Source organism: Microcoleus sp. EPA2, from assembly GCA_020882975.1.
Classification (GTDB): Bacteria; Cyanobacteriota; Cyanobacteriia; order Cyanobacteriales; family Microcoleaceae; genus Microcoleus.
Window position 1 is genome coordinate 1 of sequence record JAHRFD010000003.1, and the last position, 57671, is coordinate 57671.

Consider the following 57671-nt stretch of genomic DNA (forward strand, 5'->3'; position numbering starts at 1 on the left):
GGTGGGGCACACCGAAATCAACGCTTGGGGACAGACCGATCTCTACTCTTTGATGGCAGCATCAACGAGCAAATCGACTGATTGATCCAAGAATCCCCGCGCCTTCAAGGCCGGGGAGTGTCAACAAATATATATTATGTCAATTCAAGTTTACGGAATCCCCAACTGTGGAACCTGCAAAAAAGCTTTCAACTGGCTGGAAGATAATGCAGTTACCTATGAGTTCATTAACACCAAAGAAAATCCACCCACTCACGAGATGATTGAAAAATGGGTAAATTCCTTGGGGTTTCAACCCCTGCGAAATACTTCAGGTCAATCTTACCGTGCTTTGGGCGAAGTTCGGAACAATTGGACAAACAAAGAGTGGATTGAGGCGTTTGCTAAGGATGCGATGCTGCTAAAACGTCCTCTGTTTGTTAAGGACGGAACTGCTGTTTTAGTAGGTTTCAAAACTGAAGTAATTAGAGAAAAATTAGGGCTTTCAACAAGCTGAATTCAGCCAGTTGTTCGCCGCAAAAACTTAACTCCGCCCACATCATCAGTGAAGCCCCACCGTTCATAAAATGGTATCATCTTCGGCAAACAACCAAGAGAAATACTCTCAACAACTTGCAATTTAGGATGATTTACCACTGCATCCATCAACTTCACACCCAGTCCCATCTTTCGGTGCGCCGGCTTGACAATGACATCAAAAATCATCGCTCTGTACACAAAATCGGTGATAACGCGAGTAAAAGCAATTAGCCGATCGCCCTCATCGACAAAACCTATGATAACATCAGTAGCGGCGAGCATTTTCACCACATCCTCGCGGGTGCGTTTGTCACACCAGAACTCGTTTTTGTATAATTCCATCAAATCGGAAACCTGGCTTGCTGTCAGAGTTTCAACCATCCGATAATTATCGATTTTGTCGGTCATACTCAATTTTACCGTAATCTAGTTTAATTGCGCGATCGGCAATATCAAAATATCGGTCATCATGACTAATCACAAACACCGTTTTCCCCCGCTGCTTCAACTCCGGTAACAACTCCTTGTAAAAAATATCCCGGAAAAAAGGGTCTTGATCCGAAGCCCATTCATCAAACAAATAAATCGGCCTATCTTCCAAATACGCTGTCAGCAAAGCCAGTCGCTTGCGCTGTCCCTGAGACAAAGCCGTAGTCGATAATATACCATCTTTCACCTCCACTTTACTATCCAAGTGAAACTCTCGCAGATATTCTGCCGCCTGTTTGTCCAAATCGTGGTTAGTCATTCCCAAAAGGCGATCGAACAAATAGAAATCCGAAAAAATTACCGAAAAATGCTGGCGATACCATTCTCGATTATCATCGGTAATCGGCTGTCCGTCAAGCAGAATTTCGCCAGATTCGGGAACGTACAAACCAGTAATTAACTTAGCGAGAGTTGACTTACCACTGCCGTTACCGCCAATGATAAACACCAATTCACCCCGATGAAACTTCAAATTTAGCTCTCCCAAAATAAACTTACTATCTTCTGTTTCCCCAGGATAACTGTGAGTGGCTTGGCTTAACTCCAACATCTGCCAGCGAGCAGTTTCTACAGGTTTAATAGTTGAATTGATCTCAGCTTGACTTGCCAAAGTCAATCCCATTCTCTCGATTTTCTCTACAGAACTATTGGCTCGAAAAATCGCCGGCAGCCTTTGCAAAATATTCTGAAATGGAGTCATCAAAAAGGTGCTGGTCAGAATGTAAGCCGATAAAACAGTCCCAGAAACAGGCACAAATTTCGGCAAAAAAAACAACAGCAAACCCACCAACATAAAAAACAGTAACTGTCCGATACCGATCGCAAATGCACCAGTATTCAAAGCCGTCACGTTGTAATCGCGGGAAGCACCGGCACTCACCTGCAATTCCTCTGTAAAAAACTCTTGACGACGGGAGGAATGCAGTTTCAGTTCCTTAATGCCATCAGTGATACTGCGAAAATGTTTGAATAAGCGATCTTGTTCTTCCCTGGCTAAATCGAAGAATTTTCTCATTTTGTTAAGCAGCAGTTGGATAGCGGCGATCGTCAGCGCCAAAAACCCAAATACAACTGCAAAAACCGCACCAGAAAGCGTACTTAAATAAGCCAAACATCCAACAACAATGGCGATATCAATGCAGAGAAAAGGAATCACAAATATAGTATTGGAAAGCGTTCCCACATCATCAGTCAGAGTAGCCAGCAAGCGGCTAGCGCCCAATTGTTCCAACTGTCGCAAAGGAGAAGACAAAATTCCCCGGCTCAAACTCAGGCGCAATTTGTAAACTGCTTCTTGAGAGAGATAAATTAACAAAAACTGAGAAATCACGCCTGTGATGAGAGCGAGAAATGCTAATCCCGCAAAATACCAGACTAAATTATCAGTTGAATTGCCACTAACAGCGCGGTTGATCGTGGCGATTAACTGAGCGCTGCAAGCACCGCTAATTAAGCCTGTCAGCAGGGCGATCGACACATTTAACCAAGAAGCTTTTAACAGCAGCCAAATTACATTCATCTAATTTTACTTGAAATTTAATAGGTGTTTGTAGTGGATAAAATCAATTTTGGAAGGACGAAGCATTCCGACAGTAAATCCCTGGTTCTAGCGAATAAATTATTTGTCGGAATGCTTCGCCCCTAGGAACCAAATTACTGAGGCAATTCTGTCTCGTCTGTTTCAAATACCACTTTTGCGTAAATCTCGCTCATTGACATTTGCACTTCCACAGAAGCAAAGGAAACTATTGCTGATTCTCCCTCATATTCCCGAAATAACCATTCAGTCGATTCAGTTTTAATATATTGTTCGACTAAAAACTCGTATTGGCTAACTAACACATATTCTCGGAATTCAGGAAGAGAGCGATAAAACCGAAACTTATCCTCTCGATCAAAATTCTTGGTAGACTTAGAAAGCACTTCCACAATCAGCATAGGATTGAGTATTTCATCCTTGCGTCCATCATTAAAAATAGGCTCTCCTGCAATTACCATAACATCCGGGTAAGTTCCGCGTCGATACCGAGGAATCCACAACCGCAAATCATTGTGAAAAAGCTCATAGGAATTCTCCTCAAGCAAATTTCCCAAAACTCTACTCAAATTTCGGATAATCCGGCTGTGATTAATAGTACCACCAGTCATTTGTACAATTTCTCCATCGCGATATTCATTTCTAAACTCAGCAGTTTCCTCTAACTCCCGGTACTCATCTAAAGTATAAATTTTTTGCTTACTTGGTGCTAACATTTTTACCTCCGTACAAACTTTTATCTGCGTTAATCCGCGTTAATCCGCCTATATCTGCGGTTGAAAAAGATAATTTAATCACTCTCATCCGTCTCAAATATAACCAACTCATAAATATCACTCATGGACATTTGTACTTCCACCGAAGCAAAAGAAACTATTGCCGATTCCCCCTCATATTCCTGAAACAACCATTGATTCGATTCAGTTTTAATATATTGTGTCACTAAAAACTCAGATTGATTGACTAATACATACTCGCGAAATTCAGGAATCGATCGATAAAACCGAAACTTATCCTCTTTATCGAAATCCTTGGTAGACTTAGAAAGCACTTCCACAATCAGCACCGGATTGAGTATTTCATCTTTCCGTCCCTCTGTACAAACTAATTCTCCTTCAACTACCATCACATCTGGATAAGTTCCGCGTCGATACCGAGGAATCCACAACCGCAAATCACTAAATGGTCTGGCACTTTTACCTCGCAAAGCATATTTCAAGAAGGCATGGATATTACCTATAATTTGACTATGATCGATCGTACCACCAGCCATTTGTACAATTTCTCCATCGCGATATTCATTTCTAAACTCAGCAGTTTCCTCTAACTCCCGGTACTCATCTAAAGTATAAACTTTTTGCTTACTTTTTACTAACATTTTCACCTCTACACTAAGTTGCATCTGTGTTAATCTGCGTACCATTAGCGCAAACTTCACGCACACTTGCTTCCCGATCTGCTGGACAAGCAGGTAACAGAGCAATCGCTCTATTGCCTGCTATTGAGTTCTGAGAGGGATTCTTAAAAGCTTTACGCTAACTACTGGTTACTATTGCTACTGTATCTCATAAACTTGCAATCTGCTGTAAAAGCGATCGATCTCCAGTAACCGATTGCTGGGGAGGGCGCGTGTCAGGGTTTACACTGGAAATTGGAACAGGTGTTGGAGATTTTTCACTTCGGCTAACAGAGGAGTTGCAAGGAGACTATATTCGGTGGGTGAAGTGGCAGTCTGAACTAGGGCAACCAGGGTATCATCAAACTTTTAAACTTGATGGAGAACATCGTAAAAATTGATGCCTACGTCATTGCAGTTATTCATATTAAGTTAATATATGTTAAAATGGTTAGCGAATAGTTTTAAAATGCAGCTAAATGAGAGCCAACTATGACTGTATCACCAATCCAAACGAAGCAACTGCTTACTTTTGAACAATTTATCAAGCAACTTCCCGATGAAGAAGGCCGCTATGAATTTGTCAATGGAGAGATTGTGAAAATATTACCAATAAGACTACATGAGGATGTTGCCGATTTTCTCATTAAACAATTTGATAGAGAAGTCGATCGCGTCCCTCTAAATTACAGGGTATCTGGCAGATTTATGCTGAGAACGTTAACCCTGAATGGTAAAGAACAAGGCCGCCACCCCGATGTCACTGTAATAGATAAAACTATTTGGGAATCCAAACCCTTCGACTATTCAGCCCTAACTGAACCTCCACAATTAGTTGTAGAAGTTGTCTCGACAAATTGGGAAGATGATTATATCGACAAGCTGGATGAATATCAGCGTCTGGGAATTACTGAATATTGGATTGTGGATTATTTAGCGTTGGGTAGCAGAAACTATTTGGGCAACCCGAAAGAGCCGACTGTTTTTGTTTACCTGCTCGATGAAAATGGGGTTTATCAAATGAGTGCTTACCGAGGGAGCGATCGCATTATATCCCGAACTTTCCCCGAATTAGCATTGACAGCAGAGCAAGTATTAGACCTATGATATCAAATCCAGCTTAAATATCGCTTTATCTCCTAGTCTGCACAGGCAAACTTGGTTTGACTTTCTGCGGGTTTCAACCGCCGATCGCACCCACAAAAAAAACGCCCAACTTCAAAAAGTCAGGCGCTTTCCCATCTCTCAAAACTAGGTAAACTTAATTCCGGGGAGACAACAAGTTAGATTCGATTTTTGCAGCAGCTACGACAGGCTGTACCTGAGTCAAAGCCGACTGCAACATGGGAGTATTGGCAACAGCATCGTTAGCCATATTAAACAAAGGATTCGACAAAATACCAGCCAAGGTTGTCGCAACCAAAGTCAGTACAACAGTGACTTGTAAAGGCCGCATTCCTTGAAGATTCCAGCGAATTTCAGGATAATTTTTCACAACATCTGACATCTCTTGAGGTTCCTTAACTACCATCATTTTGACGACGCGGATGTAGTAGTAAATCGAAACAACACTGGTGATTAACCCCAAAATAACTAAGCCGTAAAGTCCAGCTTGCCAGCCAGCCCAGAATAGATAAATCTTGCCGAAAAATCCAGCCAAGGGTGGGATTCCGCCTAGAGAAAGCAAACAAATACTCAAAGCCAAAGTTAACAGTGGGTCTTTTTGATACAAACCGGAATAGTCGCTAATTTGGTCGGTGCCAGTCCGCAATGAGAACAGGATGATGCAGGCGAAAGCACCTAAGTTCATAAACAGGTAAACCAACAGATAAAATATCATGCTGGAATAACCGGCTTCGGTTCCTGCAACTAAACCAATCATTACAAAGCCGGCTTGGGCGATCGACGAATAAGCCAAAAGCCGCTTCATGCTAGTCTGAGCAAGAGCTACTACATTTCCCAACACCATGCTGAGAATTGCTAGGGCTGTGAATACGAAGTGCCACTGTTCTGTAAGTACGGGGAAAACTGTGGTTAACAAGCGGATGGCTAGGGCAAAACCTGCTGCTTTGGAACCGACAGAAAGGAACGCAACAACGGGTGTGGGAGAACCTTCGTAAACGTCCGGTGTCCATTGGTGGAAGGGAACCGCAGAGATTTTGAAGGCTATTCCGGCGATCGCAAATACCAACGCAATCACTAAACCGAGAGATTGACCTTCATTGAGAGTAGAAAGATTAGCGGAGATCGCGCTTAAGGTAGTTTCACCACCAGACAACCCGTACAGCAGCGACAGCCCGTAGAGAAACACCGCCGAAGAAGAAGCACCAATTAACAGATATTTCAAAGCAGCTTCATTGGAACGCGGGTCACGTTTTGTGTAACCAGTCAGCAAATAAGAGGAGATACTGAGAGTTTCCAATGAAATAAAAATCATCACCAATTCATCAGCACCGGAAAGGAACATCCCCCCCAAAGTAGCTGCCAGCAAAATGCCGATAAATTCCGCTAAAGCAGTACCAGTTTGCAATACATAGCGAACCGATATCAAGATAGTGACAGCCGCCGTCAAAGCAATAATTCCGCGAAATACTAAACTCAGGGCATCGCTATTAAAACCGCCTAGAAACGAGATAGTATTAGTGTTGTCCGCTTGCAAACACAGGGCACCAGTGGCCGCTAGCAAACCGGCAACAGCAACGTAGGGAGTCCAACCAGAGGAACTGCGCCCGACGATTAAGTCGCCGACGAGCACCACCAAGAGGGTGACGATGACTATTCCCTCTGGCAATATAGTTCCAGCATTTAACTGGGCGGCAAGAGTAGCAAAATCCATATTTTCAGACAAGTTGGGTAATACAGGCCCCAAAGCCTGTAATGGGCAGTGAAATGTTAGAAATTCTTTACCAAACACCGATTGTAGCTGATTAGAGCCTCGCGCTCCCAGTTTGGGGCGTGTTTGTGGCGATATCTTGGGGATGGGCGATCGGGTTAGGTTCCAAACCAGCGAGAATTTTCAACTTCAACGGGTTCCCCAGCTCGGCCTCGGCCCCAGGGCTGTTTCATTCTCACCAAAAAAAGGGTTTTGTAGGGGTAGTGGATGGTGCGTGCCTACCCCCCCCACCAACCATTTTCCGTCATTTCAGAGATTGGGGCAGCCACGGGGGGCTGCCCCTACAAGAGCAATGTTACAGCCCTGGCCTCGGCCCCCTCTCACTCTTGCTGTGCCTCCTCGATCGCACGCGCATTCCAGTTGTGTGTGTATTGCCATCCACAGCGCGATCGGACTTATCGCCAGACTGAATATTTATTCAGTGCGATCGCACAAGTACCATTAGCCATTACCCAGAACCCCTGTACCTCACCTAACTGAGAAAGGCTATATTTGCTAGCTTTAGCTAATTAATAATTTTATGAGCCCACCAGAACCCGTAAAAATTCTCGATTTCAGCAAAGAAAACGCTTCCGATTTGCTGCTACCCCAACCTGCTTTGCTCAAAAGTTCGGGATGGGATCAAATTTATTTTGAACTCCACCAACAGCCAAAATTCGACACTCCCGAACATCGAGGTACCTGGCACGTCATTGCCCACTGCCCAAACTTCCCGATATCAGGAGAAAGATCGGGAGAAAGGTGGTTGGATGGAAAGCTAAAAACTGAAGCGCGGAATCAAGGAGATATTGCGATTATTCCGGCGGGGATTTCCCAGATTTGCAATTGGCGTACTTCAGCGCAATTTACGATCGTCGCCATTGCACCGGCGCTGTTAGAACAAGTAGGTCAAGATTTAGTCAATACCGATCGCATGGAACTCATTCCTCATTTCATGACCGAGCAAGATATCCTAATTCAAGGTATTATTGCCGCTTTGAGAAATGAAGTGGAATCAACCAAAATCGGCGGCGACTTGCTCGTTGACAGTCTCAAAACAGCCCTAGCAATTCACTTGTTGCGGAACTACTGCACCGCGTCACCTCCCATTTATAACTATGCTGATGGATTATCCACTTCAGGGCTCAAACAAGTGACGGAATATATCAGGGAAAACCTCCATCGAGATTTGAAATTAGTCGATATTGCCCAACAAGCTCAGATCAGTCCCTATTACTTTTTGCGCTTGTTTAAGCAGAGTACAGGCACTACACCCCATCAGTATATTTTGCAGTGTCGGATCGATCGCGCCAAGTATTTATTGCACCATAGCGAACTCAGCATCGCAGAAATAGCCAGCGAAGTAGGTTTTTGTGACCAAAGTCATTTGACTCGATATTTTAAGCGCCTGGTGGGCGTGACTCCCAAACAAATGCTGCGGCGAGCATAAGGCGATCGCAAGATTGTACTAAAACTCGGCAACTTTTTTCTAGAGTTTTGAGGGGCAAAATTTCTAAGCTATCAGCAGATATTCTAGGAGAAACAAGATGCAAATGCCGATCGAGATGACTTTCCCCCTCTGGGGCTTAGCAATTCTAATTTTATGGGCGATCGTACTGGTTATCGCGCTGCTAATCACCAGAATTCGGCATCTATCAGCAGGCGGAACCATCAAAGATTTCGGTACGCCAAACGATGAAAGTTTGCTGTGGAGGCTGCTGCGGGCGCATTCCAACTTAATAGAAAACCTGACTTTGTATGCGGGAGTTGTTTTCCTGCTCACCTGGCGGGCTGTTTCCGGCACAGCAGTAGATTTGCTGATAGTTGCCTACACCGGATTTCGGATTTTACACTCAGTAATTCACATCGCTCGAATCGATCCAATATTTCGGCTTTTATGTTTAGCTATTCAGTTAGGATGTTTGGTGGCTTTAACTGGTTTGGCAGTCTTTTAGTGCCGAAATTAAAGAAAGCAGCGGTTAATTTTGGGTAATTTTCCGTAATCACAAAGGCCGGCCTAGTCCGCCTTTGTGATATTTTCCCCATCTGCGACCCAACACTTTAAATTACTTAATATGGGATCTTGAGGAACCATCAGCCCACATCCAGCAGTCTCAGCATCCAGCAACCAGCAATTCTGCTAAAGTCAGATCGCATATCCCGTGCATCTTGTCCCCACCAGGTATTCAGCATTTGGCAGAATTCTACCCGCAAGCCGATCGGCAATAACTTAAAAATTAAGGTAGCGTGAAAATAATAGCCAAAGTTCCCATAAGCCTTGACATCTGACATACACTCTGTAAATTAAACACTCGCTTCTGCCTCGCCATCCATATATAAAAGATGCCATGTCAACCTTAGTCATCGTCGAATCTCCCACAAAAGCCCGTACCATTCGCAACTTTCTGCCCTCCACCTACCGAGTAGAGGCATCAATGGGCCATGTGCGCGACCTCCCATCCTCCGCCGAAGAAATACCAGAAGCCGTTAAAGGAGAAAAATGGGCCCAACTAGGCGTCAACGTGGAGGCAGACTTTGAACCCCTCTACGTCATCCCGAAAGATAAAAAGAAAATAGTCAAAGAACTCAAAGACGCCCTCAAAGAAGCAACAGAACTGATTCTAGCCACTGACGAAGACCGAGAAGGCGAAAGTATTTCCTGGCATTTGCTGCAAATCCTCAAACCGAAAGTTCCCATCAAGCGGATGGTATTCCACGAAATCACCCGCGAAGCCATCCGCGACGCTTTGACTCACTGTCGCGACATCGACAATCGAGTAGTACAAGCCCAAGAAACTCGCCGCATTCTCGACAGACTCGTCGGCTACACCCTTTCGCCTCTGTTGTGGAAAAAAATCGCCTGGGGTTTGTCCGCAGGGCGAGTGCAGTCCGTCGCCGTGCGCCTGTTGGTACGCCGGGAACGGGAACGCCGCGCCTTCCGCCAAGGTAGTTACTGGGATTTGAAAGCGACTTTGACCCCTCCCAAACCTCCCGCCAGTGGACGCGGTGCCTTTGAGGCCAAACTGGTGACAGTAGCCAATGTGAAAGTTGCCAACGGTAGCGATTTCGATGAAAATACTGGCGGGATTATCTCCGGCCGCCGCGTACTTTTGCTGAATGAAGAACAGGCGCGGGCTTTACTAGAACGCCTTCAAAACAAGCCTTGGACTGTCACCAATCTCGAAGAACGGCCAGTCACCCGCAAACCTTCGCCACCCTTTACAACCTCGACTTTGCAGCAGGAAGCTAACCGCAAGCTGAGGCTGGGAGCGCGGGAAACCATGCGAATTGCCCAAAGTCTGTACGAACGCGGTTTTATCACCTATATGCGGACGGATTCGGTGCATTTATCCGAACAGGCGATCGCCGCAGCCCGCAGTTGCGTCCAAGAACTTTACGGTAGCGAATACCTCAGCCCCCAACCCCGCAAATACACGACCAAAAGCAAAGGAGCCCAGGAAGCCCACGAAGCTATCCGCCCCGCCGGTAGCACTTTTCGGACTCCGCAGCAAACCGGGCTAGATGGCGTTGACTTCCGCCTCTACGATTTGATTTGGAAGCGGACTGTCGCTTCTCAAATGGCCGATGCGCGCCAAACTCACGTCACGCTATTAACTCAGGTAGAAGATGCCGGTTTCCGTTCCAGCGGCAAACGCATCGATTTTGCCGGCTTTTTGCGCGCCTACGTGGAAGGTTCCGATGACCCAGATGCGGCTTTGGAAGACCAAGAGGTGATTTTGCCGCCACTGAAAGTGGGGGATAAGCCTAATTGTCAGGAGTTGGAGGCCGTCGGCCACGAAACTCAGCCTCCTGCCCGTTTCACTGAAGCTTCTCTGGTCAAAATGCTCGAAAGTGAAGGTGTGGGTCGTCCGAGTACCTATGCGAGTATTATCGGCACTATAGTCGATCGCGGTTACGCCAAATTAGTTGCCAACGCCCTAATTCCCACATTCACCGCTTTCGCCGTCACAACTTTATTGGAAACACATTTTCCCGATTTAGTAGACACCAGTTTTACTTCCAGAATGGAACAAACCCTCGATGAAATTGCCACCGGCGAAGCTAAATGGCTGCCGTATTTAGACAAGTTTTATCGAGGGGAAACCGGACTGCAAACTCAAGTCAAAGAACAGGAAAGTCAAATCGATGCCAAAGTTGCCCGGACTGTGGTATTGGAGAATATTTCTGCCAAAGTGTGCATCGGCAAATACGGCGCTTATCTAGAAGCGGAAAGGGAAGAAGGGCCGGTCAAAGCATCGATTCCCCAAGATTTGACGCCGGCAGATTTAGACCCGGAACAAGTCGAGTTTCTGTTAAAGCAAAAAACTGAAGGGCCGGAAAAATTAGGTCTGCACCCGGAAACTGGGGAACCGATTTATGTGCTGATTGGCAATTACGGCCCCTATGTTCAGTTGGGGGATGTTTCGGAAACGAACAAGAAACCGAAGCGTTCTTCTTTACCGAAGGGGACGGATAAGGATAGTGTGACGGTTGATATGGCGGTGAGTTTGTTGACTCTGCCGCGCTTGTTGGGCACTCACCCGGATACGGGGGCGAAGGTGCAGGCTGCTTTGGGGATGTATGGGCCTTATGTGGTGCATGACCAAGGTAAGGTGGGTAAGGATTATCGATCGATCAAACCACCTGATGATGTTTTGACTATAACGCTCGATCGGGCATTGGAACTATTAGCGCAACCGAAAGCCGTTCGGGGTAGCAAATCAACGACACCATTGAAGGAATTGGGCGCACATCCAGAGTCTGGAGAACTCATCAATGTTTACGATGGTCGTTACGGGCCCTACGTCAAACACGGGGATATCAATGCTTCCTTGGCTAAGGATGAGTCTGTGGAGAATTTCACCTTACAAAAAGCATTGGATTTGTTAGCAGCGAAGGAAGCAGCGGGCGGCGGAAAATCTAGCAAGTCGAAGAAGTCAACGAAGACAACTGCGGCGAAGTCGGAAACTGCTGCGAAGAAAACAACTACTGCGAAGAAAACCACTGCGGCGAAGTCGGAAACTGCTGCGAAGAAAACTACTACTGCTAAAAAGGCGACGACTGCGACAAAGACTAAGAAAGAAACTAAGTCAAGTTAGTTTGGTTTTCTGTCAGATTGGAAACCCGGTTTATTAGTATAAAAGCCGGGTTTTTTATTTGGTGTAGAGTTTTTTCGTTTGTCCGCGAGTCCGCCAGGGAATGAATTCCCTGTCTCATAGCGAAAGTCGGTTGAAACCGACTGAATATAATGTAGTATTATAATATACTCCGTTCAAATTATTGCTGAATTTCCCTGCTCGTCGTTTATGGATTAGGGCAGGCTGACATCCTCCCTCCAGCGATCCTTGCCAAAACTCATAATAATGTAGTATTATAATATACTCAGTTCAAATTATTACTGAATTTCACTCCTCATGAATGCCCCAGCCACTACCCTTCAAGCTGCATTACAAAGTCTTCCTCAAGGCGCTTCAGAAGCTATTGTCAGTGCTCACTTTTCACCTCAGTTTTTGCAAGCATTGGGGTTTGACTCTAATGAAGTTGTTCCCGAATATGACACTAATGGTGGTGGAATAGTTGATAAAGCAGCTAGAAAAACTATTGGAAATGATATATTTTTACATACAAAGTCTAATCCGTATCTGCTTTTAGAGCTAAAAGGAAAAGACATCAATCTTACGGAAGGTACACCAGCGTACTTAAAAACAGTTAATCAACTTAAGCGACAGTTACTTGGTTCTAATTGCAAGTCAGCAAAATGGGGAATTATTACGAACTCATCCCATGTTCAACTGTTTAGAAAGCATGGCAAAGTAATCTTTCCAGCTACTCAATGCTTGGCTCTGGAAGTGAATAATGTTGATAAAGTTGTTGCTGAGATAAGGAAGAAGATTGAAGAAACCAGTAGAGCCTTGACAGTAACAATCTATAATAACAAGGGAGGTGTTGGCAAAACAACTACAACAGTTAACCTGGCAGGTATTTTAACTTTTTTGGGTAAGAAAGTTTTAGTAATAGATTTTGATTTTAATCAACAAGATTTAACAAGTGCTTTGGGTATTCCTGTCAGTGATGGGCTTGTTAAAAAAGCTCTTACAGACAAGAACGTAGACCTAAAATCTGCCGTGGTTCCATATAAATTTTCTAATAAAAAATTACAACTCAGTTTTGATATTATTCCTGCTGACAATGAACTGGCTAACGATTCTGAGGCTGAACTTCGCACGATAATAAAACGGAGTATACTGGACAAGAAGCTCGACTTTGCAAGGCAGGACTATGATTATATTTTGATTGATTCATCCCCGAATTGGCGTTTCATTACTCAAGTTGCGGTATATGCGGCTGATGTTATTCTTATTCCTACAAAGCACAACAACCTCTTTTCCCTAGAGAATGCGGCAAAGGCAATTCAGAAATTTATCCCTGAAATACAAGCTGCGAAAGAAGATGGAAATCCTATTGCCTTACCAATCTTTCTTAATGGAGAAAAAATTACACAACCACAGCTAGAAGTTGCTCAACAAGCAATCAACAATATTATTGTAAATGCCAAAAAAGAAGGATTTAACCTACGACCCTACTTTTACCCTAAGTACACCACTGCGAAAAAAGACTTACATATTCATCAAGTACCAAGTTACGCTAATATAGCTAATGCTGCCTTCTCACGCATTCCTGCTGTTTATCGAGATCGTTCTGCCCATGACTACTACAAAGATTTAGCAAAGGAGTATTTTTTACAATGAAAATTTCTAACATTCTTGGCAGTTTGATGCATCTCTACATAGATGAAATCGACCCAGGGGATGCTACTGATGCCCCTGAGTTTTTGATCAAAGCTACTGCAAAGATACTTAAACAAAAGGGTGGACGAAACTGGATTCCAGTTATCGTGAAAGAAACTGGTGAAGATAGGTATCAAGTTATTAGTAATTCCTTTGTTTATGCTGTAGCAGAGGAAGCAGGGCTAGAAAGAGTCTGGTGCATTATTGCTGACGATAATGATGATACTACAACACTCACTAAGATTCTTGCAGGTGAGGAAAAGCCTAAAATCAATCTTTCCACAGCATCCAGAGATGAAGTTATGGCAGCATTGCAATATTTGATTGAACAGCCGAACAGCGAGCTAAAATCCGTTAAACTTGCTGTAGCTACCAATCGAATTGATGAGGCTCCTCGTCAGTATTGGAAAAATTTTGAGCCAATCACCAGTCTGAAATGCGGTATTACCAAAGGCAAAAAACTTGACGCAATTAAGAGTGTATTCTATCTGACTCCCCAATCAATGCCAGATACAATAAACGACGTGACTATTCTCAGAACAATGACTACTGTTGAATTAAAAGCAATAGCCAAGAAAAGAGGAATCGCTGGCATAACTAAGATGAAAAAAGATGCTCTGATTGAGGCTCTCAGCTAATGGATAGCGAAAAAACTGCATTAATCCAGAATTAGAAAGCTTTCTATACCGTAAATTACCCACGCTGGAAAATTTTAATACTTTTACTTAGTAAAAATTGAGATATATCCAATTTGGGAAATTGTTAGTCAGCATAAAGACGCGCCCTTATCTCAATCTTAGTCATTCTCGCGGCTCGCTATTTCAAGTTAAGATTTGAGCTTTGAGATTTGAGATTTGAGATTTAAAATAGGCGATTAAGTGGCTTACTGAATTGTCTTTTCAGTCCTCTTTTAGAGGACTTTCGCTATGAGACGGGGGTTTTCAACCCCCGGCGGACTTGAGGGTGTGCGAGGGGATTTCGATAGTGTTTTTGCCGCACTTTTAATAAAATTTGAATTAAGGGCGATCCTCTTCGAGGGCTTCGCTAACGCATATTTCGAGATTTGGATTGAGGCCGATCGCACATTTTGCGCGAACCATTATGCAGTAGTATTAATTTGTCTCTCTTTCTTTGCAAATCTTTCATGCGGCGGGATTCCATATTCTATAAATTGTTCGGACAAGCGCCCACTTTGCTGTTCGATCTACTAGCGACAACTCCAGCAAATGCTGCCAATTATCGCTTTGACTCGGTGGCAGTCAAAGAACCTAAATTTGAAATTGACGGCGTATTTTTGCCCCCAGAATCTGAGGAACCGGGCATCGTCTATTTTTGTGAAGTTCAGTTTCAGAAAGACGAACAGCTTTACGAAAGGTTGTTTGGCGAATCGTTTTTATATTTTTACCGCAACCGCAGTCGTTACAGCGATTGGCAAGCTGTAGTGATTTATCCATCTCGCAGCGCCGAACAAAGCGATGTGTATCCTTATCGAGCTTTGCTCAACAGCAATCAAGTGCATCGGGTGTGCTTGGATGAGTTAGGGGATATTCGCACCTTGCCTTTAGGAATTGCGCTGATGGTGTTGACGACTGTCGGGGAGACTCAAGCACCAGCAGAAGCAAGGTATTTGCTGAGCCGGGTGCAGCAAGAAGTTCCACCAGCAGCAGGTCGTGACATTATAGATATAATAGCAACTATTATGTCTTACAAATTTACATCGTTGAGTCGAGCCGAGGTGGAATCAATGTTGGGAATTACATTACAGGAAACGAGATTCTATCAAGAAGCTAAGGCGGAAGGCCGGCAGGAAGGACGGCAGGAAGGACGGCAGGCAGAAGCCTGTGCCCTGATTGTCCGACAATTAACCCGTCGGTTGCGGCAAGAAATTTCTGAGGAAATGCGATCGCGCCTTGCCAATCTGCCCTTGCTAGTGCTCGAAGATTTGAGTGAGGCGCTGTTGGATTTTGCTACTATGGCGGATTTGGAGGCTTGGCTGGAGGCGCAGCAGTCGGAAAGATAAGAATTTAGCGAGTTATGAGGGCTTCAATAGCTGATTCACCTTACTCGCTAAATTAAGATATAGACGGCTTCCCAGAACGATAGACTCGAATCAATTGACCTGTTAATGTTTCAAGTGAGGAAATAGCTTCATTAATGTTAGTCGCCATTCTCCCTAAGTCATCATCTGCCTTACAGACAATAATACCAGCATGGTCAGGCTGTGAGCCGTGCAGTCTGATAAAATGACGGCGATTGAGAGTTAAAACAGCTCGATTTTCACAGACTGCAAAAGCTAACACTTCTTCATCAGGAATTTTTTGGTTATCTTTTCCTGCCTCTTGCACTGTCAGCATAATGTTTAACTTTTCCATTATAGATCCACAATTAAAAATCTTCATATCTAATATAAATTATTCTCACCTCTACCTAGAGAAGTATCTTGTTTATTGCCGCAGGCTTTCACCCCCGCAACCTGCCACCTTTCCTGGGTCAAAATTGCCAGCTTGTTACTCAAAAATTAACGTTAATTTAAACTTTGATTTCGATCGACCAATATACAATTCAAGTGTTTGCTTGTGAAATATGGAGTAAACATAAATTACGGACTCCGACAAAGAAACCGGGTTTTTTGCGTGATTTGTGGACTGTAACAAAGTTTTTTCGTAAAAAAGCAGGTTTCTAGGCGCCCATCGTAAGTCCTAATTTCAAAACAAAGTTTACGAATCAATAACCAAAACACAGGATTAAAACGCTTATGATGCTAGGAACGACCGAAATCCCCCAATTAAAGCCGCTTTCCGACTCAGAACTGCACAAAATGAACGCTTACTGGCGATCGGCAAACTACCTTTCTGTCGGCCAAATCTATCTCCTCGACAATCCGCTACTCAAAGAACCCCTCAAACTCCAACACGTCAAACCCAGACTCCTCGGACACTGGGGCACCACTCCAGGCCTCAACTTCATCTACGTTCACCTCAACCGCCTCATCAAAGCGCAAGACTTAAACGCTATCTACATCGCAGGCCCCGGACACGGCGGGCCAGGCTTAGTGGCCAACACTTACTTGGAAGGAACTTATACCGAGTATTATCCGAATATTTCCCAAGATGCTGAGGGGATGAAACGACTGTTCAAACAGTTTTCCTTTCCCGGCGGTATTCCCAGCCACGTCGCGCCGGAAACTCCCGGTTCGATTCACGAAGGCGGCGAACTAGGCTACGCCCTCGTCCACGCTTACGGGGCGGTATTGGATAATCCCGATTTGATTGTGGCGGCGGTTGTGGGTGACGGGGAAGCAGAAACCGGCCCGCTGGCTGCTAGCTGGCATTCTAACAAGTTTCTCAACCCGGTTCGGGATGGGGCCGTGTTGCCGATTTTGCACCTGAATGGCTACAAAATTGCCAATCCGACGCTGTTGGCCCGCATTCCGCGCGAGGAGTTGGAAAGTTTGATGGTCGGTTATGGCTACAAACCCTATTTTGTCGAAGGTTCAGACCCGGAAACGATGCACCAGTTGATGGCTGCAACGATGGATACTGTCATTGGCGAAATTAAGGCGATTCAGGAGAAAGCCCGGAATGAGGGCTATGCCGATCGCCCTCAGTGGCCGATGATTGTGATGAAAACTCCCAAAGGCTGGACAGGACCCAAGGAGGTTGACGGTAAGAAAACAGAGGGTTCGTGGCGATCGCACCAAGTTCCATTATCCGAAATGGCTTCTAAGCCGGAGCACGTCCAACTCCTGGAAGATTGGATGAAAAGTTACAAGCCGGAAGAACTGTTCGACGAACACGGTAAGTTAATTCCCGAATTAGCAGAATTAGCGCCCAAGGGCGATCGACGCATGGGGGCAAATCCCCACGCTAACGGCGGCATTCTGCTGCGAGACTTGAAAATGCCAGGATTTGCAGACTACGCCGTAGACGTGCCAAAACCGGGGACTGTGATGGCAGAAGCCACCCGCGTCACTGGCCGCTTTTTGCGCGATGTGATGAAACTAAATCAGGAAAACCAAAATTTCCGCATTGTCGGGCCCGACGAGACGGCTTCCAACCGCCTCGATCCGGTGTTTGAAGCGACTGGCCGGGAGTGGATGGGTAGTATTTTACCAGAGGATGACGAGCACCTGTCTGCCGACGGGCGGGTGATGGAAGTGCTCAGCGAACATCTGTGTCAAGGATGGCTGGAAGGCTATTTGCTAACAGGAAGGCACGGCTTTTTCTCCTGCTACGAAGCATTTATTCACATCATTGATTCGATGTTCAACCAACACGCTAAATGGTTGAAAACTACTCGCGATATTCCTTGGCGCAGACCGATCGCCTCTCTCAACTACCTCTTAACTTCTCACGTTTGGCGGCAAGACCACAACGGTTTTTCCCACCAAGACCCTGGTTTTATCGACCACGTAATTAACAAAAAAGCGGAGGTTGTACGCATTTATTTGCCGCCGGATGCGAACACTTTGCTGTCAGTAACTGACCACTGTCTTCGCAGCCGCCACTACGTGAACGTAATTATTGCTGGAAAACAGCCGGCTTTGCAATATTTGGACATGGATGCTGCGATTAAACACTGTACTGCGGGTATTGGCATTTGGGAGTGGGCTAGCAACGACAAAGGTTACGAACCTGATGTGGTGATGGCTTGTGCGGGAGATGTTCCGACGCTGGAAACTCTGGCGGCTGTTGACCTTTTGCGCCAATATTTCCCGGAGTTAAAAGTGCGGGTGGTGAATGTGGTGGATTTGATGACGCTTCAGCCTTCCAGCGAACATCCTCACGGTTTGTCTGACAAGGATTTTGATGCTTTGTTCACGACAGATAAGCCGGTGATTTTTGCTTTTCACGGCTATCCTTGGCTGATTCACCGATTGACTTATCGCCGGACAAATCACCCGAATATTCACGTTCGCGGTTATAAGGAAGAGGGTACGACGACTACGCCCTTTGATATGGTGGTGATGAACGATCTCGATCGCTTCCATTTGGTTGGAGATGCGATCGATCGCGTGCCGAAACTCGGTTATGGTGCGGCTTATGCCAAACAGGCGCTACGCGACAAGCTGATCGACCACAAGCAATACATTACCAAACACGGCGACGATATGCCGGAAATCCGCGATTGGAAGTGGCCTCACGGGGGTGCGGTTGAGTCGGAAGCGCCGAAGGAAACTAAAGATTCGGAGGTTACAGGAGATCAAACAGTGCGATCGGGTGCACCGGGTTAGGGGCGATCGCTGTCTGAAAAGAAAGTCCTCAGAAATTGAGGGCTTTTTTAGTTGCTATGAGAAATCTGTCGTTGGTATGCGAGTCCGCCAGGGGTTGAAAACCCCTGTCTCATAGCAAAAGTCGGTTGAAACCGACTATGGATTTGAGATTTTAGATGTTTGATAGGGAATTATTGATTTGAGATTGGAGATGGGAGATTTGAAATGAGGAACTAAGTGGTTTATTTAATTGGCTTTTCAGTCCTCTTTCAGAGGACTTTCGCTATGAGACGGGGGTTTTTAACCCCCGGCGGACTTGCGGGTTAATCGATATTCATGCCTGCGCCATCTGCGTTATAATATCTAAGTCAGATTAGCATAAATCAACCACGATTTAGGATTTGTACATTCAAAAGGAGCGGTAATGCTTAAAGAAATAGAAATCCAAAATTTTAGGTGCTTTGAGCAAATCAAAATTTCTGGGTTTGAAAGAGTCAATTTAATCGGCGGTAAAAACAATGCTGGCAAGACAGCTTTGCTAGAAGCAATTTTTCTCAATTTTGCTCCCGATGCTAGCAGTCTCGTAATCCTAAGAGAGCTGAGAAGAGAGCCATCAAAAGCCCTAGAAGCTATGCCTGATAGAGCCTGGGACAACTTATTTTATGCACTAAAAAAAGATAGATTCATAGTAATTATTGGCAAAGACGACAACAATAACACCGATCGATTAGAAATTAAAGTAGAAATCAATTCAATTAAAAACAAGATAAATTTTGAGTTCATGAGAAACGAAGACCAATCTACTTGGTCATTATCACCGGTTGCTGCCGGAGGTTTACTCAATTTTCGGATTTCTCTTGACGAAGTACCAATCATTCCCTCCTGGCTCAGGATTTCGGGAAAAAAACTCACAGAAGCATACGATAACGCGCGTTTGGATGACAAAGATAGCGAAGTTTTGAAAGCTTTTCAAGTTATCGATCCGGCGATAGAATCAGTAGAAAGTTTTTCAATTGGCGAACCCACGCTATACTTGAGAAGAAAAGGCGAAAAGCGTTTGCCTTTATCATTGTTTGGAGATGCCATTAACAGAGTTGCAGAAATAATCCTTAAACTGGTAAACAGCGAACACAAAATACTGCTAATTGATGAGATAGAAAATGGCATACACTATACAAATCAGCGGGAATTTTGGAGAGTGTTATTTCGGTTAGCGGTTGAACTGGATACCCAGATTTTTGCCACAACTCACAGTTTAGAGATGCTGCAAGCATTTGGGGATGTTGGTTTAGAATCTAAGCAGGAATGCAGCAGCGCATATTTTGAAATGGCAAAGAAACCCAAAACCGAGCGCATAATCGCCATCAGACGCGATTTAGAAACTTTGAATTACGCACTAGAGCATCAAAAAGGAGTGAGAGGTGAGTAATATTGTCATAGTAGAAAGTAAAAATGATGCAATTTTTATGAAGGCAATGGTTGAGAAACTAAACTGCGATATCCAGGTAGAACCACCTATTTATAGAGATGATTATGAAAGTTTGGAAGGCTTGAGTGAAACAAAGTTAATCACTACGTTAAAAGCTTTAGAAGCCGACTTACAAAAAAGAGATATACAAAAAATCGGGATTATTATCGATCTTGATAACGATTCAGAGCCAGAGCGGCTGAACTTGGTAAACAAATGTATAAAAACAGAAACAAGCTGGAAGTAAATGCAGTATGTCTAAATTTGATTATGTTATGGAACACAAAAAAGATATTTGGGATTGGGATAATCGTGCTCTCGATGATTTGAAGGAGTTTTTTAAATTATTTTGTTAATTAGACTAAACTAATTTATAAGGACTGAAGTCCTTACTACAAACCTCTCTCTTCTCTAACTCTGCGCCCTCTGCGCCCTCTGTGGTTAATAAAAAAAATCTCTTCACCAAATAAGATATCGATATGAGCCTAAAAATCTACTTTCTGCGCCACGGTGAAACAGTTTACAGCAAAACAGGTGGTTTCTGCGGCGACCTCGATCCAGAATTAACGCTCGAAGGTGCTCAAATGGCCGAACAATTTGCTGCAACTTACGCAAAATTGCCTTGGAATGCTGTTTATGTCAGTCCCATGAAACGCACGATCGCAACTGCAAAACCTTTGTGTGATACTCTGGGAATTCAAATGCAACTCCGCGACGGCTTGAGGGAAATTAAGTACGGCAAGTGGGAGGGTCAAACAGTTGAATTTGTCCGCGAAAAATATGCCCAAGATTACATTAATTGGTTGACGGAACCGGCTTGGAATCCACCGACTGATGGCGAAACTTCTGTGCAAATTGCTAGCAGATCGTCTTTAATTATCGCAGAAATTCAGGAAAAATACAAAGATGGTAATGTTTTGGTAGTTTCGCACAAGGCGACTATTCGGATTATTCTTTGCAGTTTGTTGGGAATCGATTTGGGAAGTTATCGCAATCGCATTGCCGCTTTAGCAGCTTCTATTAGTATTGTCAAGTTTGATGTGCGCGGGCCGATGCTGGAGGTTTTGGGCGATCGCTCGTACATGGATGAAACTCTGCGCAACTTACCCGGTACTTGAAATTGTCGGTAAGCTGCGCCACAATCATCCTAGATTCTAAATTGCGCCTATGTAAGACAATCCTAAAATAGTACCTGCTCCCAAAATATGACCAAATGCAGTAGTTCCCAACACAGCACCCAAACTCAAACCACCAAACATACTCGATGAGGGCATTGCTGGGCCTATGCTCGGATTTTGGATCGTTGATTTGCCGATCGCGATCGCTAGAATATTACAAGCAATCATGATCAAAGCAATAGTAGGACTCCATTCTACGGTTCTGGGGGCAACAGCAAGTAAAATTGGTGTAAACATCGATTTGACTCCTTAAATTTTAGTAAATGAAAATCTAATCAGAAGATATATCAAACAACCGCAACTGTTAGCTACTAATTGCATTAAGAGTTAACATTTCGACATTTTTCTTCATAAAATAGTCAGCAACTCAACTTTTCTTAGTCCGCGGAGGCGGACTTCGTTTGTGTAGTAGCGATTTCAATCGCCCAAGGATCTAAAAACCATGAAAATATTAGTTTTAAACGCAGGTTCTAGCAGTCAAAAAAGCTGTCTTTATGAGTTAAAAGATGTGGAATCCGATCGCCCTTTGCAACCTCTGTGGGAAGCAAAAATTGATTGGACTCACCAGCAGAATGTATCAGAATTGAAAGTCCAAACAGCAGCAGGTAGTCAGCTAGAGGAGGAGTTTACCTCAGAATCTCGCCAAGCTGCTATTTATCGAATGCTGGAGACTCTGTGGAAGGGAAAAACTCAAACCATTAACAATCTAAACGAGATTGATATTGTCGGGCACCGCGTCGTACACGGCGGGCAAGAGTATCAGCAAAGTACGTTAATTTCACCCGATGTTAAAGAGGCGATCGCCCGTTTAGCAGTTTTCGCCCCCGTACACAATCCCGTCAATCTTGAAGGCATTGAGGCGATCGAAAAAATCCTCCCAAATGTGCGGCAAATAGCAGTATTTGATACAGCTTTTCACGCAGGATTAGCACCCGCCACCTTTGTGTATCCAGGCCCCTACGAATGGCTGGAAAAAGACATTCGCCGCTACGGTTTTCACGGGATTAGCCATCAATATTGCGCGCGTCGGGCTGCCGAAATTCTGGGGCGTGATTTGGCAGATTTGCGGCTGATTAGCTGTCATTTGGGCAACGGGTGTTCTCTGGCTGCTATTCGCGGTGGCGTCAGTGTGGATACGACGATGGGATTTACGCCCTTGGAAGGTTTGATGATGGGAAGTCGATCGGGTTCCATCGATCCTGGTATTATAATTCATCTGTTAAGGCGATCGGATTTAACTGCCGAAAAACTTGACAATATACTCAATCGCAATTCTGGTTTGAAAGGGATTTCTGGGGTGTCTGCTGATATGCGACAGATTGTGGAAGCGATTTCCCAAGGTAATGAGAGAGCTCAACTAGCATTGGATATTTACATCCACCGTTTGCGTGCCGGTATCGGGGCGATGTTGGCGAGTTTGGGAGGATTGGATGCTTTGATTTTTACGGCGGGTGTTGGGGAAAATTCCCCTATTGTGCGGGCTGCTGCTTGCGAAGCTTTTGGATTTATGGGTTTAAAATTGGATGAAGAGCAGAATCTACAGTCGCCCATTGATGCAGATATTGCGACGGCAGATTCTGCGGTGAAAGTTTTAGTAATTCACACCCAGGAAGATTGGGAAATTGCGCGGGAGTGCTCGAAATTTTGATGATTTCAGGTTGGCCCAGATGATAGTGCAAAGGTGCGATAGGCGGCTAATGCTGCTTGTTTCACGGTTTCGGGGACGATGGGAAAAGTAGTCAAAATGTAGGCGAATTCTGCTTCTGTTAAGCCGTAAAGGTGGGCGATGATGCCATCTAATTCGGCTCGCAATTGAGCCCGTTCTGTTTCATCGGTAACGCCTTCTCGGTGGGAGTTTAAGCCGACTTCTTGGGCTAATTCGTCAAATTCTGGGGTGGTGCAGATTAGTTTGGCGGCGCGTTGTACGATGTCGGTGAAGTATTTTTCACCTGATGTCGATCGAGGTATGGGAAGTTGGTAAACATAGAAAAAGTTGATGTTTGCTGAAATTCGAGATCGAAGTGCATAATCGACAATAAAACTATTCCAAACACTGACTAAATATAAACACTGATGATTATTAGGTGGAGTCTCACTACCTTTTGAGCAGCGCAACACTGACTGGAAGTTTTCTGCTTGAAAGTTGGGTGAGATAACTGTCGCTATCATTGTTCTTGTGTCTGTATTTCTTGCTATCTTACGAAATCCAGCTCTATAAGTCTGATAATCTAGAGTTTGACCTCTATCCTGTTCTTTTCCAAGTATCGCAGCTCTTCCTTCTGATTCCTCTATCCAATAACGCGGTTCGCAAAGAGTATGACTAAACTGCTCGATCATTTTACCTTCATAAAGTGGCAGTCTCCCTTTCCCTGGTTCTTGCTTGAACAAATGACTGTCATTAGTCATGTGAAATTCCGCAGTTAACCGCAGATTCCATTTCCCCTCAATCTGTTCGCCCAGTAAAGGGAATTGCAGCATTTTCTCAGCAATCCGAATATCTCCCTCATTTTTAAACTCCATCACCGAGAGAGAGTCAGGAGATAAGCGGCGAATCAGGTTAACAGAAATCTCAATACATTCATCTTGATTATTCAGAAAAGTATCCAGTTTGTCCACGCGAATCGCTTCTCGCGGATTGATGCGGAAAGCAGCTTGAAATGAGTCTGTACTTTTACCTTTCTCAAAAGTGAGCAAGCAAAACTTGAAGCGGTGATCCACTCCTTCAAAAATAAACCTTTCATTCGACAAACCAAACAGTGCATCAATCTCAGTCTGAACAAATAACATTTCCCGCAGTTGCTTGGTTCCTAAATCAGTATAAACTCCTGAAGGAATGATGATGCCGCACTCACCATTTGGGCGTAAGAGGTTAAAACATTGCTCTAGAAAAAGCTTGTAGAAGTTAATATCAGTACCAGACTTTTTGCCGTTGACAATGGAAATCTGATTTTTGTACTGTTCTGCTGAACGGTAGTAAGCACTAACATGAGGAAATTCACTCAAATATTTTAACCAAGTTTCAGCAATCTCAGGATTTTGCAGAATTTTATTTTGCTCTTTTTCAAAAGTTTTGATATCCATCTTACTTTTTTTTGCTAGTTCGTTATGCTGCACAAAAAACTCTCTAGCATTTGGCTTAAAAATTTCCCAAGGTGGATTGGTAATAATCGCATCAAATCCACCACGTTCTAAAATTCTGTCAAAGTGATATCCCCAGTGAAACGGTTGCAATCTTGCAATATCATCAATAGTTAAAACTCGTTTCTTCGGTTTCCCCGCTAGCTGCACTTCTTCATACTTAATTTTCAGCCTGGTAAACTCATCAAACAATAACTGATTTAACTTGACTTGCGACTCCTGGTTTAACTTTTCAATATGCTGCCGCAAATTTAACAAGCGCGATTCTTGAGAAGTTCCTTCCTCTTCCCCAGACTGAAAAGCGTGTTTTTTATATAAATCAATAGACTTATTCTTGTCCGATAAAATTCCTTTGTAATTAGCAGAAGCTAAAATTTGCAGTAAATTACCTTGGCGCGAATTTCCTACAGAATCAAATCGTTCTTCATCCACTCGAATCAATCCAATTAAGGAATTACCCGCCATGATGTTAAAGTCAATATTCGGCAGCGGTTCCAATTGGCTGACATCGTGGGCCGCCGAAACTAAGGCTAAAAACAGTCGCAATTTGGCGATTTCCACTGCTTCCGGCATGATATCCACGCCGTAGAGGTTGTCGCTGATAATCCGTTTTTTGATATAATAGTTGAGTGATGTATGCTCGGTTTCGATGGTTTTTAGTAAGTCATTGAGGTGGCGGTCATTTAAAAACTTGCTTGTACCGATGACTTTTGAATAGATGTAAATCAGCGTTTTCATCGCTGCGACTAAAAACGCGCCGGAACCGCAGGATGGGTCTAATAATGTGAGGTTTGGGAGGATTTCTGTTAGTAGGTGGCGGCAGAGATTGGCGTCGAGATTGGTGAGGAGTTCGGTGATGGTTTCAAATGTAGGGGCGGTGCCCCCGTGCCCGCCCTGATTGGTGGTAGGGGCGGTGCCCCCGTGCCCGCCCTGATTGGTGGTAGGGGCGGTGCCCCCGTGCCCGCCCTGATTGGTGGTAGGGGCGGTGCCCCCGTGCCCGCCCTGATTGGTGGTAGGGGCGGTGCCCCCGTGCCCGCCCTGATTGGTGGCATGGGGTAGGCACGGGGGCACTACCCCTACAAAATGCTGGTTTTCTTCTGTAGGGGCGGTGCCCCCGTGCCCGCCCTCATTAATTTTATCGAGGATTAGTTTGTTGATTGTGCGATCGCACAAATATTCGGTAATCTCTGGTCTGGTATAATAAGCACCAAAGGCTTTTTGGTTAATGTATTTCTCAAAGATGTATCCCAAAACCGCCGGATTAATCTCGTTTTCCTTCCCGCCCACTGTATCGTCGAGATTCCAAGAATAGCGCGCAAATAAATCTAAGATTTTCTCAAAAGCAGCATCGGGTATAGCGATATTCGGATAATTCTGTTCGATGGGATGTTCCAGAAACAGTCCGCCATTCAAATATTTAATATTGCCAATCAGCGTTTCAACCTCAGAAGTTCGTTCGTGTTGTGGCTTAGCAAATCCCTCAAAAAACAGTGTTTTCAAGAATTCCGAGTAAAATAAATCCGTTCCCCGCTGCTTGCTTTCAGCTAATTTTTCCTGCAAGTACAGCATTTTGCCGCTGTCGATAAATCCTTTGCGCTGCAAAAAATAAACAAACATCAAGCGGTTGAGTAAAACCGAAGTATACCAGCGTCTATCTGTTTCTTTGTCAATGCCGCGAATCACACTTAAAAATTCAACGTGTTGCTGTTTAAACTCTTCAAAAAACTTCTTAGTTACTCGTTCGACATCCAATCCCGCCTGCAATCTTTCGGCGACATCAATCACTGACAGGGTTTCTAATTCTGCTAATTCAACTTTTAAAGCTGTGACTTTACTCAACAGTAAATCGCAGGGTTCCCGTTTCACGTATACATGATCGCGAGGATAAAGTTTTGCACCTTCTTGCTTCACCCAATACCAGAGAGATTTGGTGCGATTTGCATCAATAAAAATCAAGATGTTTTCGCGGGATATTTGGACTATTTCGCGATAAATAGTCAGTCTTTGATTCGCATTGGGAATGTGGCCGCTAGCGGTGGTAATTTCATATACAACTACTCCTAAAAGTTGGGCGATGGCTTTTCGGGCATAAGTCTCGCCGTCTATTTCTGCGGATATAATTTTTGGGGATGATGGATTGTCCCAACCGAGTTGTTGGACGAATAGTTTGTTGAATTCAAAGTCTTGGAGGAGTTGGCGCGATTCTGTAAGTGTTTGCGGCATGGTTATATATGAAGGAAGAAGCGGGTAGTCAGAAACCGGGTTTTTTCCTAGATTCAAGGCTATCAACGAGTATTATCGCAAAAACCCGGTTTCTCGAATCCCAATAGTTATTATATCTCCTGAAATAAGCCTAAAGAACAAATAATCATCGGTTCCCGTTTTTCTCCATCTTCACTAACTATACAAAAACGGTCGTCCATTCTTAATGCTACGACTAATTCTGCTAAAGCCCGATCGCCAATACCGCTTTTTAATTGCCGATTTAACGTGTCAATTGCCGACTGGCGCAGGGGATAGCGGTAAATTTCATCAATGGCTTTTGACAATTCCTCGGATGCGAATATTGTACCACGCATGGACTGCGCGTAACTCTTCAAACGTTCATAAGTTCGGAATCTCGCCCCGGAAGACCGGCCCAATTGTCCGCCCGCATTTGACTCTTCTTCTGCTATCAATTCTGCACCTTTTGTGACCAATTCGTGATGTTGTTTGTCTCTGGGGATTGCTGGTGTGGATTCGTCGCAGGCGGCAATTTTTAATATGGCTAGTTGCGATTGACTGACGCTGTTTCCAGCGCGATCGACCCAAATTAAGGAATCATTTCCCTCGGCGGTTTTCATGTACAATAAAACTCCTTCGGGCTGCAATGGTTCTGGTGTATGATTGCGAGTTGAGTAAACTACATTTGGCAGGGATTCAATGGTTTTTTTCAAAGTTGGATTTTTGTCTGTCGCATTTTTCCAAATCTGAAAAGCTTCGGATGTTAAGTCAACTTCGGCATCTTCTTCTCCATCTAAAATGCCGGATTTTTCATTGTAAATATCCAGAATGACTTGGGGTGAATCATCTTCAAAAAATGTCTCGTCAGTTCCCACAACTTCGGCATTCTCTTGTAACCTTCGGCGTAGTCTTTCGCGCAGGTTGATAATCCGCTCTACTCCTTCCTCTGGCAAAAATGAATAGCACAAAATCTGTTCTGCTTGCTGTCCGATTCTGTCTACTCTTCCGGCCCGCTGAATCAACCGAATGATTGCCCAAGGTAAGTCATAATTAACGATTATCGCACTGTCTTGTAAGTTGTGACCTTCACTCAGAATATCGGTGGCAATTAAGACGCGCAATTCTTGTTCTGGTGAGATTTTTTCACGCTTACCGTTGCTAGTTGGACTAAACCGAAATGTGAGTTCGGTGGGGTCTTTTGATTTGCCGGTCACTGATGCAACGCCCGCAATATTTAACTTGGTTAAGTTGTCGGTTAGATAGCGGACTGTATCGGCAAATTGAGTAAAAATTAATACTTTCTCGTGGGGGTGAGTTTCTGTCAGCAATCTCACCAAAGCAGCTAATTTTTCATCGGGTTGAGAATGCCAGACGCTGCAAGTTTGCAATACTTCAATTAAAGAGCGGGCATCTGCTAGTAAATCCCGTTTTAACTTCTTGCTATCAAAAAAGTCGGATTTGAGCCATTTAAATCTGCGCTGGTAGCGCGTTTGATATTCTTGATAAACTAATTCTGCCCGCTGTTTAAAACTTTTTTCGTCTAACTGCAATTCCGCTTCGATATCTGAAAGCTCCCCCGATTCGTCTTCGATTTCTTCGGTATCAAAATTGCTCATCACAACTGCATCAGCATCTTCGTCGCTGTTGCGGGTATCCAATAATTCTGCATCCTGAGTGCCGATCGGGATATCGGAGTTTTGGTCGATCGCATATAAGTAGATAAAATTCCGCAGGATGTGCCGCTCGATCGACTGAATAAAGGCACTGCCGCTGCTTTCTAGCCGTTTAAACAGATTTGTTCGCGAAAATCCCATTAACCGGCGACCCCCACGGAATAGGGCATTTAACTGTCGCTGCTCTGCTTCAGTCGGCTGTTGTTTGGGTTTTTTGGCGATGTAATTTCCGAGCCCGTAACGGGGCAGATTTAGGGCGTTGATGACTTCGACAATTTCCTCAAAGTCAAGCTGGGAGTTAGTTGTGGAAGTTTCAGAGGAAAACTTAATGGTTCTGGGAAGGCGCGAGGGAAAATAGGAGCGCGTGCGATCGGCAAATTCTAGATATTTGCGATCGGTTTCTGCATGAGTTTTCGCATAATTCTCTTTAATAAACGAGCGAGTTCTCCTCACCATGTAGCGCTTCATCAAGTCTCGCCAATCATCAGGATGTTCGCTCTTTTCAAAAGCAGCTAAAGAGCGCACGGAACATTGATGCCGCTTCATAAATTCTAACTCTCCTTGACTACCGCCGCCCAATTGATTTAGCAAAGCTTCCGGGCGTAATCCTAAATTTTGGTCTTCAGGAACAAACAGTCGCAATTGAGCAGATAAATCTAAATAGGTTTTGTTGTAGGGAGTTGCTGAAAGTAGAATACATTTACTTTCATTGATGGCAATATATTCTTGAATGGCTCGGTATCGCTTACCTTCGCGGTTTCTGAGGTTGTGACTTTCATCGATTAAGACAACTCGATAGCGGCGCAATTCCGGTAATTCTTGCTGCACCCGACTGATGGATAAGACTTTTGCCAGCAGGCGATATTTATCTGCATATTCCTGCCACATTTTGACTAAGTTTTTCGGACAAATAATCAGGGTTTCTAAGGAACAATCTTCTTGGAGAATTTTGGCGATCGCCGTACCGACTAAAGTTTTGCCCAAACCTACCACATCGCCAATAATCACGCCTCCCCGTTTGGTAATGTGACGGGCTGCTAGCTTAACGGCTTCTTCTTGAAACTGAAATAAACCCACTAAATCGCGGGGAATCTGAAATTCAGCAATACCTGCGATCGCCTCGCGGGACAAATGATAGACAATGTTGAGATAGATGTGATAGGGTGGAATTAGTTCGGTTCTCGCCCAACTGCGATCGAGAATTTCTGCAAGTTCTTGAGAAATATCAATACAACCGTATTCTTCCCAGCGATCGTCAAACCATTTTTGCAGTTTATTGCAAGCATCAAAATCTAAGATATCAATATTCAATTCCCCTTGTTTTGACAGTCCCGATAAAGTCAGGTTGCTGCTGCCCAGAAAACCGACGATCGGACTGTTTGGATCGTGACGGTGAACGAGATATAGTTTAGCGTGTAGGGGATAAGCTAAAAATAATTTAACAATGACTTTTCCAGTTTTAATCTGATAGCTTAACCTGCGTAATCCTGCTTCATCCATATCGTTGGGAGCGCCAATGGTTAACTGTTGGCGAAATTCCTCAGCCATCCGTTTTTTGAGTCGAATAATGGCACTATTGTCAATCCCTCGGTGATGGGAAATTAGACTAAAACTAGCATTCAATTCATCGGATGGCAAACTTTGCATTCCCACCAAAAGGCGACAGCAGGCTCCTTGATTTCCCATGTATGCTTCGATTAAATCGCCAATGCTCCGCCATCCCCGGAGGTTGAAATAGCCAACGCAAAAATCGGCACGATAGGAGAGTTTAATGGTTTCTCGTAATGCTGGTAGCAGAGATAGTTCGATGTTGTCAAAAATGCGCGGCACTTGGTTTCCTCTGTGATGATTATTAGATACCCGACTTCTTTAAGACTTACGAAAAAAACCCGGTTTCTTCCAAAAATTGTTGATTATTTATACAAATATTCACGCAGGAACCGGGTTTTTTGCCACCGCGCCCTTCCCAAATTGAGATGCACTCCTATTTACAATTGCGGTTCAATTCCAGCCGATCGCAATTGAGCGCGTAATTGCTCTAATTCGTCTTCGGCGCGATCGGCTCTTTGCCGCTCTTGTTCTGCTCTTTCCTGTTCGCGATCGGCTCTTTGCTGTTCTTGTTGGGCTCTTTCAGCCCCCGATAGCAACAGATTCCCTTGACTGTCCCACCAGCGCAGCCAAGGTAACTCAGCATTTTGATAAGTACCTTGCCAAATTCCCAATTCCACTCCCAACTGTGGAATCGGATAATGAGCGCGATCGTTTGCGGCAACTAATTCATACCTATTTTGAATCAGACTGTAGACTTCAACGCTAGCTTTCCTAACTTCATAAATCCCATAAAATGCCGGACGGATCGCATTTTCATAAACCCAGAATTTTCCTGGTTTAGTTTCCTGTTTGTCGGTACGCAATAAAGGTGTTCTGTCCCGTTCTTCCGTCCCATTGCCCGATACAAACTCTAGCACAATCAACGGTGCTACAAACTCTTGCCACATCACATAAGAACGGCGCAATTGACCGTCTAGTGTTGGCGGGACATTGGGCACGTAGAACCAGTCAGGCGCTTCTGCACCGCGTTCCAGCGGCTCAGTTAATCGCCAATAAATGCCACTATCTTGACCGATGCAATAGTTACCGTCAGCGTGAATTCTTTCTAAAATGGGAGTAATTGAATCGGTTAGTAAGATGCTTTGGGGATGTTCTTGAAATTTTTTCACAAAAGTACCGTCAGATTCGGGTAGTTGAGTGTGGTCTGGCCAGCCAGTGGGGTTGTTTTCTACATCTAGAGTGAATTTCATAGTTTTATTGTGATTGTAGACTTTGTATTCTTCTGAAATAACTTTTAATTTTGAGTATAGAACTGATTTTAATATTTATTTGATACTGGTCATTATAATTAATTCCTTAATTTGCTCTCCATTCTAATCAATGTGCTTCTCGGTTGCTGCGCCAAAGCCCATCGAACCAAGGGCGATCGCACCCAACCAACCCCAGCCGCTAGCCCCAAGTGAGGCAATCCCCCCGCAGCCCCCGCTTCTCGACGCGGTACAATAAATGCAATCATATCTACGCTTATATTGAAAAAGCTAAACACAACGCCACAGGAGACAACAGACGCATGGGTAAAGTAGTTGGCATTGACCTCGGAACAACAAACTCAGTAGTAGCCGTCATGGAAGGTGGCAAACCGGTTGTGATTGCCAATGCAGAAGGGATGCGGACAACTCCCTCGGTAGTTGCTTTCACCAAGGAAGGAGAACGGCTTGTCGGACAGATGGCCAGACGCCAAACAGTTTTGAATCCCCAAAACACCTTTTACGCAGTCAAACGGTACATCGGACGCAAATACACCGAACTGACTCCAGAAGCAAAGCGCGTCCCTTACACAACTCGCCGCGACGACAACGGGAACATCAAAATCAAGTGTCCCCGGATGAAAAAAGATTTCGCCCCAGAGGAAATTTCGGCGATGGTATTGCGGAAGTTGGCCGATGAAGCCAGCCGCTATCTGGGACAAGAGGTGACGGGGGCTGTAATTACTGTTCCTGCTTATTTCAACGACTCTCAGCGACAGGCGACACGAGATGCGGGACGAATTGCCGGACTTGATGTCAAACGGATTTTAAATGAGCCCACAGCGGCTTCTTTGGCTTACGGTTTGGAACGGCGAGAAAGTCAAACTATTTTAGTGTTTGATTTGGGAGGTGGCACTTTTGATGTGTCGATTTTAGATGTCGGAGATGGAGTATTTGAAGTTAAAGCAACTAGCGGCGATACTCAATTGGGAGGCAATGATTTTGACTCCAAAATTGTCGATTGGTTGGCCGAACAATTCTTAGAAAAAGAAGGCATCGATTTGCGGAAAAATCGCCAAGCTTTGCAGCGCCTGATCGAAGCAGCAGAAAAAGCAAAAATAGAGCTGTCGGGAGTGGGTGCTACAGACATTAATTTGCCTTTTATTGATGCCAATGAAGATGGCCCTTTGCATCTGGAAACGAGGCTGACTCGCGGTCAATTTGAGGGGCTGTGCGGTGATTTGGTGCAGCGGCTGCGCCGTCCGGTAAAACAAGCTTTGGCTGATGCCAATTTGAGTCCTTCTCGCATTGATGAAATTGTGTTAGTTGGTGGTTCGACTCGCATTCCTTTGGTTCAGCAAGTTGTTCGCAGTTTGATTGATAAAGAACCAAATCAAAATGTCAATCCCGATGAAGTTGTCGCCGTGGGTGCGGCAATTCAGGCAGGAATTTTGGGTGGCGATGTCCGGGATGTGCTGCTGTTGGATGTCACTCCCCTGTCCCTGGGCTTGGAAACCATCGGCGGGGTGATGAAAAAATTGATTCCTCGCAATACTACTATTCCAGTCAGGCGATCGGATATTTTTTCCACTGCTGAAAACAACCAAACTGTCGTGGAAATTCACATCATCCAAGGCGAACGGGAATTAGGCCGAGATAATAAGTCTTTGGGACGGTTTAAACTAACGGGAGTTCCACCGGCACCGCGAGGGATTCCGCAGATACAAGTAGCTTTTGATATTGATGCTAACGGGATGCTGTTGGTGACAGCCTTGGACAAAACTACTGGCCGGGAACAAAGTATTACTGTGCAAGGTGCTTCGACCCTTTCTCAGCAGGAAGTGAATCAAATGATTCGCGATGCTGAACAGTTTGCTCAAGCTGATAAGTTGCAGCGGGAAAGGGTGGAAAAACGCAATCGCGCTGAGGCTTTAGCTTATCAGGCCGAGCGACAGTTGCGGGAAGTTGCCCTCGATCGCGGAATGCAGTTTGCTCAAAGAAGCCGCCAACGCATAGAAACTTTAATTCGAGAATTACGAGACAGTTTGGAACGCAATGATGAGCGCGGAGTTGACCAAGTTGGTTCAGATTTGCAGGATGCTCTTTATGATTTGAGCCGGGAAGTTTCAGCTTTTGCTGACGATGATGACGATGATGATTTCTTTGAGTCGGTGAAGCGTACTTTTTCCGGCGAGGGTACCAAGCGGCGCAGCGATGACAGCAGCTATTATCAGAATGCTAAGCCCTATCGGCGATCGACTGTCGATCCAATTCCCGACCGACCCTACGACCGACCCTACGATCGCCCCTACGACCAACCCTACGACCGACCCTACGACCGCGATCGCATGGGCGATCGTAGAAGTAATGCTAATCGCCCAACTCGCCCTTATCAAAATCAAAGTGACGATTGGGATGATGACGACGATTGGCTGTAATTGAAGGAAGAAGGAAGAGGGAAGAAGGAAGAAGGAAGAAGGAAGAAGGAAGAAGGAAGAAGGAAGAAGCAGATTTTCCGCAAACAATATCTGATGGCTTTTTTCTAACTTCTTCTAGATTTCTTTTTTCTCTCCTCTCTCCTCCCTCCTCCACTACACTAGACTTCTTTGAAATAGATAGAGATTACTATAGTAAGCAAGGAGAAAATCATGTTGTATGACCCATAGAGAACAATACATCTGGCAGCGGGGTATTTATCTTTGTCAACTTGGCTACGAATTAACGAAATCATTTCATTCATCTGAACTTTATGGTATTACCAGTCAAATCCGTCGTGCATCTGTATCAGTACCAGCTACCATTGCTGAGGGATATGGACGTGTTACCAGACAAGAATATATTAGATATTTGCGAATAGCACTAGGTTCGCTCAGAGAACTGGATACTCATCTAGTCATTTCTGAGAGAGTCGGGTTAGCAGCACCAGAGAAAATTTCACCCGTTATTAAAGAAGTAGATGAACTAACACGATTAATTGTCAGTACAATTAACAAACTACAAGACTAAAACTCCTTCTTCCTTCTTCCTTCTTCCTTCTTCCTTCTTCCTTCTTCCTTCTCAAACTATGCAGAACTTTCGCAATTACTATCAAATTCTGGGAGTACCCAGAGATGCTTCCGCCGATGAAATCAAAAAAGCCTATCGACGGCTGGCGAGACAGTTACACCCTGACGTCAATCCAGGGGACAAATCTGCTGAAGATAGGTTTAAGGATATTAATGAAGCCTATGATATTCTTTCAGATATCGATAAGCGCGCTCAATACGATCAGTTTAGTAAATTTTGGAAGCAAAAAGGCTTTCAAAGCAAACAAGGCGTGCGACTTCCCAATTTTTCAACTTGGGGAAACAGTAAAGCTAGCAGCAGAAAAACTGCCGATAATGTCGATTTTAGCGACTACTCAGATTTTAATAAATTTTTCGACCAAGTGCTCGGAAGACGCCGGGAAGTGAGGATGGGCACAGCGAATGATGCACAGCGAGTTAGTTCCCCGGAACCGTGGAGTACGGCTTCTAAGAAAACGAGTTATGTGGCTAATTCTAGGGAGCCTAGAAGAGATATGGAGGAGCGGGAAATTAGAAGGGAAGTTAGAGAAACAGTAGAGCGAGAAATTAGAAGAGATATTGAGGCCACGCTGACTTTGAGTTTGGAAAAAGCCTATGCTGGAGGCCTAGAGCGAATTCCTTTAGAAGACGGGCGGACAATCGAAGTAAATCTGCCTGCTGCCATGGTATCTGGCCAGCGAATTCGATTGCGAAATCAAGGCATTGGCGGCGGGGATTTGTATTTGAAAATTACAATTTCTCCCCATCCATTCTTTCGCTTAGAAATGTCGGATATTTGCTGTGAATTGCCACTGACTCCTAGCGAAGCGGTGCTGGGTGGAGAGGTGGAAGTACCCACGCTCGATGGTAGGGTGAAAATGAAATTGCCTCCTGGAGTTCCTTCGTCCAAGCGGTTGCGGCTGGCGGGAAAGGGCTATCCGACAGGAAATGGCGATCGGGGCGATCAATTGGTAGAAATCTTGGTATTAATTCCCAAGGAAATTAGCGAGGAAGAACGAGAATTGTACCAGAAATTGCGAGAGGTTGAGTCTTTTAAACCACGTCAAGATTTATCTGTATAATAGAGTTAAATGGTACTCCTTACTAGGCTCTACCTAGTAAGGAAAATTAGGAGGATAAGCCTCCTGTTTTTCTGATAGCTTGCGATGGCGAGCAAGAGTGACATTAGTTCCCAGGAAGAGCATGGAAGTTAAACCAGTTAAGAGGCGATACTTTCAGCAACCCTGGATAATATAAGTGAAATTACTGTTGTGACAAACTCTGAACTAGCTGATAATTAACACTAAGATAATTATGAGATAATCAGGATCGTTCGGCCACCATGACTCAAAATTCGCCTCAATGCCACAATCTACAAGAACACGTAGAGTGTTTATTGCAACTGCTGCGTCAAGAATCGTCTTTACGACAACAAGATATTACAGCCGTGCAAGCTTCTTTGAAAAAAGCAATTGCTCCCGAATTTGAAATTGTGTTTGCCGGTGCTTTCAGTGCTGGAAAATCCATGTTGATTAATGCTTTATTAGAGCGAGAATTGCTCTACAGTGCAGAAGGACACGCCACAGGTACTGAATGTTATATCGCCTTTGCTGAGCCAGACAAAGAGCGAGTAGTTCTCACATTTTTGAGCGAAGTGGAAATTCGAGAGCAAGCCTATGCTCTTTGTGAAAAATTAGGCTTAACTACTGAACTTAATATTAATCAAACAGATGTAGTGCCACTTTTGTCTCAGGGTTGTAGAATAATTATTGAAAAAGAAGGCGGCGAAAATAAATCGGAATTAGCCAAACAAGCTAAGGCGTTGATGCTGCTGTTAGAAGGTTTTGAAGCCAATCGCGATCGCATTCACACCCTCGAAAACGCCACCTACTCGATGGAACAGTTTAACTTTTCCAATCTCAAGGAAGCTGCTAGCTATGCTCGCCGCGGTAGCAACAGTGCGGTGCTCAAGCGCGTCGAATATTATTGTTATCATCCCCTGCTGCAAGATGGCAATATAATTATCGATACGCCGGGAATTGATGCGCCAGTACAACGGGATGCAGAATTGACTTATAATAAAATTGAAAGCCCGGATACTTCGGCAGTTGTCTGCGTTTTAAAAGCAGCTTCGTCAGGGGAAATGACGACGGAAGAAACCGAGTTGATGGAAAAAACCAAGGGAAATCCGGGAATTCGCGATCGCCTTTTTTACATTTTCAACCGCATCGACGAAACTTGGTACAACACCCAACTGCGACAACGCTTAGAAAATCTGATTAATTCCGACTTTCGCGATACTACCAGAGTTTACAAAACTAGCGGATTGTTGGGATTTTACGCCAGTTTGATTAAAAATACCACAACGCGCGATCGCTTTGGCTTAAATACAATATTTGCCGAAAGAGGGCGGGTTGATGTAGATAGTAACTTAGATTCAGAGTCGATCGGTAATAGCGAAGAAACTCCACAATTTATCAGCGAATTTAACCGCTACTGTGCCAATTCTGGCAAATTATCTCCCAGCCAATTTCGGATTTCAGTTAACAGCTACGAAACACCTAATGAAAACTACGTGCGGATTCTTGCAGAACAAGGAAGACCATTAATCGAGCAATTAATTCAAGATAGCGGCATCGAAGATTTTCGCACGGGAATTACCCGCTACCTCACCGAAGAAAAACGCCCGCAACTGTTCAAAAACCTCGCCGACGATTTAGAAGACTTGTGCATTCAACTGCGGAAACACTACCAAACAATCCAGCGGAATTTGGACAGTCAGCCCCGCGAAATTGAGGCGATGAAAGCACAGGAACTTTTACGGTTAAATCAAGAATTGCAACAAGTAGGACAGGATTTTCGGGAACATATCGCCACAGAAATCAATGAAATGATTATGAATAAATGCGATATTTTTGATACCGATTTTCGGCAACTGCAATCTCGCATGATTCGGCGCTTAGATGAATTATTAGATAGTTTTTCAGTTGAGGCAGCTTACGGGCGCACAGTGCTCGCTCATCCCCGCAATGCGACAGCACCTTTAATTGCTGTTTTAGTTGAGGCACTTTACTATTTAGCCAATCAGTTAGAAGATATTTTAGTAGAGTCTACTGCTTCCTTGGTTGCTAATTTTTTCCAGTATTTGAAAGACAGCGTGCGCAAGTCTGAATATTATCGATTACTTTATCGATTGTTGGGGAATGACGGGGGAATTGAACAGCAGTTAGAGGAGTTGTCAAAGCAGGTTTCTGATGCTTTGGTGAATGCGGCCGGCGTTGAGTGCGATCGCTACGTGCGAGAAAGTCCCCGTTTTTACGACGAAGACACGTTTTCCATTTATCAATTCCGGCAAACATTACAGCAAACATCCCAAGGTTACGACTGCGAAAACATGGTAGATGCCCAACCAGCAATTCGGCAATTGTTGCGCCTAGATTTCGAGCCAAAAGTATCGAAAACCATCCGCCAAACCTTCCGCCAAACAGTTAATAAAACCCTGAAAGATCATTTGTTACCGATGGCCCAAAAGCAAGCGGATGATATTTTGCAGAAATACAGTCAAGCCCGCGATTATGTAGAGCAAACTTTAGCCCAGGAAGCGGAGGAGAAGATTGCTAGGAATCAGCGGCTGCAAGGGGAGAATGAAGAAAAGATGGAAAAGTACGATCGGGCGGTTTCGGGGATTAATAGCTGTTTGCAGGCGATGAAATTGCACGAACATTTGTTACCTGCGATCGGGCAAAATGATGGTGTTTCGGTGGATGGCGAATGATGGCAATTTTGGCGATCGAAATTCCGGCGATTGGAAATCGCACCTACACAGACAAAACCCACCTGCGCGGGTTAAAAACATTGAGCATCGGAATTATTCATTTCTCTCCGATCTCTCTGCGTTCTCTGCGTCCTCTGTGGTTAAATCATCCCGATACAACCACAAACAACTATAATTAGAATAACCCAAACCGGAAAATAAAATGAGCGATAATTTTGATTCACTGAAACGTGACGATGTTGTATCTCTATATTCGAGTGAAATTTTAGTCACCAACCGCACCTTTACAATCAGTGAGTTTCTTGCAGCGATGCTGACTCTAATAAAAGCTCAAGGTGGATGGACAGAATTAAAATAAATGTGGTTTAGAGAAGGAATAGATTGTAAAATACTTAAGCCTGGTGCTAAGAGTTGGCAAAGAGGAAAAGTGAGAATTACTTTAGAGTTTGAGCCGGAACAACTGGAAGTTGCAGAAATTACCGAAAGTGGAAAATCAGCAGATACTAAAGTCGTTTTTCCCCTAGACGATTTGCGTCAAAAAATGCCTAAAGAGAGTTAGCCAAACAAGATGACTAAAACCCCTAGAATCCCGATTCCGCCAGAAGTCAGAAAATACGTATTTACCCGCAACAAATACCAATGCCAAAGTTGCGGCCAAACCAAACAAGAAACCCAACTCTCGATCGATCATATCATCCCCCTAGCCCGCGGCGGCAGCAACGACATCAGCAACCTGCAAACCCTATGCCGCACCTGCAACCAAAAGAAAACCGACAAACTAGACCCCCGCTTCCGGCGTCACTTTGACCTTTGATATTTAACAGTATTAAGCATAATACATAGGCGGGGGCGGGTTTTTGAGATTGTCGGTTTTTGGCAAATATTGTTGGTGAACCCGCCCCTACAGGAATCATGGTCAATTGACCGGACATGATATTACGCATGGGACTCCAGAAACCGGGTTTTTTACGAAAATACTTCGTTACAAACCACAGATTTAGTAAAAAACCCGGTTTCTTTGGTCGAAATGCGTCCCCGACTAAAATATTCATCTCTCTCCTCTCTTCCTCTGCGCCCTCTGCGCCCTCTGCGGTTAAAAAATCTTACCATCGATAATACCGATAAGGATTATCCCCATTCTCAAAATCCGTCCTATAATCCGAGTGATAAAACTCCCGACTAGAACCATTAAACACCACCCCATCCTCCTTAAAACTCGCCCCCAAATTAGCCAAAATCTGAGCATTCGCGCGAGTTTGTCGCCAGCGAGTAAAACGCAAATAAGTCTTAGTATCAGCATTCAAACCATCCGGGTCAATCTGAGAAAAAATCGCCACACCCTTACCTACAGCAACCCGACTTAACAAACCGTCAGCACCAATTTCACCCCCAGACTTAATCAACCAAGTATCATAAAAAGAGCGCGATCGCAAATCCGAACCACTAACCCCCTTCACCTCATCCCAACTCGGAACCGCCAGGGAACCACCGAAATTTTGAACAGGCTGCAAACCCACACCCAAAGCACCAACAGGCACTTGACGCGGCAAGAAAAACACCTTGCCCCCAGCATTCAAATAACCCTGCAAATCAGCATCTTTCACATAGGCTTGGGCCCCCACAATAGTCAAACCAACATCTTGAGAAAGCCCATTAGCCCGCTGATAAATTACCCCCAAATTGTCCAACTTCTTCGCATCCCCATCTCCCCCAATTAAAACCACTTTATCCGGCTTCCCAGAAACCATAGAATTCATCCCATAACTCACAAGTTTTTGGACTAATTGCGCCGCCCCAGCATCCGCAGCAAAATGGTCTTCCAAATCCAACTCATTTAAAATCAATCGCCCTTTTCCATAATCCAATTCCATCAACGGCGAATAAGCTAAATCAAACTCCGACTCCAAAATTGGCCGCCAAGAAGTGCGGTGAGGCTTCTCAATAGAAGCGCTGCTGACACCCCCATGATTGCCCCAATGCCAGCCATACCAATGTGAATTTTTCGGACTCAATTTTCCCACGGTATGAACAGTATCTGGATAAGCTTCAATCAAAGTGCTTTGTCCTGTCCAATCCCGCAAATCAGCCTCGTCCAAACCGCTAACTGCTTGGTGGTTGCTATTAATTGGATAAACTCGACGGCTGATGTGTTGTGCCATCCGCAAACCCTTATTTCGCAGCCATTCCCTGCTTTGAGAAAACACAATTACCTTACCACCATTCCGCACAAAAGATTCTAAATTTCCAGGCAAATTTTGCCCGCTAGAAAATGCTTCCCTACCAATAATTAGTAGGGGCAATCCCCCCGTGGTTGCCCCGACCGTGGTTGCCCCGACCGTGGTTGCCCCGACCGTGGTTGCCCCGACATTACCATCCCAAGGCACAAGTTCGTAACCTAATTGTTTTAACATCGCCGATGTTTTGCCCACAGGATCGAAGATTGTCAGCTTATCCTTGATTTTGCTTGGATTGTCAAATATCCGGAACGAAAAAGTATCAACGTGGAGGCGATCGCCCACCTTCGCACTCAGGCGAATTTCGCCATCCACCTTGCCCGAAACCTTCTGAGGTAAAATCACATCAATGGGGAAAAACAGCGTACCTGCGGTGTCAATAGTTCCCTGTTTCTCGCCTTTTTTCACCTCTTTCCCATCCACCAAAACTTGCCAATTAAAATTAAAATTTTGTTGACTCCTAGTATCGTTAATTAATACTATTTGCTTAGCCAGTTTTCCCCCCGCAAAAAAACTGTGGTCTTTGGTGACAAAAGCGGGACTAGCACCAGCAATCCAAGCCAAAGTAGGACCATTATTTTTCATAATTGCCTCGCCAGCAGGATAAATATTGTAAGCTTCTGGCTGCAAATAATACATCAGACTCTTCGACATCTGCTTCAAATAGACCCCCCGCTGTCCCGGTTGAAATTCTCCAACATCTACCTTAGTTTTACCAACATCCGAAACTTGCCAACCATGGCCATCACTCCAAGGAATCATCCCCCCAGACATCCCAAAAGTCCGCCAACTACGCCAAGTATTTGTACTGAATAACTGCTGCAACTTTTGAAAAGCTGGTGCAAAATCTAACTCTGGATTCATATGCCAGTTTTGATACTCCTGACCATTAATAAATTTGTTCCGAATTTCATTTTTATAACTCTCAGTTTCTAACTCATAAGCCTGTTTACCCAAATAAATAGCTGCAAACTCCGTGCTCCACGGTTCGCTGAAGATAACGCTAGCGTAACCATCCCTATTTCGCATCATAGTTACTTGTAGTGGAGTCCCAAATTCCACCACCATGTAGGGCATTTCCCCTGTTTTGCTCCACTCAGAAATCCACTCTTCTCTTTCTTGCAATGGAATTAGATTTAAATAAGAATTAAGCGCATAAACATCGCCAAAATTAGCGCCTTGATGTAACATTACAGGTCTAGTTGGATCGACTTTTTTGATAGCAGAATACAGATCCTTTGCCAAAGGTGCTATCTCTGGCAAACGCTTATCATCAATTGTTCCTAGGGTTCCTGTTAGTTTTTTATTACCGATGCGACGAGGATTTTGGTCGTCATTGTTGCCAAAAAAATTAGGACTGGTTGCCCACATTAAGACTGAGGGGTGATTGCGATATCGTCGCATTTCTGTGGCCATTCGTCCTTCCCAGCGTTCTCTTGTTTGGTGTTTTTTCCACTGGCCGTTCCAACCTATGGAAGTAATATCTAAAGCGGGAGCCATAATGGGAAAACCTTTGATGTCTGCTATTTCCGAAAACAGTTCTCGGAAATGCCACCGTCCCCGTTCGTCATGATCCCAAGGCCACATTTCTATGATATTAAAACCAGCTTTAAGGTAGCCGTCAATTAATTTTTGGGCTCCGACGACACTACCACCTTCCCATGTATCGGAATGTAAGGTTGGTCGCAGCCGTAATTCTGTTCCATTTAAGAAAAATTTACGCCCTTCTATCCAAAATTCTCGGAAGCCAAAAGGTTGGTTGTACTGCGTATTAATGCCATTTCCTGTTACTTCTAATTGCAGGTTATAAAGGTTTGGTTGACCAAGGTCCCAAATCCGAGGGTTTTTCCAGTTCCACTGGATGTTTACGGTTTGAGTTGGTTTAGCTTTAACTTGGGCTGTTCCGGTAAATTTTTGTTCGACTTGGCTCTTTTCATCGAACATTTTAGCTACTAACTGAATTTGACCGTTTTGTTTAACATCTTTGAGTTCTATATCTAATTTAATTTGCTGGTTGCGGGTGGAAGTTTGAACAAATACATCGCTAATTAAGGGACCTGGGGGTCTGCTAAAAATTCTGACTTCACCGATGATTCCTCGCGAGAGGAGGTTGGATTCTTTGGTGTAGATTTCACTCGGTCCCATAATCACTACTTTCTCTTTTTCTTCGGAGATAGCAGCGACTAAAATCGATATGGTATTTTGACCTAGTTTGGCTACTTTAGTAATTTCCAGAGTGCCGTAGGGCCAATCAACTTGACCGCAGTTAATACCGTTGATAAAGATGACTGCATCGGTGCTGACTCTGGCTAAATCGATGAAAATTCGGCGGTTTGTCCAGTCACTGGGAATTTCTATTGTCCGCTGATACCAGGCTTTTGATAGTTGTTTGTTTTTGAAGTTTTCCCACTCTTTACCAGTACCACGAGAGATGATTCCTGGTATGACTTCGCTGTTTTCTTCCATCCAGTCTCCGGGTACCTGGATGGAGCCCCAGCTTGGGGATGAGGGGGGATTTTGGGAATTGCCAAGGGCGGGGACAAATTGCCAGGTGCCGTTGAGATAGATGCGATCGCCTGTATTGTCGATCGCACTGGGGTTGGCGATGGTAAAATTGGGAAAGCCGATCGAGATAACTGAGTTGCTCGCAGAATTTGGATTTTGAAGTGTATAACCCATGAATCCGAACATAATTGCTGCTGCCAAAAATAACCCGATCGTTTTTGCCAGCTTATTATTCACGCTCAGTTAGTCCCCATAAATTCGCTTATTTGTCTGTTCATCATCATAACAAAGAGAGGAGCAGATGGGTAGAAGGGCAGATGGGCAAATGGGCAGAGGCCCCGATGGGGATATAGCAACAGTCTACAGTCTACAAACAAGAAACAACAAACAACCGACATCTTCAAATCTGTCTCCGGGATGATGGCAAGTTGCCCAAAATTATGATTTGATAGATAAAAAAACAATTATTAATATCTTTTTAAGTAGTCAATAACTTAGCGCCCTCGCTATAGGTCAAGCAAAATGAGTCCGCTTCAGGTATCACCTCTACCAATTAAACCTTACAAAATTGCTGGATTTGCCACCAGCACTGCATTACTGCTGACTATTTTGTTACTGTTGACATTTAAGGCAACTTCTGCGATCTTATTTTTGCTCGCTGCAATGGTCGCGGCTTGGTATGCTGGTCTCAAGTCCACAGAAAAAGAACTACAAACAGAACGAGATATTATTGCCCAAGTCATTAGCGTAGCCGCCTGTTTGATTGTAGTTCTGGACAAGGAAGGACGGATCGTCCGTTTTAACCAAGTTTGCGAAAAAACCACAGGCTACTCCTTTGCTGAGGTCAAAAATAAATTTGTTTGGGATTTATTCTTGGTTGCCGAAGAATTAGAGCCAGTTAAAAATATTTTCAACCAACTAAAGCTCGAAAATTTTGTTAGTAAGTATACTAACTATTGGCTCACCAAAAATGGTGAGAGGCGCTTAATTAATTGGTCAAATACAGTGATTGTTGATGGCAACGGCTTGGTAGAATATGTCATCGCAACTGGTGTCGATATTACTGACTGTCGCATCGCAGAAATAGCCTTAGCTTTATCCTACAGTGAGCTAGAAACTAGAGTCAAACAGCGAACGGCAGAATTGACAGTAGCGAAGGAAGCGCTGCAAGCTCAAGAAGAACGATTTCGCTCTTTAAGTTCTTGTTCGCCCGTGGGGATTTTCATGGCGGATATTCAGGGTCGTACTACCTATGTAAACCCCCGATGTCAGGCTATTTATGACAGGAATTTTGAAGAAATTTTAGGCGATAGCTGGCAAAATTACATTCACCCAGAAGACAGGGATCTAGTGTTGACTAAGTGGCAGAATTATACCCGCGAAGGTGGAGAATATGCCATGGAATATCGCCTGCAAATATCCGAGGATATTTGCCGTTGGGTTAATGTTAGTTGCTCCCCCATGTTTTCTGACTCTGGGGAATTGATGGGACACGTTGGGACTGTTCGAGATGTCACAGAACGTCAACAAACACAAGCAGCTTTATCCAGCAGCGAACAGCAACTGAGAACACTCTTAGAAAATACGCCAGATATCATTATCCGTACTGACAAACAACTCCGTTATGTCTATGTCAATCAAGCAGTAGCCAAAAGCCAAGGACAACCGGTTTCATTTTTTATTGGTAAAACCACTGCCGAAATCGGCATAGATCCAGAACTGTGCCAACTCTGGGAAACAACTCTTCACAAGGTTTTTGCATCTGGTAAAGAAGAAATCATTGAATTTCAAGCGCCTTCAGCCAACGGCATCAGAACTTATCAATCTCGCGTAGTTCCTGAATTTGATAAAGCAGGTGTAATTCAATATGCCTTAATTGTAGCTCGAGATATCACCGAATTGAAAGTGGCAGAAGTTCAAAAAGCGCAACTGACTATAGAACAAAGCGCTAGGGAAAAAGCGGAAATAGAACAACAACGATCGCGCTTTTTAGCAGAAGTCAGTAAAATGCTCGCAGCGAGCTTTGATGGCGAAACTGTGTTGCAAAATATCGCAGAATTAGCCGTGGAAATGGTAGCACAGGGTTGCTGGATTCATCTGAGGGAAACCGATGACCAAGTTCGCCTAGTCGCTGTTGCTCACGCAGAAGCATCCTGGCTGGATCGGAGGAATTTGTTGAGGGTGGGAAATATTGATAATCATGTTTTACATGGTTATCCCTTAGTAATTCGCACCGGAACATCTGAATTGATTAGTGAATTAAATCCAGAAATCTTAGCAACATTATCTGGAAATGAAGCAGAACTAGAAGTATTACGCTCGCTCAATATCGGCTCCCAAGCTTGCGTACCGATGACGGCGCGGGGACGAGTCATCGGTGCTATTACTTGCTTTACATCTGAGTCCGATCGCCACTACAATTCAGCAGATTTAGCCATGCTAGAAGACCTAGCTTACCACGTCGCCCTAGGTCTTGATAATGCCAGACTTTATGCAAAAGCCCAGCAAGCACTGGCTCAAACATCCGAATCTTTTGCCTTAATTGACTCGCTATTGGAAGCATCTCCTTTGGGGATTTGTTTTTTGGATCGCGAAATGCGCTACATCCGCATCAATCAAGTCTTAGCGGAACTCAACGGTTTGTCAGCCGCACAACATTTGGGTCAAGACTTCCGCCAACTGTTGCCAGAATCCGCAGCCCAATATGCCTGGATCATTCAGCAGGTTATAGATACTGGCGAACCCATTTTGAACGTCGAAATTAGCGTTGAATCTAAGGGAAAACCGGGTGTTTTAGGCCATTGGGTAGGTAATTACTATCCCGTGAAAAATGAAAAAGGAGAAACCATAGGAGCTGGGATAATTCTTACAGATATTACGGTAGCTAAACAGACAGAACTAGCTTTGCGAGAAAGCGAAATACGGTTCCGCAGTGTCGTAGAATCAAACATGATCGGTATCGGTTTTTGGGATAAAGAAGGCGCAATTACTGAAGCTAATGATGCCTTGCTAAATATGCTTGGATATACCAGGGAAGACTTGGTTTTGGGAAACTTGTATTGGTCGCAAATTACGCCACCGGAACAGGCCTATCTCGATCGCATAGCCTTGGAGCAAATCTCAGCCTTCGGGAGTTGCACGCCTTTTGAAAAATTCTACATCCGCAAAGATGGCACGCGCTTGCCAGTTTTGATCGGCGCGGCACATTTCCAAGGATACCAAGACAAAGGTTCGTTCTTTGTTCTCGACATTAGCGATCGCAAACAAGCAGAAGCAGCGCGATCGGCAATCAATCAAACTTTAGAAGCCTTGGTTCAGGCCTGTCCTCTGGCAATTACCGTTTTCAACTCCGAAGATGGTGTGGTAACACTGTGGAATCCAGCAGCCGAAAGAATTTTTGGTTGGAAGGAATCAGAGGCAATTGGTCACTTTTTGCCCAATGTTCCTGCCGATAAACGGGACGAATTTACCGCTAAGTTGAAAGGCATTCGGCAAGGAAATGCGATCGCCGGAGTGGAAACTAAGCGCCAAAGGAAAGACGGTACACAGATCGATATCAGTTTGTGGGCAACTCCCATTAATGATGCCAAGGGCAATATTAATTGTATGTCGATCGTCGCTGATATCAGCGATCGCAAACAAGCCGAGGCAGAACGCACCGAATTACTGCAACGCGAACGGGCAGCCAGGGCCGAAGCCGAAGCCATCAACCGCCTCAAAGACGAGTTTTTAGCGACTCTTTCCCACGAACTGAGGACTCCTTTAAACGCGATTCTGGGCTGGGCTCAGGTGCTTCGCAGTCGCCCCTATAATGCAGCCACCTTAAGCCGTGCCCTGGAAGCGATCGAGCGTCAGGGAAGGGTACAGACTCATTTGGTGGAAGATTTGCTCGACGTTTCCCGGATCATTCAAGGTAAGTTGTCTCTGAAAACTGGCTGGTTAGATATAGTCAAGACGATCGAGGTGGCGATCGATTTAGTCAGTTTCGAGGCCCAGGCCAAGTCTGTCACCCTCAACTCACAACTTGACCCCGCACTGGGATTGATCTGGGGAGATCCTCAAAGGTTGCAGCAAATAATATCGAATTTGCTGAGCAATGCCGTGAAGTTTACACCGTCGGGGGGCACAGTGGTATTGTGTTTGTCCAGGGAATTGGGAGGTTCGATTCCGAATTTGACAGAGTACGGCGAAGTTGCCACGAATTCGCCGCTACCAATGACTAATTACCTGCAAATTCAAGTCAGCGACACCGGAAAGGGCATTGCTGCTGAGTTTCTGCCCCATGTGTTCGATCGCTTCCGCCAAGCTGACGGCTCAATTACTAGGGCGAATAATGGTTTGGGACTCGGATTAGCCATTGTCCGCCACTTGGTGGAACTCCACGGCGGGAGTGTCACAGCAGAAAGTCCCGGTCTAGATCTAGGTGCTACATTTACAGTGAAACTGCCACTAAAACAGCCGAAAAGTCAGAAGTCACAGTTGAGAGGGGACAGGAATTCCCGGCTTTTGCCTCCTGGAATTCTGGCTGGTTTGAAGGTTTTAGTGGTTGATGATGAACCTGACAATCGCGAACTTTTGACTGTGATGCTTTCGGAATCAGGTTCCGTGGCGATGGCTGCTGGTTCCGTGGCGGAGGCGATCGAGATTTTAGGCAAGTTCCAGCCGGATATTTTGGTGAGTGACATCGGTATGCCGATCGAGGATGGTTATTCTCTGATCCGCAAAATTCGATCGTCCCCATCTGCTCTCACCAAACGCTTGCCCGCTGTCGCCCTAACGGCCTATGCTAGGGATGAAGACCGCGCCAAGGCGATCGCGGCCGGCTATGACGAACACTTAACCAAACCCATCGAACCCGCTCAATTCGTGGCAGTTTTAGCCAAATTAGCAGGTTTGAATCAAAACGATTTTCAGTAGCTTAGTTGTTACCAGGGTCTGCCTTTCACTGGATTTTCTCCGTGTAACTGCTCTAGATGGATTTTGGTAATCCATCTAGATTTTGCCTATATAATTATTTTCAACATATTCCCAAAAGTCAAGCGGAGAAAATTTGACCAATGGATGCTAATGATGCGGTGACAGAACTAGCAAATTCCTTCGATATAATGACATCCAAAATGCAAAATTATTTTGCAGCAATCGACTCTTTAAATCAAGCTTTAGGGCTAACTGAGAGCCAACTCAAACAATTTATTGAAGGTATGCCTGTGGGGGTAGCTATCCATGATGCCACGGGCCAATGTATATACCTCAATCAAATAGCCCAGGATGCCCTCGGTATCGTAAATATCCCCGATATCACTACCGAAAATCTTGCTGAAGCTTATCAACTATATCGTCAAAACCAGCTATATCCCCAGGAACAACTACCAGTTGTACGAGCGCTAAAGGGCGAAACAGTATGTCTTGATGATATAGAAATTCATCGAGAGGGAAAGATTACTTCCTTTGAGGTACGTGCCCGACCAATTTTTGATGAACCAGGACATATCAGCTATGCGATCGTCGCTTTTACTGATATTACTGAACGCAAACAAAGTGAAAAAATATTGAGTGACTACAATCGGACTCTAGAAGCCGAAGTCATTGAACGTAGCACAGCATTAGCTCGTACTCACGAACAATTACAAACTGAAATGAGAGACCGTCAATTACTAGAAGGTAAACTGGATAGTTCTACTCAGCAAATTAATACAATCTTCGACTCTATTGCCGATATTGTACTGATTTTGGATGAAAAAAAAAATTTACAAATTATACCTACGAAGGCGACTAGCTTGTACGCCTGCGATATGAATGAGTTTTATTTAATAGTGCTCAATTTTTTTGAAGAAGAAAACGAAGAGGTTTGGTTTGCTAAAGTTCAAGAGGCGTTGGCAACCCAAAAAACTGTTAATTTTGATTATAGTCTACGTATTAATCAGCAAGAAATTTGGTTTTCAGCTAGTATTTCGCCACTGCCAAATCGTTCTGTGGTGTGGGTGGCTCGTGACATTAGCGATCGCAAACGGGTCGAAGCTAACTTGCTGGAAGCTCAAAAGATTGCTCATATTGGCACTTGGGAATACGATTTGACCACAAAAACAACTATTTGGAGTGAAGAACTTTATCACATTCACAAAATTGACCCCAGTCAACCCCCACTAGAATCGGATGAATTAGTCAAATTTATTCATCCTCAAGATCGCCATCGCTATCTCAAACTGGTTAACAAAAAAGCTCTCACTGGACTAGCCTTTGAAACAGATTTGCGGCTGCGTCAAAAAGATGGATCGATCTCTTATATTGAAGTCAGAGGCGAACCTGTTTTTGATGAAAAAGGGCAGTTAGTCCGTTTGTTTGGTACTGTCTTGGATATTAGCGATCGCAAGCAGGCAGAAGAAGCCTTACAAGATAGCATAGAACGGGAACAAGCCCTGGCTCGCTCCATCGAACGAATGCGCCAGTCCTTAGATATTGACACGATCTTTAATACCACCACTTCTGAACTGCGAGCAATCCTCAAATGCGATCGTGTTGCTATCTATCGCTTTAATCCTGATTGGAGTGGGGAATTTGTTGCCGAGTCTGTGGGGAAGGATTGGATACCTCTGTTGGAGCGATCGGAAACTGCTAATTTATCGGGTAGCATCATCGAAGACCCTAATTGTCAAGCAAAAACCTTCCAACCCTCTGGCGAACAAGTCCTTGATACATACATACAACAAAATAAAGACAGTTTGTACAGTCAAGGCATTCTTTACCGCGCAATAGAAGATATTTACCAAGCTGGGTTTACTCCTTGTTACCTCGAACTTTTAGAGCGGTTTCAAGCCAGAGCATATTTAATTGTTCCCATCTTTTGTGGCAGTCAAATTTGGGGTTTACTCGCCAGTTATCAAAATTCCATGCCCCGCACTTGGCGCAAAGCAGAAATCCATATTGCGCTGCAAATTAGCACTCAACTTGGAGTTGCCCTGCAACAAGCTGAATTACTCGAAGCTACTCAAAAACAGGCAATACAACTCCAAGAAGCCGCCCTCGCAGCAGAAGCCGCTAACCGGGCAAAAAGCACTTTCTTGGCAAATATGAGTCACGAATTGCGTACACCCCTCAACGCCATTCTTGGCTTCTCCCAATTGATGCAACACTCTACCAATCTCAATCTCCAAGATCAAGAAAATCTCCGCATCATCAACCGCAGCGGAGAACACCTCCTGACTCTGATTAATCAAGTATTGGATTTAGCAAAAATAGAAGTAGGGCGCATTACCCTGAATCCCATAGAATTTGAATTAAAGAGCTTGTTGAACGAAGTTGAAGAGATGTTCCAACTTCAGGCTCAGGAAAAACAATTGCAGTTAATCTTTGACTGTTCTAGTAATGTTCCCCCATACCTACGAGCTGATGAAGTCAAGTTGCGCCAAGTTTTAATTAATCTGCTTTCTAACGCCATCAAGTTTACGAAAGAAGGAGGAATTTCTCTCAGAATAAGTTCAGTTTTCAGCAATGAAAATCAGCAATTCTCTCCCCCATTCCCCCCATTGGATGAGGCGAGGGAGGGGTTGCCCAATTCTCCATCACCCATTCCCTCCCCCATCACCCATTCCCCCCTTGGGGGGGGTCGGGGGGGGTTGCCCAATCACCAATTACATTTTGAAATAGAAGACACTGGCTGTGGTATGGCTCCTGATGAGCTAGACAAACTGTTTCAAGCCTTTGTACAAACCCAAACAGGGGCATCTTACCAGCAGGGAACGGGTTTAGGATTGGCGATTAGCCAACAGTTTGTCAAACTCATGGGGGGTCAAATTGTAGTGCGCAGTCAAGTCGGATGCGGTACTACTTTCACCTTCGATATCCCAGTAACCGTTGTTGATGCTAGTACCGTTAAACCCAAACAGCTATCTCGTCAAGTCATTGGCCTGGAACCCAACCAGCCCATTTATCGTATTCTGATTGTGGACGATCGAGCCGATTTGCGCGAACTCCTAGTCAAAATGCTCAACCGTTTTGAGTTTGAACTTCAAGAAGCTAGTAATGGCATAGAAGCCATTGAAGTATGGTCGAGTTTTGAACCCCACTTAATCTTCATGGATATGCGGATGCCCATCATGGATGGGTATGAGGCGACAAAACGTATTAAAGCTAATGTTAAAGGTCAAGCTACCGCCATTGTGGCGGTGAGTGCTAGCACTGCGGAGAAAGGGCGAACCATGGTTCTCTCTGATGATTACGATGACTTTATCCGCAAACCGTTTCGAGAAGCAGAAATCTTGGATGCCCTTCACAAACATCTAGGAGTGCGTTACATTTACGATGAACCTCAAAATCCACAGGAGTCAAATCAAACCGAAGCCTTAACTCCAGAAGCTCTGGCGGGTTTGCCTGCGGATTGGCTGGTGTCCTTAGAACAAGCTACAATTGAGTGCGATCTAGAGTTAATTCTCACTCAAATTGAGCAAATTCGCGATCGTCATGAATCCTTAGCCAACGCTCTTACAGCTTTAGCTAACGAATTTCTGTTCAATCAAATACTAGATCTGATCAAGCCAGACATATAATTAGGCATGAATCATCAGACACCTCATTCTTTTAAAGGAAATATTTTAATTGTTGATGATATTTCCACGAATTTGCAACTTTTAGCTCAAATACTATCTGAGCAAGGATACAAAACACGCACTGCCCCTAATGGTCAACTAGCTCTACGTTCCATCGATTTAACTCCTCCTGATTTGATTTTGCTGGATATCATGATGCCTGCCATGGACGGCTATCAAGTTTGCCAAGCCTTGAAAGCTTCGCCAAAAACTAAAGACATTCCCGTTATCTTTATTAGTGCTTTAAATGAAGTTTTTGATAAAGTCAAAGCTTTTGAAGTCGGTGGAGTAGATTATATTACCAAACCATTTCACGATCAAGAGGTTTTGGTCCGGGTTTCCAATCAACTCATTCAACGTCGGTTATTTCAGAAAATTCAACAACAAAATCACAGCCTTGAATCAGAAATCCTGGAGAGAAAAGTTGCCCAAGAAGAAACCGATTTTTTGCTTAACACTACCTTTGCCATGGCGGAAACTCAGGATTTTGAAGAATCAATATCCGTCATGCTGCGGTTGTGTTGCGACTTCATTAATTGGGAATTAGCAGAAGCTTGGATACCCAGTCCTGATGGAAGTTATTTAAATTGCAGCCCAAACTCTTATGCCAAAAAACCAGATTTATTCGATTATATCAACCAAAGCTTGTTAATAAAATTTGCTCCCAACGTAGGACTACCAGGGAGAATTTGGTCTTCCAAGAAACCAGAGTGGCTAGAAGATATTTCTCTAGCGCCAGATGAAGTTTTTCTTCGCAATCAAATGGCGGAGAAAGCTGGTTTGAAAGCCTGTTTTGGGATACCAATTTTAGTTGAAAATAGGGTGATTGCGATTTTAAGCTTTTTCAATACAACAGCCATTTTGTGTCAAATCCGTATCATGGAATTGATGAAAGCTCTCGCAACTCAATTAGGTTCAATACTTCAGCGAAAGCTAGCAGAAGAAAGATTGAAACAGCAATTTCAAAAAGAGCAATTACTGAATCACTTAACTCAATCTATCCGCAGTTCTCTGAATTTAAATACTATTTTTGCTACCGCAGTCCGCGAGATTGCCTTTAGCCTAGGCGTAGATCGTGTTGCTATTGTTAAATATTTCCCGGATAGAAAGGTATGGATCAACGTATCAGAGTATTATGATTCTGGTGAGTTAGAGACAAGTTTAGGGCTAGAAACTTCCGATGAGAATAATGAAATCTCCGCTCGACTTAAACAGTCAGAAATTGTGAAAATTGATGACGTTAATACTTGTTCTGATGAAATTAAACAACGCTTAACTCAACTATCTCTTGGCGCATGGTTATTTGTACCCCTCAAGGTGGACTCACAAGTTTGGGGTAGTATCTGTGTGGTGAAAGAAAATCGATCGTACTACTGGCAAGCTTTTGAAGTAGAGTTACTGTGTGCAGTGGCTGACTCGGTAGCAATTGCGATTAAGCAAGCCCAAATTTATGAAGAAATTCAATCCTACGCGCAGCAACTTGAAGACACCTTAACGGAACTCAAAAATACTCAATCTCAGTTGGTACAAAAGGCAAAAATGGCTTCTTTAGGTCAGCTAGTGGCTGGGGTTGCTCACGAAATCAATAATCCCGTTAACTTTATCTACGGCAACATTACTGTAGCGATGGACTATGCGCGAGATTTGCTTGATATAGTTACATTGTACCGCAAAAATTATCCCCAACCAGCGACAGAAATTATGAAAATATTGGATCATATCGATCCCGATTTCATTGCTGATGATTATCCAAAATTGTTGAAGTCGATGAAAGAGGGTGCATCTCGGATTAGCAAGATTGTGTTGTCTTTACGAAACTTCTCCCGGCTGGATGAAAAAGAGTACAAGTTAGTGGATATTCATGAAGGTATTGATAATACTTTATTGATTTTGCAACACCTAATCAATGGTTCAAATAATGGTAAGGAAATTGAGATAATTAAAGAGTACAGTCCCTTGCCAAAATTCACTTGTTATGCGTCGCAGTTAAATCAGGTATTTATGAACCTGATAGCTAATGCTATTGATGCTCTGGAAACTAAATCCTCACGGCGCAGAATTACCATCAGTACAAAAATGGATAGTTGGCCATCAAATTCACCCATTTTTCATGGCATTGTGATTAGGATTGCTGATAACGGTCAGGGAATGAATGAAGAAGTACGTTCTAAAATATTTGACCCGTTTTTTACGACAAAACCTGTGGGAAGTGGTATAGGTTTAGGGTTATCTATTTGTCACAATATTGTAGTGGAAAAACATCGAGGTCAAATTAGTTGTATTTCTGCGCCTGGTGAGGGGACAGAGTTTATTGTGCAGATTCCGATCGATGTTAGTACCTCTCGTTCAAATTGTGTTTCTGCGATGACTAAGGTATAGTGGGAAGAAATTAACAAATAATCAGAAATGCCAGTGATGCAAGTTGTAATTGTGGGAGCGGGACCAACTGGTGCGGCACTTGCTTTGCTGCTGGTGAAACGAGGGATTGGTGTGAAGTTGGTTGAGGCGGCAAAAGATTGCTACCGAGTGTTTCGTGGTGAAGGATTGATGCCGAGTGGATTGGATGCGATCGCCCAAATGGGCCTATCTTCCATGCTCCAAAGTGTACCACACCGCAAAATAGATGGTTGGGAGTTTATTGTAGGCGATCGACAATTGTTTCGAGTTGATGAGCCCATGGGTTCAAATCAACCTTGTACCCTAGTTTCTCAGCCGCCTTTGCTGGAAGCACTAATTGCCGCAGCTCAATTACATCCAGAGTTTGAATTGATCCAAGGTGTTCCGGTAAAAGATTTAATTTACAGCAGCGATCGCATTTCTGGTGTCAAATTAGCAGATGGGCGAGAGATACCTGCGGCGCTTGTCATTGGTACTGACGGTAGAAACTCAGTGGTACGACAACGGGCTGGATTGGAGTTGGTGAAACAGCAGAAGAGTATTGATGTGCTGTGGTTTAAACTGCCTGCTCATCCTCGGTTTGTGGCGGATAATGTCTTTTATTCTATTCTAAATGATGGTAGTGCATTCAGTGTTTTTCACGGCGCAGAAGATGGCAAACTGCATCTGGCTTGGGTGTTATCAGCCGAGGACAAAACCGATCGCAAACACACAGATTGGGCGGAAACTTTCGCATCACGATCGCCTTTATGGATGGCAGAGCATTTCCGTAACTGTAAACATACCATAGAATCTCCCCTGCGACTATCTGTAGTAGTTGGTTGTTGTCCGCGCTGGTATCAGCCAGGAATCCTACTTTTGGGGGATGCCGCCCACCCCATGTCTCCGGTGCGCGCCCAAGGAATTAATATGGCTTTTCGTGATGTAATTGTGGCTGCAAATCACCTTGTACCTTTGTTGAAAGCAGGGGCTAATGATGAGGATATTGATTTAGCATTATCGCAGATTCAGGCCGAACGGGAACCAGAAATTAGGCGCGCCCAACAACTGCAAGCACAAGAAGCATGGAAAGGCGAACAATTGCGAAATAATCGATTTGTGCGTTTATTGATGATGCAATTGGCTCCGTTTTTGGGTGAAAGAATTAAACACTTTTGGGTGAAAGGACAGTATGAGTTGCGCCAAGGAGTAACAGAGGTAAAATTGGTTGTGTGAACTACTCACCGCTAACCTGGAGTACCACGCACAACGCGGGAGCTTCTGTAATCACAGGCGAGTGCCTCAAGACAGACTTCCGTCCCCATGAAGGTCTTACCTCCCCTCCTACAGCAGAAACGGCTGAACCATCCGTCTTTAGCATTCTGAGTCCTTCTGCTCTAATATTTGTGGCGGCGTTTCCATCCCTGTCGTGACGAGTGCCACAGTGATGACAAGTCCATTCCCTCACATCTAAAGGCATTTCACTTGCCTGACAAAAACAATTAGAACAGAGTTTAGAGCTGGGAAACCATCGATCTATCTCAACTAATTTCGCGCCTTTTCGTTCTAACTTATAGGCGAGAAAGTTAGTAAAAGTTCCCCATGCACAATCAGATATTGCTTTGGCTAACTTGTGATTGCGAACCATGCCTTTGACATGAAGATTTTCTATTATGACAACTTGGCTATCGCTGACCAACTTATGACTAAGTTTGTGTAGAAAATCTTGCCGAGAATTGCTAATTCGTTCGTACACTTTAGCAACAACTTTTCTATACTTTTGTCTTGACTTACTTCCTTTTTGTTTGTGTGCTAATTTTTTTTGTTTGCGTTTGAGATTCTTTTCATGCTTGGCCAGGTGTCTGGGATTATCATACTTAGAGACCTTTTTGCCATCGGCGACAACTGCGAAGTGCTTTATTCCCAAGTCAATACCATAGATATTGCCTTCTGAAACAGTAGTAGGATTTTCCCCTTCTCTTTCAATCAGGATAAATGCCAGGTATTTTCCTGATGGTGTTTTGCTAACGGTAACAGTCTTGATTTTCCCCTCTACTGCTCTGTGTATTTTGCTAGAGAGCTCGCTTTGTGTTTGGAAGGCATTTAAGACAGATATTCGACAAAATCTGTTAGTTTTACCACAATTCATCGATGGTTAAGTTGTGGGGATTTTTCAGGATAAAGGTGTTGTTGTCTTTGATTAAGTCGCCGCTACATAAAATAGGTAAGCGTTCTTGATAGGCTTTAATAGCCAGAATATAATCTTTGTCTCCGAGTGAGGTTTCAATTTTTCGCAATTTGTCAGCAACAACACCTAAGAGAGTAATCTCACCACTTAATTTGTGGGAATTTGGGGTATGTATTTGCATAACAATTCCCTGGATAATTGTGTTGGGAATGCTGCTAAGTAATTCACTTAAGATTTCAACTTGGGGGCGATTCTCGGCATTTTCTAGGGTTTGGATTGCCTCGCGGATGCGGGCTGCGTAATCTCCTAGATTTTGCCGATTAGGTAGCAATATTTCTAATTCTTCTCCGTCGGCTATTGGCTTATGCCAAAGTGTGGCATTGTCTAAGAAAGGTTGGTCTTCATGCCAGCCGTGAGTTTGTAAGTAAGTTCTCAGTTTATTTAAGTCTATTGTTTCGAGGGTTTGGCTATCTTTTACGGTGACTTTCATGGTTGAACTCCTTGGCTAATTCCCTCCATAATTGACGGGCGGGCGGTGACTGTAAATTGGTTGGTTCTGGGGATGGTGGCGGTGACAGCGGTTGTGTTTTGTGTTTTTGGCTTTCCTCGCAGCGAACTCCAATATCCGCAGTTTCGGATGCAGAGTTCTGTTTCGGACTGGGTTAACCAGTCTTCTAGTTTTTCGGGGATTAAAACGACAACTAAAATTCTGGGAATGGCGAAGTTATCCATTCTTAAGTCATCGTAGTTTTTGAGTTTGAGGGGGTAGCGGATGGAGTTATCGTCTTGGATATCTCTTGATGTAGATTTTAACTGCAATTCTAAGCGGGGTGCTCTGATGGGGCCTTTCCCGCCTTTAGCAGCTATTCCCCAGTCTACGCTGTCATCGTCTACGGATGGTTTGTAGAGGGAATAGCCTGCAACCGTGGTGACGGCTTGCAGGTAGATGTTGCTGAATTGTTCTTTTTGTTGGTTGATGTCCATTAATCCTCTTCCTATTTTGTAGTTTACTTGACCAAGAAGGAGGATAAAATTACGTCACTAGCTGACAAAATGGCAGCGCCTATGAGTGTCCAGATAGCCCCTTTAAACAAATCTGATGTTTTGTCTCTATTTTTCGCCAATTCCTTAATTGATTGATTCCTGTTTTCTATAATTGAGAGTCTATAGTCTTCCTCTGATATGTCAAGGCATTTTTCGAGCAATTCTTCTGGCAAAATTATTTGACCTCCTGTTTGCGGCTTAAATCCCAAGAAACAATAAATCAAAGAAATTATTAAAGCAACGTAACTTAAGGATTTTAATAATAAACAAAAATTACACTCCAAGGAAATATCAAAAGCCTCAATAGTTACTTCAAGCGAACGATCGGGCAAGCCTGAGAAAAAACGAATTAGAACTGCATCAAATCCCAGCACTACACCTAGTTTTGTATTAAGCCTATTGCTACTCAGATCTAAATCTTTTAATGCCTGCTCCGCGTATTGGTAAATTAGCGTTATATTGGGATTACATTCGTTATTACTCAAACAAACCTCCATGTCTAATAATTCAGCAGATAAGCAAGAGTCTAATACTTCTCAAAAAAAAGAAGAACCTTCAAAACCTCCACAACCTCCAAAACGTGAACCAATCAAGTTTGAAAAGACGGTACATCTGAGAAATGATGGTGCGGG

Annotated in this window: 43 protein-coding genes; 26 read left to right on the forward strand and 17 right to left on the reverse strand. The window is 44.1% G+C overall.

What is annotated here, in order from left to right; all coding sequences use genetic code 11:
- Nucleotides 1–136: 136 nt before the first annotated feature.
- Nucleotides 137–496: a Spx/MgsR family RNA polymerase-binding regulatory protein gene (locus AAFP14_RS04355; protein WP_341731085.1), complete on the forward strand. Its 360-nt coding sequence runs from the start codon at nt 137–139 to the stop codon at nt 494–496.
- Between the two features lie 2 nt (nt 497–498).
- On the opposite strand, the gene AAFP14_RS04360 is transcribed toward AAFP14_RS04355, so the two are convergent.
- The 4 genes from AAFP14_RS04360 to AAFP14_RS04375 form a co-directional block, all read right to left on the reverse strand.
- Entirely contained in the window at nt 499–927 is a 429-nt protein-coding gene (locus tag AAFP14_RS04360) for a GNAT family N-acetyltransferase (protein WP_341731086.1), read from the reverse strand.
- Nucleotides 908–2527, reverse strand: coding sequence for a cyclic peptide export ABC transporter (locus tag AAFP14_RS04365; protein ID WP_341731087.1), 1620 nt, complete (start codon nt 2525–2527; stop codon nt 908–910). Before AAFP14_RS04365 ends, AAFP14_RS04360 begins: the two co-directional genes overlap by 20 nt.
- 134 nt (nt 2528–2661) lie before the next feature.
- On the reverse strand, nt 2662–3261 hold the full coding sequence (locus AAFP14_RS04370; RefSeq protein ID WP_341731088.1) for a Uma2 family endonuclease: 600 nt from the start codon (nt 3259–3261) through the stop codon (nt 2662–2664).
- Between the two features lie 74 nt (nt 3262–3335).
- A complete protein-coding gene (locus tag AAFP14_RS04375; RefSeq protein WP_341731089.1) occupies nt 3336–3947 on the reverse strand; it encodes a Uma2 family endonuclease in 612 nt (203 codons plus the stop codon).
- A gap of 486 nt (nt 3948–4433) precedes the next feature.
- Between AAFP14_RS04375 and AAFP14_RS04380 the strand changes: the two genes are divergently transcribed.
- Nucleotides 4434–5048 (forward strand): Uma2 family endonuclease, encoded by a 615-nt coding sequence (locus AAFP14_RS04380; RefSeq protein WP_341731090.1) that lies wholly within the window; start codon nt 4434–4436, stop codon nt 5046–5048.
- 154 nt (nt 5049–5202) lie between these two features.
- Here AAFP14_RS04380 and AAFP14_RS04385 read toward each other — a convergent pair whose 3' ends face one another.
- Nucleotides 5203–6777 (reverse strand): NAD(P)H-quinone oxidoreductase subunit N, encoded by a 1575-nt coding sequence (locus AAFP14_RS04385; RefSeq protein ID WP_341731091.1) that lies wholly within the window; start codon nt 6775–6777, stop codon nt 5203–5205.
- A 577-nt stretch (nt 6778–7354) separates the two neighbouring features.
- Here AAFP14_RS04385 and AAFP14_RS04390 point away from each other — a divergent pair.
- Complete coding sequence (locus AAFP14_RS04390; protein ID WP_341731092.1) at nt 7355–8263, forward strand: AraC family transcriptional regulator; 909 nt, start codon at nt 7355–7357, stop codon at nt 8261–8263.
- Nucleotides 8264–8360: 97 nt separating this feature from the next.
- A complete protein-coding gene (locus AAFP14_RS04395; RefSeq protein WP_341731093.1) occupies nt 8361–8768 on the forward strand; it encodes an MAPEG family protein in 408 nt (135 codons plus the stop codon).
- A gap of 139 nt (nt 8769–8907) precedes the next feature.
- Here AAFP14_RS04395 and AAFP14_RS04400 read toward each other — a convergent pair whose 3' ends face one another.
- Complete coding sequence (locus tag AAFP14_RS04400) at nt 8908–9105, reverse strand: hypothetical protein (protein ID WP_341731094.1); 198 nt, start codon at nt 9103–9105, stop codon at nt 8908–8910.
- A gap of 56 nt (nt 9106–9161) precedes the next feature.
- On the opposite strand from AAFP14_RS04400, the gene topA reads away from it, so the two are divergent.
- The 4 genes from topA (at nt 9162) to AAFP14_RS04420 (ending at nt 15621) form a co-directional block, all read left to right on the forward strand.
- The gene (gene topA, locus AAFP14_RS04405) at nt 9162–11912 is read left to right on the forward strand and encodes a type I DNA topoisomerase (RefSeq protein ID WP_341731095.1); all 2751 of its coding nucleotides are present in this window, start codon (nt 9162–9164) and stop codon (nt 11910–11912) included.
- 315 nt (nt 11913–12227) lie between these two features.
- A complete protein-coding gene (locus tag AAFP14_RS04410) occupies nt 12228–13562 on the forward strand; it encodes a ParA family protein (protein WP_341731096.1) in 1335 nt (444 codons plus the stop codon).
- Nucleotides 13559–14239, forward strand: coding sequence for a Rho termination factor N-terminal domain-containing protein (locus AAFP14_RS04415; RefSeq protein ID WP_341731097.1), 681 nt, complete (start codon nt 13559–13561; stop codon nt 14237–14239). The genes AAFP14_RS04410 and AAFP14_RS04415 overlap by 4 nt, the downstream gene beginning before the upstream one ends.
- Nucleotides 14240–14745: 506 nt before the next feature.
- Complete coding sequence (locus tag AAFP14_RS04420) at nt 14746–15621, forward strand: Rpn family recombination-promoting nuclease/putative transposase (protein ID WP_341731098.1); 876 nt, start codon at nt 14746–14748, stop codon at nt 15619–15621.
- A gap of 52 nt (nt 15622–15673) precedes the next feature.
- Here the strand turns inward: AAFP14_RS04420 and AAFP14_RS04425 are convergent, their stop codons facing one another.
- Complete coding sequence (locus tag AAFP14_RS04425; RefSeq protein ID WP_341731099.1) at nt 15674–15973, reverse strand: DUF5615 family PIN-like protein; 300 nt, start codon at nt 15971–15973, stop codon at nt 15674–15676.
- A 383-nt stretch (nt 15974–16356) separates the two neighbouring features.
- Here AAFP14_RS04425 and AAFP14_RS04430 point away from each other — a divergent pair, with 383 nt between their 5' ends.
- The 4 genes from AAFP14_RS04430 to AAFP14_RS04445 all read left to right on the forward strand — a co-directional run bounded on the left by AAFP14_RS04430 (nt 16357) and on the right by AAFP14_RS04445 (nt 21399).
- Nucleotides 16357–18834, forward strand: a complete 2478-nt coding sequence (locus AAFP14_RS04430) for a phosphoketolase family protein (protein WP_341731100.1) — start codon at nt 16357–16359, stop codon at nt 18832–18834.
- A 403-nt stretch (nt 18835–19237) separates the two neighbouring features.
- Entirely contained in the window at nt 19238–20242 is a 1005-nt protein-coding gene (locus tag AAFP14_RS04435) for an AAA family ATPase (protein ID WP_341731101.1), read from the forward strand.
- Complete coding sequence (locus tag AAFP14_RS04440; protein ID WP_341731102.1) at nt 20235–20528, forward strand: DUF3226 domain-containing protein; 294 nt, start codon at nt 20235–20237, stop codon at nt 20526–20528. The genes AAFP14_RS04435 and AAFP14_RS04440 overlap by 8 nt, the downstream gene beginning before the upstream one ends.
- 232 nt (nt 20529–20760) lie before the next feature.
- Nucleotides 20761–21399 (forward strand): histidine phosphatase family protein, encoded by a 639-nt coding sequence (locus AAFP14_RS04445; protein ID WP_341731103.1) that lies wholly within the window; start codon nt 20761–20763, stop codon nt 21397–21399.
- 36 nt (nt 21400–21435) lie between these two features.
- Here the strand turns inward: AAFP14_RS04445 and psaK are convergent, their stop codons facing one another.
- A complete protein-coding gene (psaK, locus tag AAFP14_RS04450; RefSeq protein WP_341731104.1) occupies nt 21436–21696 on the reverse strand; it encodes a photosystem I reaction center subunit PsaK in 261 nt (86 codons plus the stop codon).
- 205 nt (nt 21697–21901) lie between these two features.
- Here psaK and AAFP14_RS04455 point away from each other — a divergent pair, with 205 nt between their 5' ends.
- Nucleotides 21902–23107, forward strand: coding sequence for an acetate kinase (locus tag AAFP14_RS04455; RefSeq protein WP_341731105.1), 1206 nt, complete (start codon nt 21902–21904; stop codon nt 23105–23107).
- 5 nt (nt 23108–23112) lie between these two features.
- Here the strand turns inward: AAFP14_RS04455 and AAFP14_RS04460 are convergent, their stop codons facing one another.
- The 4 genes from AAFP14_RS04460 to AAFP14_RS04475 form a co-directional block, all read right to left on the reverse strand.
- Entirely contained in the window at nt 23113–26820 is a 3708-nt protein-coding gene (locus tag AAFP14_RS04460) for an Eco57I restriction-modification methylase domain-containing protein (protein WP_341731106.1), read from the reverse strand.
- A 110-nt stretch (nt 26821–26930) separates the two neighbouring features.
- Nucleotides 26931–30323, reverse strand: a complete 3393-nt coding sequence (locus AAFP14_RS04465; protein ID WP_341731107.1) for a helicase-related protein — start codon at nt 30321–30323, stop codon at nt 26931–26933.
- A gap of 158 nt (nt 30324–30481) precedes the next feature.
- Nucleotides 30482–31294: a Uma2 family endonuclease gene (locus AAFP14_RS04470; RefSeq protein ID WP_341731108.1), complete on the reverse strand. Its 813-nt coding sequence runs from the start codon at nt 31292–31294 to the stop codon at nt 30482–30484.
- A 98-nt stretch (nt 31295–31392) separates the two neighbouring features.
- Nucleotides 31393–31560, reverse strand: coding sequence for a hypothetical protein (locus AAFP14_RS04475; RefSeq protein WP_341731109.1), 168 nt, complete (start codon nt 31558–31560; stop codon nt 31393–31395).
- Between the two features lie 54 nt (nt 31561–31614).
- On the opposite strand from AAFP14_RS04475, the gene dnaK reads away from it, so the two are divergent.
- From dnaK to AAFP14_RS04520, 9 genes are all read left to right on the forward strand, one after another.
- Nucleotides 31615–33729 carry a molecular chaperone DnaK gene (gene dnaK, locus AAFP14_RS04480; RefSeq protein WP_341731110.1) on the forward strand — a complete coding sequence of 705 codons (2115 nt, stop codon included), beginning with the start codon at nt 31615–31617 and terminating at the stop codon, nt 33727–33729.
- Nucleotides 33720–33950 (forward strand): hypothetical protein, encoded by a 231-nt coding sequence (locus AAFP14_RS04485; protein ID WP_341731111.1) that lies wholly within the window; start codon nt 33720–33722, stop codon nt 33948–33950. The genes dnaK and AAFP14_RS04485 overlap by 10 nt, the downstream gene beginning before the upstream one ends.
- Complete coding sequence (locus tag AAFP14_RS04490) at nt 33947–34297, forward strand: four helix bundle protein (RefSeq protein WP_341731112.1); 351 nt, start codon at nt 33947–33949, stop codon at nt 34295–34297. The genes AAFP14_RS04485 and AAFP14_RS04490 overlap by 4 nt, the downstream gene beginning before the upstream one ends.
- 58 nt (nt 34298–34355) lie before the next feature.
- Nucleotides 34356–35417 carry a DnaJ C-terminal domain-containing protein gene (locus AAFP14_RS04495; protein ID WP_341731113.1) on the forward strand — a complete coding sequence of 354 codons (1062 nt, stop codon included), beginning with the start codon at nt 34356–34358 and terminating at the stop codon, nt 35415–35417.
- A gap of 260 nt (nt 35418–35677) precedes the next feature.
- A complete protein-coding gene (locus AAFP14_RS04500) occupies nt 35678–38110 on the forward strand; it encodes a dynamin-like GTPase family protein (RefSeq protein ID WP_341731114.1) in 2433 nt (810 codons plus the stop codon).
- Entirely contained in the window at nt 38107–38289 is a 183-nt protein-coding gene (locus AAFP14_RS04505; RefSeq protein ID WP_341731115.1) for a hypothetical protein, read from the forward strand. The genes AAFP14_RS04500 and AAFP14_RS04505 overlap by 4 nt, the downstream gene beginning before the upstream one ends.
- Before the next feature lie 23 nt (nt 38290–38312).
- A complete protein-coding gene (locus AAFP14_RS04510) occupies nt 38313–38468 on the forward strand; it encodes a hypothetical protein (protein ID WP_341731116.1) in 156 nt (51 codons plus the stop codon).
- On the forward strand, nt 38469–38669 hold the full coding sequence (locus tag AAFP14_RS04515) for a KGK domain-containing protein (RefSeq protein WP_341731117.1): 201 nt from the start codon (nt 38469–38471) through the stop codon (nt 38667–38669).
- A 9-nt stretch (nt 38670–38678) separates the two neighbouring features.
- Nucleotides 38679–38924 (forward strand): HNH endonuclease, encoded by a 246-nt coding sequence (locus AAFP14_RS04520; protein ID WP_341731118.1) that lies wholly within the window; start codon nt 38679–38681, stop codon nt 38922–38924.
- A gap of 289 nt (nt 38925–39213) precedes the next feature.
- Here the strand turns inward: AAFP14_RS04520 and AAFP14_RS04525 are convergent, their stop codons facing one another.
- The gene (locus tag AAFP14_RS04525) at nt 39214–43086 is read right to left on the reverse strand and encodes a glycoside hydrolase family 2 protein (RefSeq protein WP_341731119.1); all 3873 of its coding nucleotides are present in this window, start codon (nt 43084–43086) and stop codon (nt 39214–39216) included.
- Between the two features lie 285 nt (nt 43087–43371).
- Here AAFP14_RS04525 and AAFP14_RS04530 point away from each other — a divergent pair, with 285 nt between their 5' ends.
- The 4 genes from AAFP14_RS04530 (at nt 43372) to AAFP14_RS04545 (ending at nt 55043) form a co-directional block, all read left to right on the forward strand.
- Entirely contained in the window at nt 43372–47766 is a 4395-nt protein-coding gene (locus AAFP14_RS04530; protein ID WP_341731120.1) for a PAS domain S-box protein, read from the forward strand.
- Between the two features lie 140 nt (nt 47767–47906).
- Nucleotides 47907–51392: a hybrid sensor histidine kinase/response regulator gene (locus AAFP14_RS04535; protein ID WP_341731121.1), complete on the forward strand. Its 3486-nt coding sequence runs from the start codon at nt 47907–47909 to the stop codon at nt 51390–51392.
- Nucleotides 51393–51398: 6 nt separating this feature from the next.
- Nucleotides 51399–53810 carry a response regulator gene (locus AAFP14_RS04540; protein ID WP_341731122.1) on the forward strand — a complete coding sequence of 804 codons (2412 nt, stop codon included), beginning with the start codon at nt 51399–51401 and terminating at the stop codon, nt 53808–53810.
- Nucleotides 53811–53846: 36 nt separating this feature from the next.
- Nucleotides 53847–55043 carry an FAD-dependent monooxygenase gene (locus tag AAFP14_RS04545; RefSeq protein ID WP_341731344.1) on the forward strand — a complete coding sequence of 399 codons (1197 nt, stop codon included), beginning with the start codon at nt 53847–53849 and terminating at the stop codon, nt 55041–55043.
- 1 nt (nt 55044) lies between these two features.
- Here the strand turns inward: AAFP14_RS04545 and AAFP14_RS04550 are convergent, their stop codons facing one another.
- Genes AAFP14_RS04550 through AAFP14_RS04565 form a run of 4 tightly spaced genes read right to left on the reverse strand, consistent with a single transcriptional unit; the run spans nt 55045 to nt 57524 of the window.
- Nucleotides 55045–55956, reverse strand: a complete 912-nt coding sequence (locus AAFP14_RS04550; RefSeq protein ID WP_341731123.1) for an RNA-guided endonuclease TnpB family protein — start codon at nt 55954–55956, stop codon at nt 55045–55047.
- The gene (locus AAFP14_RS04555; RefSeq protein WP_341731124.1) at nt 55943–56485 is read right to left on the reverse strand and encodes a hypothetical protein; all 543 of its coding nucleotides are present in this window, start codon (nt 56483–56485) and stop codon (nt 55943–55945) included. The genes AAFP14_RS04550 and AAFP14_RS04555 overlap by 14 nt, the downstream gene beginning before the upstream one ends.
- A complete protein-coding gene (locus AAFP14_RS04560; protein ID WP_341731125.1) occupies nt 56482–56979 on the reverse strand; it encodes a DUF4365 domain-containing protein in 498 nt (165 codons plus the stop codon). Before AAFP14_RS04560 ends, AAFP14_RS04555 begins: the two co-directional genes overlap by 4 nt.
- Nucleotides 56980–57002: 23 nt before the next feature.
- Complete coding sequence (locus AAFP14_RS04565) at nt 57003–57524, reverse strand: hypothetical protein (protein ID WP_341731126.1); 522 nt, start codon at nt 57522–57524, stop codon at nt 57003–57005.
- Between the last annotated feature and the right edge of the window lie 147 nt (nt 57525–57671).

Bases quoted from the DNA above. Each gene is read 5' to 3' on its own strand.
- AAFP14_RS04355 (WP_341731085.1), top strand. From the start codon at position 137: ATGTCAATTCAAGTTTACGGAATCCCCAACTGTGGAACCTGCAAAAAA.
- AAFP14_RS04360 (WP_341731086.1), bottom strand. From the start codon at position 927: ATGACCGACAAAATCGATAATTATCGGATGGTTGAAACTCTGACAGCA.
- AAFP14_RS04365 (WP_341731087.1), bottom strand. From the start codon at position 2,527: ATGAATGTAATTTGGCTGCTGTTAAAAGCTTCTTGGTTAAATGTGTCG.
- AAFP14_RS04370 (WP_341731088.1), bottom strand. From the start codon at position 3,261: ATGTTAGCACCAAGTAAGCAAAAAATTTATACTTTAGATGAGTACCGG.
- AAFP14_RS04375 (WP_341731089.1), bottom strand. From the start codon at position 3,947: ATGCAACTTAGTGTAGAGGTGAAAATGTTAGTAAAAAGTAAGCAAAAA.
- AAFP14_RS04380 (WP_341731090.1), top strand. From the start codon at position 4,434: ATGACTGTATCACCAATCCAAACGAAGCAACTGCTTACTTTTGAACAA.
- AAFP14_RS04385 (WP_341731091.1), bottom strand. From the start codon at position 6,777: ATGGATTTTGCTACTCTTGCCGCCCAGTTAAATGCTGGAACTATATTG.
- AAFP14_RS04390 (WP_341731092.1), top strand. From the start codon at position 7,355: ATGAGCCCACCAGAACCCGTAAAAATTCTCGATTTCAGCAAAGAAAAC.
- AAFP14_RS04395 (WP_341731093.1), top strand. From the start codon at position 8,361: ATGCAAATGCCGATCGAGATGACTTTCCCCCTCTGGGGCTTAGCAATT.
- AAFP14_RS04400 (WP_341731094.1), bottom strand. From the start codon at position 9,105: ATGTCAGATGTCAAGGCTTATGGGAACTTTGGCTATTATTTTCACGCT.
- topA (WP_341731095.1), top strand. From the start codon at position 9,162: ATGTCAACCTTAGTCATCGTCGAATCTCCCACAAAAGCCCGTACCATT.
- AAFP14_RS04410 (WP_341731096.1), top strand. From the start codon at position 12,228: ATGAATGCCCCAGCCACTACCCTTCAAGCTGCATTACAAAGTCTTCCT.
- AAFP14_RS04415 (WP_341731097.1), top strand. From the start codon at position 13,559: ATGAAAATTTCTAACATTCTTGGCAGTTTGATGCATCTCTACATAGAT.
- AAFP14_RS04420 (WP_341731098.1), top strand. From the start codon at position 14,746: ATGCGGCGGGATTCCATATTCTATAAATTGTTCGGACAAGCGCCCACT.
- AAFP14_RS04425 (WP_341731099.1), bottom strand. From the start codon at position 15,973: ATGGAAAAGTTAAACATTATGCTGACAGTGCAAGAGGCAGGAAAAGAT.
- AAFP14_RS04430 (WP_341731100.1), top strand. From the start codon at position 16,357: ATGATGCTAGGAACGACCGAAATCCCCCAATTAAAGCCGCTTTCCGAC.
- AAFP14_RS04435 (WP_341731101.1), top strand. From the start codon at position 19,238: ATGCTTAAAGAAATAGAAATCCAAAATTTTAGGTGCTTTGAGCAAATC.
- AAFP14_RS04445 (WP_341731103.1), top strand. From the start codon at position 20,761: ATGAGCCTAAAAATCTACTTTCTGCGCCACGGTGAAACAGTTTACAGC.
- psaK (WP_341731104.1), bottom strand. From the start codon at position 21,696: ATGTTTACACCAATTTTACTTGCTGTTGCCCCCAGAACCGTAGAATGG.
- AAFP14_RS04455 (WP_341731105.1), top strand. From the start codon at position 21,902: ATGAAAATATTAGTTTTAAACGCAGGTTCTAGCAGTCAAAAAAGCTGT.
- AAFP14_RS04460 (WP_341731106.1), bottom strand. From the start codon at position 26,820: ATGCCGCAAACACTTACAGAATCGCGCCAACTCCTCCAAGACTTTGAA.
- AAFP14_RS04470 (WP_341731108.1), bottom strand. From the start codon at position 31,294: ATGAAATTCACTCTAGATGTAGAAAACAACCCCACTGGCTGGCCAGAC.
- AAFP14_RS04475 (WP_341731109.1), bottom strand. From the start codon at position 31,560: ATGATTGCATTTATTGTACCGCGTCGAGAAGCGGGGGCTGCGGGGGGA.
- dnaK (WP_341731110.1), top strand. From the start codon at position 31,615: ATGGGTAAAGTAGTTGGCATTGACCTCGGAACAACAAACTCAGTAGTA.
- AAFP14_RS04490 (WP_341731112.1), top strand. From the start codon at position 33,947: ATGACCCATAGAGAACAATACATCTGGCAGCGGGGTATTTATCTTTGT.
- AAFP14_RS04495 (WP_341731113.1), top strand. From the start codon at position 34,356: ATGCAGAACTTTCGCAATTACTATCAAATTCTGGGAGTACCCAGAGAT.
- AAFP14_RS04500 (WP_341731114.1), top strand. From the start codon at position 35,678: ATGACTCAAAATTCGCCTCAATGCCACAATCTACAAGAACACGTAGAG.
- AAFP14_RS04505 (WP_341731115.1), top strand. From the start codon at position 38,107: ATGATGGCAATTTTGGCGATCGAAATTCCGGCGATTGGAAATCGCACC.
- AAFP14_RS04510 (WP_341731116.1), top strand. From the start codon at position 38,313: ATGAGCGATAATTTTGATTCACTGAAACGTGACGATGTTGTATCTCTA.
- AAFP14_RS04515 (WP_341731117.1), top strand. From the start codon at position 38,469: ATGTGGTTTAGAGAAGGAATAGATTGTAAAATACTTAAGCCTGGTGCT.
- AAFP14_RS04520 (WP_341731118.1), top strand. From the start codon at position 38,679: ATGACTAAAACCCCTAGAATCCCGATTCCGCCAGAAGTCAGAAAATAC.
- AAFP14_RS04530 (WP_341731120.1), top strand. From the start codon at position 43,372: ATGAGTCCGCTTCAGGTATCACCTCTACCAATTAAACCTTACAAAATT.
- AAFP14_RS04535 (WP_341731121.1), top strand. From the start codon at position 47,907: ATGGATGCTAATGATGCGGTGACAGAACTAGCAAATTCCTTCGATATA.
- AAFP14_RS04540 (WP_341731122.1), top strand. From the start codon at position 51,399: ATGAATCATCAGACACCTCATTCTTTTAAAGGAAATATTTTAATTGTT.
- AAFP14_RS04545 (WP_341731344.1), top strand. From the start codon at position 53,847: ATGCAAGTTGTAATTGTGGGAGCGGGACCAACTGGTGCGGCACTTGCT.
- AAFP14_RS04550 (WP_341731123.1), bottom strand. From the start codon at position 55,956: ATGAATTGTGGTAAAACTAACAGATTTTGTCGAATATCTGTCTTAAAT.
- AAFP14_RS04555 (WP_341731124.1), bottom strand. From the start codon at position 56,485: ATGAAAGTCACCGTAAAAGATAGCCAAACCCTCGAAACAATAGACTTA.
- AAFP14_RS04560 (WP_341731125.1), bottom strand. From the start codon at position 56,979: ATGGACATCAACCAACAAAAAGAACAATTCAGCAACATCTACCTGCAA.